General features: G+C 64.5%; 55 protein-coding genes (1 of these 55 only partly in view). 25 read left to right on the forward strand and 30 right to left on the reverse strand.

The annotated features are described in order from the left end of the window. Positions 1-39: the 5' end (the start) of a glucokinase gene (locus CK944_RS05675; RefSeq protein WP_103172072.1), read on the reverse strand. Its footprint begins 888 nt before the window's first position; 39 of the gene's 927 nt are visible here — the first part of the coding sequence; it begins with the start codon at positions 37-39; the stop codon falls past the left edge of the window. Positions 40-194: 155 nt separating this feature from the next. Here CK944_RS05675 and CK944_RS05680 point away from each other — a divergent pair, with 155 nt between their 5' ends. Next, the gene (locus CK944_RS05680) at positions 195-626 is read left to right on the forward strand and encodes a hypothetical protein (RefSeq protein ID WP_103172073.1); all 432 of its coding nucleotides are present in this window, start codon (positions 195-197) and stop codon (positions 624-626) included. A 9-nt stretch (positions 627-635) separates the two neighbouring features. Here CK944_RS05680 and CK944_RS22835 read toward each other — a convergent pair whose 3' ends face one another. The 5 genes from CK944_RS22835 to CK944_RS05700 form a co-directional block, all read right to left on the reverse strand. Then, on the reverse strand, positions 636-809 hold the full coding sequence (locus tag CK944_RS22835) for a hypothetical protein (protein ID WP_158247962.1): 174 nt from the start codon (positions 807-809) through the stop codon (positions 636-638). 153 nt (positions 810-962) lie between these two features. Continuing rightward, complete coding sequence (locus CK944_RS05685; RefSeq protein ID WP_103172074.1) at positions 963-1,703, reverse strand: amino acid ABC transporter ATP-binding protein; 741 nt, start codon at positions 1,701-1,703, stop codon at positions 963-965. Continuing rightward, the gene (locus tag CK944_RS05690) at positions 1,700-2,374 is read right to left on the reverse strand and encodes an amino acid ABC transporter permease (RefSeq protein WP_103172075.1); all 675 of its coding nucleotides are present in this window, start codon (positions 2,372-2,374) and stop codon (positions 1,700-1,702) included. Before CK944_RS05690 ends, CK944_RS05685 begins: the two co-directional genes overlap by 4 nt. Then, complete coding sequence (locus CK944_RS05695; protein WP_103172076.1) at positions 2,371-3,135, reverse strand: amino acid ABC transporter substrate-binding protein; 765 nt, start codon at positions 3,133-3,135, stop codon at positions 2,371-2,373. The genes CK944_RS05690 and CK944_RS05695 overlap by 4 nt, the downstream gene beginning before the upstream one ends. A gap of 176 nt (positions 3,136-3,311) precedes the next feature. After that, positions 3,312-3,926, reverse strand: coding sequence for an enoyl-CoA hydratase/isomerase family protein (locus CK944_RS05700; RefSeq protein WP_239985970.1), 615 nt, complete (start codon positions 3,924-3,926; stop codon positions 3,312-3,314). Between the two features lie 76 nt (positions 3,927-4,002). Here CK944_RS05700 and CK944_RS23155 point away from each other — a divergent pair, with 76 nt between their 5' ends. The 4 genes from CK944_RS23155 (at position 4,003) to CK944_RS05720 (ending at position 8,913) form a co-directional block, all read left to right on the forward strand. Continuing rightward, positions 4,003-5,610: a DUF2125 domain-containing protein gene (locus tag CK944_RS23155; RefSeq protein WP_158247963.1), complete on the forward strand. Its 1,608-nt coding sequence runs from the start codon at positions 4,003-4,005 to the stop codon at positions 5,608-5,610. 71 nt (positions 5,611-5,681) lie between these two features. Next, positions 5,682-7,031: a TldD/PmbA family protein gene (locus CK944_RS05710; protein ID WP_103172078.1), complete on the forward strand. Its 1,350-nt coding sequence runs from the start codon at positions 5,682-5,684 to the stop codon at positions 7,029-7,031. Further along, positions 7,018-7,806: a 3'(2'),5'-bisphosphate nucleotidase CysQ gene (locus CK944_RS05715; protein ID WP_103172079.1), complete on the forward strand. Its 789-nt coding sequence runs from the start codon at positions 7,018-7,020 to the stop codon at positions 7,804-7,806. Before CK944_RS05710 ends, CK944_RS05715 begins: the two co-directional genes overlap by 14 nt. A 36-nt stretch (positions 7,807-7,842) precedes the next feature. Beyond that, a complete protein-coding gene (locus tag CK944_RS05720) occupies positions 7,843-8,913 on the forward strand; it encodes an endonuclease/exonuclease/phosphatase family protein (RefSeq protein WP_103172080.1) in 1,071 nt (356 codons plus the stop codon). Here the strand turns inward: CK944_RS05720 and CK944_RS05725 are convergent. Next, positions 8,910-10,451: a tetratricopeptide repeat protein gene (locus CK944_RS05725; protein ID WP_103172081.1), complete on the reverse strand. Its 1,542-nt coding sequence runs from the start codon at positions 10,449-10,451 to the stop codon at positions 8,910-8,912. The genes CK944_RS05720 and CK944_RS05725 overlap by 4 nt on opposite strands. A gap of 99 nt (positions 10,452-10,550) precedes the next feature. Here CK944_RS05725 and CK944_RS05730 point away from each other — a divergent pair, with 99 nt between their 5' ends. The 4 genes from CK944_RS05730 (at position 10,551) to CK944_RS22840 (ending at position 14,219) form a co-directional block, all read left to right on the forward strand. After that, positions 10,551-11,633 (forward strand): phosphatase PAP2 family protein, encoded by a 1,083-nt coding sequence (locus CK944_RS05730; protein WP_158247964.1) that lies wholly within the window; start codon positions 10,551-10,553, stop codon positions 11,631-11,633. After that, positions 11,624-11,848 (forward strand): hypothetical protein, encoded by a 225-nt coding sequence (locus CK944_RS05735; RefSeq protein ID WP_103172083.1) that lies wholly within the window; start codon positions 11,624-11,626, stop codon positions 11,846-11,848. Before CK944_RS05730 ends, CK944_RS05735 begins: the two co-directional genes overlap by 10 nt. Continuing rightward, positions 11,845-13,602: a hypothetical protein gene (locus tag CK944_RS05740; protein WP_103172084.1), complete on the forward strand. Its 1,758-nt coding sequence runs from the start codon at positions 11,845-11,847 to the stop codon at positions 13,600-13,602. Before CK944_RS05735 ends, CK944_RS05740 begins: the two co-directional genes overlap by 4 nt. A gap of 152 nt (positions 13,603-13,754) precedes the next feature. Then, complete coding sequence (locus CK944_RS22840) at positions 13,755-14,219, forward strand: hypothetical protein (protein WP_146038611.1); 465 nt, start codon at positions 13,755-13,757, stop codon at positions 14,217-14,219. Positions 14,220-14,283: 64 nt separating this feature from the next. Here the strand turns inward: CK944_RS22840 and CK944_RS05750 are convergent, their stop codons facing one another. From CK944_RS05750 to CK944_RS05780, 7 genes are read right to left on the reverse strand one after another with little or no spacing between them, the layout of a single operon-like run. Beyond that, a complete protein-coding gene (locus tag CK944_RS05750) occupies positions 14,284-14,916 on the reverse strand; it encodes a membrane integrity-associated transporter subunit PqiC (protein ID WP_103172086.1) in 633 nt (210 codons plus the stop codon). A gap of 1 nt (position 14,917) precedes the next feature. Continuing rightward, a complete protein-coding gene (locus CK944_RS05755) occupies positions 14,918-16,960 on the reverse strand; it encodes an intermembrane transport protein PqiB (protein WP_103172087.1) in 2,043 nt (680 codons plus the stop codon). A 7-nt stretch (positions 16,961-16,967) separates the two neighbouring features. Further along, a complete protein-coding gene (locus tag CK944_RS05760; RefSeq protein WP_103172088.1) occupies positions 16,968-17,630 on the reverse strand; it encodes a paraquat-inducible protein A in 663 nt (220 codons plus the stop codon). Further along, positions 17,627-18,307, reverse strand: coding sequence for a paraquat-inducible protein A (locus CK944_RS05765; protein WP_103172089.1), 681 nt, complete (start codon positions 18,305-18,307; stop codon positions 17,627-17,629). The genes CK944_RS05760 and CK944_RS05765 overlap by 4 nt, the downstream gene beginning before the upstream one ends. 39 nt (positions 18,308-18,346) lie before the next feature. Continuing rightward, positions 18,347-20,128, reverse strand: a complete 1,782-nt coding sequence (locus CK944_RS05770; RefSeq protein WP_103172090.1) for a sensor histidine kinase — start codon at positions 20,126-20,128, stop codon at positions 18,347-18,349. Between the two features lie 9 nt (positions 20,129-20,137). Continuing rightward, complete coding sequence (locus tag CK944_RS05775) at positions 20,138-20,704, reverse strand: RNA polymerase sigma factor (protein ID WP_103172091.1); 567 nt, start codon at positions 20,702-20,704, stop codon at positions 20,138-20,140. A gap of 45 nt (positions 20,705-20,749) precedes the next feature. Then, a complete protein-coding gene (locus CK944_RS05780) occupies positions 20,750-20,896 on the reverse strand; it encodes a NepR family anti-sigma factor (RefSeq protein WP_103172092.1) in 147 nt (48 codons plus the stop codon). A 95-nt stretch (positions 20,897-20,991) separates the two neighbouring features. Between CK944_RS05780 and CK944_RS05785 the strand changes: the two genes are divergently transcribed. After that, positions 20,992-21,798 (forward strand): response regulator, encoded by an 807-nt coding sequence (locus tag CK944_RS05785; protein ID WP_103172093.1) that lies wholly within the window; start codon positions 20,992-20,994, stop codon positions 21,796-21,798. Between the two features lie 30 nt (positions 21,799-21,828). Here CK944_RS05785 and CK944_RS05790 read toward each other — a convergent pair whose 3' ends face one another. From CK944_RS05790 to CK944_RS05805, 4 genes are read right to left on the reverse strand one after another with little or no spacing between them, the layout of a single operon-like run. Beyond that, on the reverse strand, positions 21,829-22,719 hold the full coding sequence (locus CK944_RS05790) for a YihY/virulence factor BrkB family protein (RefSeq protein WP_239985977.1): 891 nt from the start codon (positions 22,717-22,719) through the stop codon (positions 21,829-21,831). Between the two features lie 58 nt (positions 22,720-22,777). Then, entirely contained in the window at positions 22,778-23,479 is a 702-nt protein-coding gene (gene dnaQ, locus CK944_RS05795) for a DNA polymerase III subunit epsilon (protein ID WP_103172094.1), read from the reverse strand. Beyond that, the gene (coaE, locus tag CK944_RS05800) at positions 23,472-24,059 is read right to left on the reverse strand and encodes a dephospho-CoA kinase (RefSeq protein ID WP_103172095.1); all 588 of its coding nucleotides are present in this window, start codon (positions 24,057-24,059) and stop codon (positions 23,472-23,474) included. The genes dnaQ and coaE overlap by 8 nt, the downstream gene beginning before the upstream one ends. Then, on the reverse strand, positions 24,056-24,907 hold the full coding sequence (locus tag CK944_RS05805) for a shikimate dehydrogenase (RefSeq protein ID WP_103172096.1): 852 nt from the start codon (positions 24,905-24,907) through the stop codon (positions 24,056-24,058). The genes coaE and CK944_RS05805 overlap by 4 nt, the downstream gene beginning before the upstream one ends. A 461-nt stretch (positions 24,908-25,368) precedes the next feature. Here CK944_RS05805 and CK944_RS05810 point away from each other — a divergent pair, with 461 nt between their 5' ends. The 7 genes from CK944_RS05810 to CK944_RS05840 all read left to right on the forward strand — a co-directional run bounded on the left by CK944_RS05810 (position 25,369) and on the right by CK944_RS05840 (position 32,615). Further along, entirely contained in the window at positions 25,369-25,812 is a 444-nt protein-coding gene (locus tag CK944_RS05810; protein ID WP_103172097.1) for a CopD family protein, read from the forward strand. A 125-nt stretch (positions 25,813-25,937) separates the two neighbouring features. Next, complete coding sequence (gene rho, locus CK944_RS05815) at positions 25,938-27,209, forward strand: transcription termination factor Rho (RefSeq protein ID WP_103172098.1); 1,272 nt, start codon at positions 25,938-25,940, stop codon at positions 27,207-27,209. Between the two features lie 10 nt (positions 27,210-27,219). After that, positions 27,220-28,485, forward strand: coding sequence for a tRNA uridine-5-carboxymethylaminomethyl(34) synthesis GTPase MnmE (gene mnmE / locus CK944_RS05820; RefSeq protein WP_103172099.1), 1,266 nt, complete (start codon positions 27,220-27,222; stop codon positions 28,483-28,485). Between the two features lie 9 nt (positions 28,486-28,494). After that, a complete protein-coding gene (gene mnmG / locus CK944_RS05825; protein WP_103172140.1) occupies positions 28,495-30,354 on the forward strand; it encodes a tRNA uridine-5-carboxymethylaminomethyl(34) synthesis enzyme MnmG in 1,860 nt (619 codons plus the stop codon). 26 nt (positions 30,355-30,380) lie between these two features. Then, the gene (rsmG, locus tag CK944_RS05830; RefSeq protein WP_239985971.1) at positions 30,381-30,947 is read left to right on the forward strand and encodes a 16S rRNA (guanine(527)-N(7))-methyltransferase RsmG; all 567 of its coding nucleotides are present in this window, start codon (positions 30,381-30,383) and stop codon (positions 30,945-30,947) included. Continuing rightward, positions 30,934-31,719 carry a ParA family protein gene (locus CK944_RS05835; protein WP_103172101.1) on the forward strand — a complete coding sequence of 262 codons (786 nt, stop codon included), beginning with the start codon at positions 30,934-30,936 and terminating at the stop codon, positions 31,717-31,719. The genes rsmG and CK944_RS05835 overlap by 14 nt, the downstream gene beginning before the upstream one ends. Further along, complete coding sequence (locus CK944_RS05840) at positions 31,719-32,615, forward strand: ParB/RepB/Spo0J family partition protein (RefSeq protein ID WP_103172102.1); 897 nt, start codon at positions 31,719-31,721, stop codon at positions 32,613-32,615. Before CK944_RS05835 ends, CK944_RS05840 begins: the two co-directional genes overlap by 1 nt. Positions 32,616-32,822: 207 nt before the next feature. Here the strand turns inward: CK944_RS05840 and CK944_RS05845 are convergent, their stop codons facing one another. The 3 genes from CK944_RS05845 to CK944_RS05855 are packed head-to-tail and all read right to left on the reverse strand — an operon-like array spanning position 32,823 to position 36,483. Beyond that, positions 32,823-34,997 (reverse strand): xanthine dehydrogenase family protein molybdopterin-binding subunit, encoded by a 2,175-nt coding sequence (locus CK944_RS05845; protein ID WP_103172103.1) that lies wholly within the window; start codon positions 34,995-34,997, stop codon positions 32,823-32,825. Continuing rightward, positions 34,994-35,962: a xanthine dehydrogenase family protein subunit M gene (locus CK944_RS05850; protein ID WP_103172104.1), complete on the reverse strand. Its 969-nt coding sequence runs from the start codon at positions 35,960-35,962 to the stop codon at positions 34,994-34,996. The genes CK944_RS05845 and CK944_RS05850 overlap by 4 nt, the downstream gene beginning before the upstream one ends. Further along, positions 35,959-36,483 carry a 2Fe-2S iron-sulfur cluster-binding protein gene (locus CK944_RS05855; protein WP_103172105.1) on the reverse strand — a complete coding sequence of 175 codons (525 nt, stop codon included), beginning with the start codon at positions 36,481-36,483 and terminating at the stop codon, positions 35,959-35,961. Before CK944_RS05855 ends, CK944_RS05850 begins: the two co-directional genes overlap by 4 nt. Before the next feature lie 150 nt (positions 36,484-36,633). On the opposite strand from CK944_RS05855, the gene CK944_RS05860 reads away from it, so the two are divergent. After that, positions 36,634-36,897, forward strand: a complete 264-nt coding sequence (locus CK944_RS05860) for a hypothetical protein (RefSeq protein ID WP_103172106.1) — start codon at positions 36,634-36,636, stop codon at positions 36,895-36,897. Between the two features lie 23 nt (positions 36,898-36,920). Here CK944_RS05860 and CK944_RS05865 read toward each other — a convergent pair whose 3' ends face one another. Further along, complete coding sequence (locus tag CK944_RS05865; protein WP_103172107.1) at positions 36,921-37,526, reverse strand: phosphatase PAP2 family protein; 606 nt, start codon at positions 37,524-37,526, stop codon at positions 36,921-36,923. Positions 37,527-37,630: 104 nt separating this feature from the next. Between CK944_RS05865 and CK944_RS05870 the strand changes: the two genes are divergently transcribed. The 5 genes from CK944_RS05870 to CK944_RS05885 all read left to right on the forward strand — a co-directional run bounded on the left by CK944_RS05870 (position 37,631) and on the right by CK944_RS05885 (position 41,535). Next, positions 37,631-37,888 (forward strand): hypothetical protein, encoded by a 258-nt coding sequence (locus CK944_RS05870; protein ID WP_103172108.1) that lies wholly within the window; start codon positions 37,631-37,633, stop codon positions 37,886-37,888. 3 nt (positions 37,889-37,891) lie between these two features. Continuing rightward, positions 37,892-38,086 (forward strand): hypothetical protein, encoded by a 195-nt coding sequence (locus CK944_RS05875; RefSeq protein WP_103172109.1) that lies wholly within the window; start codon positions 37,892-37,894, stop codon positions 38,084-38,086. 9 nt (positions 38,087-38,095) lie between these two features. After that, complete coding sequence (locus CK944_RS23160) at positions 38,096-38,251, forward strand: hypothetical protein (RefSeq protein ID WP_158247965.1); 156 nt, start codon at positions 38,096-38,098, stop codon at positions 38,249-38,251. Next, positions 38,248-39,576: an erythromycin esterase family protein gene (locus CK944_RS05880; RefSeq protein WP_103172110.1), complete on the forward strand. Its 1,329-nt coding sequence runs from the start codon at positions 38,248-38,250 to the stop codon at positions 39,574-39,576. The genes CK944_RS23160 and CK944_RS05880 overlap by 4 nt, the downstream gene beginning before the upstream one ends. A 228-nt stretch (positions 39,577-39,804) precedes the next feature. Continuing rightward, the gene (locus CK944_RS05885) at positions 39,805-41,535 is read left to right on the forward strand and encodes an AAA family ATPase (RefSeq protein WP_103172111.1); all 1,731 of its coding nucleotides are present in this window, start codon (positions 39,805-39,807) and stop codon (positions 41,533-41,535) included. Here CK944_RS05885 and CK944_RS05890 read toward each other — a convergent pair whose 3' ends face one another. The 8 genes from CK944_RS05890 to rph form a co-directional block, all read right to left on the reverse strand. Beyond that, entirely contained in the window at positions 41,536-42,579 is a 1,044-nt protein-coding gene (locus CK944_RS05890; RefSeq protein WP_103172112.1) for a TAXI family TRAP transporter solute-binding subunit, read from the reverse strand. Positions 42,580-42,596: 17 nt separating this feature from the next. Further along, a complete protein-coding gene (locus CK944_RS05895) occupies positions 42,597-42,983 on the reverse strand; it encodes a hypothetical protein (RefSeq protein ID WP_158247966.1) in 387 nt (128 codons plus the stop codon). A gap of 1,199 nt (positions 42,984-44,182) precedes the next feature. Then, the gene (locus CK944_RS05905) at positions 44,183-44,437 is read right to left on the reverse strand and encodes a hypothetical protein (RefSeq protein ID WP_103172115.1); all 255 of its coding nucleotides are present in this window, start codon (positions 44,435-44,437) and stop codon (positions 44,183-44,185) included. A gap of 60 nt (positions 44,438-44,497) precedes the next feature. After that, positions 44,498-44,851: a YbaN family protein gene (locus CK944_RS05910; protein WP_103172116.1), complete on the reverse strand. Its 354-nt coding sequence runs from the start codon at positions 44,849-44,851 to the stop codon at positions 44,498-44,500. A 1-nt stretch (position 44,852) separates the two neighbouring features. Beyond that, complete coding sequence (gene hemW, locus CK944_RS05915) at positions 44,853-46,007, reverse strand: radical SAM family heme chaperone HemW (protein WP_103172141.1); 1,155 nt, start codon at positions 46,005-46,007, stop codon at positions 44,853-44,855. Between the two features lie 23 nt (positions 46,008-46,030). Then, on the reverse strand, positions 46,031-46,405 hold the full coding sequence (locus tag CK944_RS05920; protein WP_103172117.1) for a RidA family protein: 375 nt from the start codon (positions 46,403-46,405) through the stop codon (positions 46,031-46,033). Further along, on the reverse strand, positions 46,398-47,006 hold the full coding sequence (gene rdgB, locus CK944_RS05925) for an RdgB/HAM1 family non-canonical purine NTP pyrophosphatase (RefSeq protein WP_103172118.1): 609 nt from the start codon (positions 47,004-47,006) through the stop codon (positions 46,398-46,400). The genes CK944_RS05920 and rdgB overlap by 8 nt, the downstream gene beginning before the upstream one ends. Further along, a complete protein-coding gene (rph, locus tag CK944_RS05930; protein ID WP_103172119.1) occupies positions 47,003-47,716 on the reverse strand; it encodes a ribonuclease PH in 714 nt (237 codons plus the stop codon). The genes rdgB and rph overlap by 4 nt, the downstream gene beginning before the upstream one ends. Positions 47,717-47,787: 71 nt before the next feature. Here rph and hrcA point away from each other — a divergent pair, with 71 nt between their 5' ends. Both hrcA and CK944_RS05940 read left to right on the forward strand, forming a co-directional pair. Next, positions 47,788-48,843, forward strand: a complete 1,056-nt coding sequence (hrcA, locus tag CK944_RS05935; protein WP_103172120.1) for a heat-inducible transcriptional repressor HrcA — start codon at positions 47,788-47,790, stop codon at positions 48,841-48,843. 6 nt (positions 48,844-48,849) lie between these two features. Then, positions 48,850-49,380, forward strand: coding sequence for a nucleotide exchange factor GrpE (locus CK944_RS05940; RefSeq protein ID WP_103172121.1), 531 nt, complete (start codon positions 48,850-48,852; stop codon positions 49,378-49,380). Positions 49,381-49,566: the final 186 nt, after the last annotated feature.

The raw sequence follows: 49,566 nt of genomic DNA on the forward strand, positions 1-49,566 counted from the left end.
GGCATTCGTGCCCCCAACATCGCCCAGAAGTATCGCCATTCGGGGTTCGTCCTTCCTGTCGCCTTAGCCCTTTACAACGCAGGACAATTGCCGGTTTCAGCGGCCGACGCAACGCCGCGTCGCGCCAAAAATCGGAACCCATTGCGTCGGCCACACGTTTTTCCCCAGCAAACACTGGATGAAAGGCCCTGACCATGACCCGCATCGCAATCCGCATCGCCCGCTTCGGGATGGCCGGCAGCGTCGCGGCCCTGGTGGCCCTGCCTGCCGCTTCCGCAACGCGCCCGGACCAGCCCGTGCAGGCCTGGCCCGCCATGGCGGGCGTCGACACCGCGACCCTGCTGGAACAGGCGCAGGATCTGCCCGTATCCGACATGGCCGTGGGCGACCAGCCCTATTGCGCCGCGGATGCCGAAATCCACCAGACCTTGCAGCAGGACTTCAACGAGACCCCGGTGCCCGGCGACGGCCATGCCGCGACCGAGCTGTGGGCGTCCGACCAGATGGGCACCTGGACCTTGGTCGTGCCGCGCAAGGACGACACAAGCTGCATCATCGCGTCAGGCATCGGCTATGACACGGCGCGCGACGTGGATGTGTATTATCAGACCGCCGGGCTGCGCTGACGGCCTCGGCTAGAAAAGCAGCGCAAGAAGCCCGATCCAGACGACCAGGTTGGACGCCAGGACGATTGGGATCACCAGGCTTCCGGGATTGATCCCTTCGTCCTGGCGCAACTGCGGCAGGGAAAAGGCCGGCCGTTCGACCAGGATCTGGCTGGCATGGGCGGGCCACAAGGCTGCTTCCACGGGGACAAGACCAGCAGGGCGGCGTCCACGGACATGATCAATGCAGGGTGCGAATCCGTCCATCACCGATCTCCACGATTATTGCTAATACTCTATAGCATAAGTCGTGTTTTTTCGTTCCAAATATCTCGCCGGGTGGGGATCTTTCTTCTCTCAGCCGACCCGGCGCAGAAAGGCGCGGGTGCGGTCGTCCTGGGGATCGCCAAAAATTTGGGCGGGTGGTCCTTGTTCGACGATCCGCCCGCCGTCCATGAAGACGATCCGGTCGGCGATTTCGCGGGCAAACTGCATCTCGTGCGTGACGATCAGCATCGTCTGGCGCCCATCGGCGATGCTGCGAATCAGATCCAGCACCTCGCCCACCCATTCGGGATCCAGCGCACTGGTGGGTTCGTCGAACAGCAGAAGATCGGCATCCAGCGCCATGGCCCGGCCGATCCCCACGCGCTGTTGCTGCCCCCCCGACATGGCCGAAGGATAGCTGTCGCCCCGGTCGGCCAGCCCGATCTGGGCCAGGATCTCGTCCGCGCGGGCAGCGGCCTTGGCCTGCGACCAGCCGCGCACGGTCGTCAGCCCTTCGGTGATGTTCTGCCGGGCGGTCTTGTTGGCGAACAGGGCATAGTTCTGGAACACGAAACCCGTCCGCCGCCGCAGCGCCAAGATCTGCGCGCGCGTGGCATGGGCCGCGTCCACCGACAGGTCGCCCAGCGTGATCCGTCCCGCATCGGGGGCATCCAGCCAGTTCAGGCACCGCAGCAGCGTCGATTTACCGGTGCCCGAGGGACCGATGATCGCCACCCGTTCGCCCGGCTTCAGGCACAGGTCGATGCCGTCCAGGACGGTGTTCGTGCCGAACCGCTTGGTCAGGCCGGCAATGTCGATCTCGCATTTCATCGCGCCACCGCCTTTCCCAGATGGCTTTCCATCCAGCGTTGCCCCACCGACAGGACCTCGACCATGATCCAGTAGATCACGGCGACGACCAGGAAGGCTTCCAGATACAGGAAGCTGCCGGCCGCTTCCTTTTGCGCCGCGCCCATCATCTCGGTCACGCCCAGGGTAAAGGCCAGGGACGTGCTTTTGATCAGGTCGATAAAATAGTTCATCAGCGTCGGCGCGGCCACGCGGGAGGCCTGCGGCAGGACGATGCGGCGCAGAAGCTGGCCCTGGGTCATGCCGATCGACTGCGCGGCCTCCCACTGGCTGCGGTCCACGCCCAGGATCGCACCGCGGATGCTTTCGGCCATATAGGCCGAGAAATGCAGCGTCAGGCCGATCACCGCCGCCGTGATCCCGTCGATGCTGGTCAGGGCAGGCAACAATTGCGGCAGTCCGTAATAGAACAGGAACAGCTGCACCAACAACGGCGTGCCGCGAAAGAAGCTGATGAACACCGCCACAAGGCTGTCGGCGACCGGAACGCGCAGAACGCGCACGATCGCCAGGACAGCCGCCAGGACCAGCGCCGCCGCCATCGCGACAAGCGCCATCCCCAGGGTCAGCGGGACATAGCCGAGGATGATCGGCACCAGGTCCCACATGTAGGCGGTGTCAAGCGGCCTCATTCAGCGGCGTCGGCCAGGGGCTTCGTGACATCGGCGTCCAGCCATTTCTGCGAGATCTCGGCCAGGGTGCCGTTTTCCTTCAGCGTGGTGATCGCGGCATCGACCCTGTCGCGCATCGCCTGCCCGGCCTCGTCGTTGCGGAAGGGCAGGGCATTGCGGATTTCGCTGAAGGGCTGACCGGCCAAGGCCAGAGGCAGGGGGCTTTGCTTGATCACCTGCGCCGAGGAAACGCGGTCCATCACGAAGGCATCGACCCGGCCAAGGGCGGTGTCCTGTTCGATGTTGGATTCATAGGTGCGGATGTCGATGTCCGCCGCATTGGGCAGGCCACGCAGCAGTTCCTCGAAATTCGAACCCAGGTTCACGGCCACCGACTTGCCCGACAGGCTGTCCGGCCCGGTGATGGCGTCTTCGTTGCCCGCCTTCACCACGACCTGCGCGCCATCATAGACATAGGGCTGGGTAAAGGCGAACTTCGCCTCGCGCTCGGGGGTGATGGTGATCTGGTTCGCCACCGTGTCGATGCGCCCCGATTCCAGCGCGCCGATCAGCCCAGAAAAGGACATGGTGACGAATTCGATGTCGTCGCCGGTGATCTCGCCGATGGCGTTCATCAGGTCCACCTCGAAGCCCTGCAATTCATCGGCGCGGGTGAAGGTAAAGGGGAAATAGCCCCCCGACATGCCGACGCGGATCGTCTCGGCCGTGGCGGGCAGGGCGGTCGTCATGGCCAGAACGGCGGACAGGAACAGGTTGCGCATGGCGAAAACTCCTTATTCTACTTGGCCTTGAGATGCGCCGGACGACGACGGGCCGCAAGCCCCGGCCAGCAAAAAGGGACAGGATGGGCGGCTGCAGCGCAGCCTTGGGACAGGCGATGCGGGGGAAACGGGCAGGCCGGAACAATGTTCCGTGGCAAGCCGGCACCCCCCTTGGGTCAGATCATCGCCTTGATCGCCGCGACATGGCCGGGCGCAGCCCCCAGAGCATCGGCGGCCAGGGCGCGGGCCGCGTCCATCAGGTAGCCGGGTTCCGCGATGCGGTCGATCAGCCCCCAGGCCAGCGCCTCGGGCGCGCCGATCCGCTGTCCGGCCATCAGGATCATCCTGGCCCGCGCGGGCCCGACCAGACCTGCAAGACGCAGGGGATCGGAGGGCTGGGGCAGAAAGCCAAGCCGCATCACCGGATAGAAGAACCGTGCCTCGGGCACGGCGATGCGCAGGTCGCAGGCCAGCGCCATGCCGAAGGCCCCGCCCGCCAGCGTGCCGTTCAACGCGGCGATCGTCAGGCAGGGCAGGGCACCAATGCGCCCCGACAGGCGTTCCCATTCGGGCGATGTCGCAAGCCCGGCCTTCGCCTCGTCCAGGTCGGCGCCTGCGGAAAAGACCTTGCCCGCCCCGGTCAGAACGACGGCGCGGACATCGTCCGCCGCGGCGATCCGATCGAAGGCCGCCACTAGGTCGGCCAGCATCCCTGCCGTCAGCGAATTGGCCTTGCCCGGCCGGTCGAGGGTGACGATGGCCAGGCCATCCCGGCTCACGAAACGGATCACGCGATTGCTCCCTTGGCGCGGACGGGCCGCTGTGCCACAAATCCCACAAGCTCCGGTTTTCCGAAAGGTCTTTGGCATGTTCCGCTTCACCGCAACCTCCGCCCTTGCGCTGATCCTTGGCGCCGCGCCCGTGCTGGCGGATGTCACCCCCGCCCAGGTCTGGGAAAACCTGCAGGAATACGGCACCGAATACGGATATCAGGTCACTGGCACCGTCGAGGACGCGGGCAACACGCTGACCGTCACCGATGCCGTCTTCTCGATGCCGGGCGAGCGTGACAGCAGCACGGTCACGCTTCCGAAGATGACCTTCCAGGAAACCGGCGACGCGCGCGTCCGCGTGACGATCGAGGGCGACGTGGCGGTGGACAGCCGCTTCATGGCGCCCGTCCCCCAGGAAACGCCCGAAGCCGACCCCGAGGAGGGTGCGGATGCGCCCGCCGATCCCCCGGCCGCCGAGGCCGCGCCCGAGATGGTCGAGATGACCGTGACCGGCACGATCAGGCTGCCAGGCAATGAAATGGTCGTGTCCGGCACGCCCGAGGACATGCTGTACGAATTCACGTATCCCACGCTGGAATTCGATTTCGCCCTGCCGACCGAGCCGGGTCGGGACATGACGATCCCGGTCACCGGAAGCCTGACCGACCTTGCCGGATCGCAGCGCAATGTGGCGGCGGCGGAAGGCATGGACACGACCTTCGACATGAAGGCCGCCGAGGCCGCGATGCAGATCGAGGCCCGGATGCCCGCCGACGACGCTGGCGTGGGCGGCGGCACCGTGAACTTCCAGGTGGCGCTGACCAACCTGGCCAGCCAGGGCACGGGAAAGACCCCCAGCGGGTCCTTTGACATGGGCACCCAGATGACCCAGGCCCTGGCCGCCGGGCTGGAGCTTGACACGACCCTGACCTATGACACCCTGCAAGGCAGTTTCGACGTCGCGGGCAAGGACGAAGACGGGCAGGACCAGTCCGGCAAGGGCAGCTTTTCCACCGGGGCGACCGATATCGCCTTCCAGATGTCGGGACAGGGCCTGGGCTACAAGGCGGCGACCGCCGACGCCAAGGCCGAGATGACGCTTGGCACCCTGCCCTTCCCGATCAGCTATGCGGTCGAAGGCATCGCCGCGGAAATGCTGATCCCGGTGTCGCAAGGCGAGGCCGCGCAGCCCTTCAAGTTCGTCTATGCCCTGGAAGGCCTGACCTTCGCGGATGCGATCTGGGACCTGTTCGACCCGACCAGCCAGCTGCCCCGCGATCCGGCCAGCCTGACCGTCGATCTGTCGGGCGATGCGGTGGTGTCCCAGGATCTGTTCGATCCCGCCCCCGCAGAGCCCCAGGCCGACACCATGCCAGAGGCTCCGTTCATGCCCAGGACCCTGACCGTCAACCGGGTCGCCCTGGATGCCGTCGGCGCCACGGCGGACATCACCGGCAGCCTGGAGTTCGGCGACAATCCCAACGAGCCGGTGGGCAAGCTGAACGGCAGTTTCGAAGGCGTCAACGGCTTGATGGACAAGCTGGTCGCCATGGGCTTCGTTCCCCAGGAACAGATGATGGGGATGCGCATGATGCTGGCGATGTTCGCCAAGCCAGCCGAGGGCAATCCCGACCAACTGACGTCCGAGATCGAGTTCCGCGAGGGCGGCCAGATCTTCGCCAACGGCCAGCAGGTCAAGTGAACGCAGGCCCCAGGGCCGGGGGCCGGGGCCATGGTCCCGGCCTTTTCCATTCGCAGGACAGGAGGATCGCGATGTCATCCGTGGATTTGCAGTCGCTGGCCGAATCCCTGGTCGATGCGGCGCGGCGGGCGGGCGCCGACCAGGCCGACGCGCTGAGTGCAAGCGGGCAATCCATCAGCATCGACATGCGCGGCGGCGCCCTGGAACATGCCGACCGGGCAGAGGGCGTGGAAATCGGCCTGCGCGTCCTGATCGGCGGACGGCAGGCCAGCGTGTCCGCATCCAGCCACAGCCCCGCCACCATCGCCGAGATGGCCGAACGCGCCGTCGCCATGGCGCGCGAGGCGCCGGTCGATGACAACCTTGGACTGGCCGACCCCAACCAGCTTGCCCGCCACCGCGACGCCGCCGGATTGCAGATCGCCGACGACCGGCCGGATCCCACGCCCGACCACCTGCAGGACCTGGCCCTGCGCGCCGAGGCAGCGGCACGCGACATGCCGGGCATTTCCCAGGTGGAATCGGCCAATGCCTCCTTCAGCCGTCGATTCCTGTGGCTTGCGGCCTCGAACGGGTTTTCGGGGGGCTATGGGCGCACGACCCATGCGATATCCACCGTCGCCATCACCGGCGAGGGGCTGGGGATGGAACGCGACTATGCCGGCGAATCCCGCGTCTGGGCTGAGGACCTGCCCGCCCCCGAAGACATCGGCCGCCTGGCCGCCGAACGCACGCTGGCCCGCGCGGGGTCCAGGAAGCCGCCCACTGGCGCCTTTCCGATCCTTTACGACCGGCGCGTCGCCTCGTCGCTGATCGGGCACCTGCTGTCGGCGGTGAACGGCAGCGCGGTTGCGCGCGGCGCAAGCTGGCTGCGCAAGGATCTGGGCCAGCCGGTGCTGCCCGAAGGCTTCGACCTGACCGAGGATCCGCTGCGCCCGCGCTATCCCTCGTCCCGGCCCTTCGACGCCGAAGGCTTGCCGACCCGCGCCCGCAAGATCGTGGAGGGCGGCGTCCTGCAAGGCTGGACGCTGGATCTGGCGACCGCGCGCAAGCTGGGGATGGACAGCACGGCATCCGCCGCGCGGGGCCTGTCATCCGCCCCCTCGCCCACGAACAGCAACGTGATCCTGACGCCGGGCACCGCCACGCCCGAGGATCTGATCGCGCAGATGGGGACCGGGCTGATCGTCACGTCCATGCTGGGTGCGTCGATCAACGGCACGACGGGGGATTATTCGCGGGGTGCTGCCGGTTTCTGGGTCGAAGGGGGCCGCATCGCCTATCCGGTCAACGAATGCACCATCGCTGGCAATCTGCGCGACATGCTGATGACCATCGAGGCGGCGGATGACGCCCTTCCCTGGCGGGGGATCGAGGCGGGCAGCATCCTGGTCCGGGGGATGACCGTTGCCGGGGCCTGAGGACGACCTGGCCCTGTTGGCCCAGGCCGCGCGGAAGGTGGGTCCGATCGCCCTGTCCTTCTGGAAGGCCGAGCCGAAGGCCTGGGACAAGCCCGGCGATGCCGGTCCCGTGACCGAGGCGGATCTGGCAGTCAACGACACCCTGCGCGACATGCTGACCACGGCGCGCCCCGGCTATGGCTGGCTGTCCGAGGAAAGCGAGGCCGACGCGTCCCGCCTGGATGCGCGGCATTGCTTCATCATCGACCCCATCGACGGCACCCGCGCCTTTATCGCCGGCCAGGCGGGTTTCGCGCATTCGCTGGCGATTGCCGAAGGGGACCGGATCGTGGCCGCGGTGGTCCATCTGCCCGCGATGGACCTGACCTTCACCGCCCATGCGGACGGCCCGGCGCTGCTGAACGGCCGGCCGATCAGCCCCAGCGTGGCGGGGATCCAGGGCGCGCGCGTGCTGACCTACAAGTCCGCGACCGAGCCAGAGCATTGGAAGGATGGCAAGTCACCGCCCTTCCGCCGCGAATTCCGGCCGTCCCTGGCCTGGCGGCTGTGCCTGGTGGCCGAAGGGCGCTTCGACGCCGCCCTGTCGGTGCGCCATGTCTGGGAATGGGACATCGCCGCGGGCAGCCTGATTGCGGAACGCGCGGGCGCGGTGGCGACCGACCGCCACGGCGCGCCCATGCGATTCAACAGCCCGCGCGCCATGGTGGACGGGATGATCGTGGCCGGTCCGCGCCTGCATGCCCAGATAGCGGCGGGATTGATCCGGGTTCCGTGATAGGATTGGACATCGCTTCGCTTTCCAGGCATCCCGATGGCCCGCAAAGACGTCAGCATCGCCAACTTCAACCTGCTGAACCTCAACCTGCCCGGCCAGCCGATCTATGACGACGCGGGCTGGACCCAGGCCGAATACGACGCCAAGATCGCATTCACCGAACGCATCCTGGACGACATCGACGCCGACATCATCGGCTTCCAGGAATGCTGGCACGCCGATGCCCTGGCCGAGATTTTCGACCGCCCCGCGCTGCGCGGCCGCTATGACCTGGTGGCCCGCACCACCGATCCGCCGGGCATCCAGGTCGCCTTGGCCGTCCGCAAGGGGATGCTGCAAGGCCCGCCCGAATGGATCGCGGACCTGCCGGACGACGCCCGTTTCATCGACCTGGTCGAAGCCCGCGACGCCGAGGAATCGGTCAGCGTCACCATCCGCAGGTTTTCGCGCCCGCTGCTGCGCGTGCTGGTGAACAAGGCCGATGGAACACCCGACATCACCGTCTTTGTCGCCCACCTGAAATCCAAGGGGCCGACCGCGCTGCAGGGCGACGACGACAATCCGGTGCTGCGCCGCCACAAGTTCATCGCGCAGACCGTGGTGTCCCATGTCCGCCGCATGGTCGAGGCCGGGGCCTTTCGCGCCATCCTGAACGACACGATGCGCCGCAACGACAAGCCCGTGGTGGTCCTGGGCGATCTGAACGACGCCACCACCTCGGTTTCGACGGAACTGCTGACGGGCAACCCGGGCTATCGCTTCTTTGCCAAAAGCACGGCGGGCAGCAAGTCGGATGCCGGGCTTTACACGGTGGAAAAGCTGCAACAGCTTCGGTCCTTCCGGCACGTCTATTACACCTACATCTTCCAGAACCAGATGGAGTCGCTGGACCACATCATGGTGTCGGATTCCTTTTATGACCATTCGTCGATCCGGTCCTGGTCGTTCCGGGAAATGCGCGTGCTGAACGACCACCTGACCGCGACCGAAAGCCAGCGGAAGCGGCTGGGATACAACGACCACGGCATCATCGTCGCCCGCTTCGACTGGAACCCGATGGTCGAGGAAGCGGAACGGATCCTGGCCGAGGAAGGACCGGCGACCTAGATCAGGCCCGACCGCGTGACCCCCAGCAGCCTGCCCTGCCGAAGCGTTGCGACCGGATAGCTGTCGCTGCGCATCGCCTCCAGCGTAAAGCCCGGCTCGACCCGGCGCAGGGCCTGCAGGGCCGACAGGGCGCCCTCCTCGTCCCGGCGGTGATAGCGCAACGCGGCCAGAAACCGCAGCGAGGGGCGGTTTTCCGGCGCGAATTGCTGAACCGCGTCGAACCGCTGTTCGGCTTCCTCATAACGCCCAAGCCGGGTCAGGGCGATGCCCATGCGCATCTGCCATGTGGCGGGGTTCAGGACTGGCAACGCTTCCGCCAGGCCCACCTGCGCCTCTTGATAGGCTTCCGTGTGACGGCCCATGTCGGTCAGTGCTTGGGAATAGGCATATCGCGCCGCAGGATTGCGGGCATCCATTTGCACTGCCTGCTGCGCCAGCCAGAAGCTGACTGAACCATGCTTCAGATAACCTTCGACGACAGACCCTACCGCCAAAGCTGTCGCGCTGTAGGGATCAACATCGCGCGCCTTTATGGCAAGTTCCCGGGCCTCCTGAATGCTGGCTTGTGGATCAGGCACCAAGCGTTCGAAGACTTGTGTGGTCAGCACCCAGGCTCGCAGTGCCATGGTCAGGGATGCGTTGATACCGTCACCCATCCTGGCCAGCGACTTCTCAGCCCGGTTCAGCCGCCCTTCGCTGTAGCTAAACACATCCGCAAGCGAGACCACAAGCGCAGCATCCAATGTGCGCAGGGCTTCCAGAACGCGCATGACGCCCACGCAGACCTGCGTTGTACATGCACTCATCGTGGCTGTCAGGTCACCCCTGTCCAGAACGAACTTGTGCGACCAGAATAGCCGACCGCTGGGACAATGGCTCAGTTTGACCAGCAAGTGTATCTTCTCGCCCAAGCGGTTAGCCATCACCGACAGCATGATTGCAGATTGGCCGGGATCAGCCCGATCAGACATGGCCACCATCGGCACCAGATCGCAGACCCGCCCCGCAGCTTCACCTGTCACCATTGCGGCAATCACGCTGGTTTCCGTATCGCTCGCCACTGGATCGGCTGTCAGCAGGATAGGCAGCACGGGTGGATTGGGGGCCGAGGGCGTCACCGCCTGTTCCGCATGCATCCGCGCGTCGCGCAACCAATCCTCGAATTCCGGGTCATTAATATCCAGATCGGCCGCGAAATCCGGCATCTGGCCATCGGGGCCGGGCCGGGCGGACATGTCGAGTCGGACAAGGCTGCCATCCAGGCCCACCCAACCTGGTCCGCTGACCAGGGCTTCGCGGTAATCGCTTAGGCATATACGGATCTCGCGCAAGATCTGGCGCAGACTAGCGTTGGCATGATCCGGTTCGCGCGTACTGAACAGCAGATCCTGCAATCGCCCGCGCAGCACCCGCATGGAGGTCGCGCTGCCCATAACCGCAAGGGCCCCGCGCGCGCGCATTCCGCGCGGTGTGAGGTGCAGGTTCCCCGGCCCGATCAGCTCGACGGGCCCCATCAGGCGAAGCGTCAGCGGCTGCATGTGAAAAAAGCTATATGAGAAATCTAAACTCGTTGTTACGCTCTACTCCAAGGCAAAGATACAATGTTTTTGATTCACTTGGTCATTGAGGGTTTTGCCATGTCCACTCAGCAAGGACAGCAGGGGCAGCAAGGCCAACAGGGACAAGGTTATCCTGGGGGCAGCGCCGATTTCGTCGCCATGATGACCGCTGCCCTAATGCGGACCCGCGATGCGATCGTCGGCACCGAGATGATAAACCCTTCACCAGGTCAGTGGGGCAATCTAGACCTTGCCGCCCGCTTGCCTCGCCTGGCGCGGGAATACCGCAACGCCGTCCTGATGTCCGAACTGCTGGAGGATCTGGCCTTCGAGACCGAAGACGATGCCCCGCCGGGCAAGACGGCGCGTGCCATGACCGTGTCGCGGCGCAAGACGGGGGCGGCGCTGGAATACCTGCCCCTGGTCCGGATCGCCCGCCCCGATGTCGCGGATTTCAGCCAGGCCGCCCCGCTGGTGGCGGCCTATGCCGAATTGCGCGGCGACCGGTTGGCGGAAATCACCGTCCAGCAGCAATACCTGATCCCCTTTTTGGCCAGCATCCTGCCCATCGACCCCGTCCGCAACCTTGCCTTGGCCGAGATGCTGGAGGTCGGGCTGGATCTGGTCACGCCCGTGGTGATGCGCGTCAAGCTGGCGCTTGGTTGTCCCCGGCCCAACCAGTTCAGCGACCGCATCCAGCCGATCATCCCCGAACCTGCCCATCCGGCCCTGCCCAGCGGTCATGCGACCCAAATCTTCACGCTGGCGACGATGCTGGCCTTGCTGGAAAATCCGGCCGCAGGGGTAAAGGCCGACAGCCAGATCTATCGCTTGGCCTGCCGGATCGCCATCAACCGGACGGTCGCAGGGGTGCATTTCCCGGCGGACAGCGCGGCCGGGGCGGTGCTGGGCATCCAGTTGGGGCGTTACCTGATGGCGCGGGGCCTGAAGACGGATGTGGGATCGGCGGAATTCGACGGCCGCCAGTTCCGCGAGGCCGCGGGTCCGCGCGACTTCCACTATGCCATCCTGGACCGGATGGTGACGGGACAGGATTCCGCGACGGACTTCAAGAACGATGCGACCGCGCCGCGTCCGGCGCCGCTGTGGCGATCGCTGTGCCAGCGCGCGCAACAGGAATGGGGCAACCGATGGAGCTGAAGGAGGATCCGCCCCCCGCCCGATGGTCCGAACCCCGCGCGGCACATGACAGGTTCCGTCCCGGCCTGTCGCCCTATCTGCATTACTACTATGACCTGCGGGCCGAACGGGGCGACGCGCCGCCCCGCGAACCCCATGGGCCGGACGACGGCGCCGACCTGCCGGGCCAGCTTGAACGGGCGTTGCGCGATCTGGTCAGGCGGACCTTCGAATGATGGCCCTGGCCTTTGCCATCCTGTCGTCCTTCCAGGATTTCCTGGACGATCCGGCGGGCATCCTGTCCCACGATTCCCGCAACCCCGATCCGCGAGAAGGGGAGGATGACAGGGATCTGGACGATCCGTCGCTTGCCTATCTGTCGGAGGGCGCCCTGCCCGATCCCCGCACCGGCTGCATCATCGGGGTGATCGACGACGCCATTCCCTTTGTCCACCAGCGGTTCACCTTGCCGGGCAACCTGTCGCGCACGGCCTCGGTCTGGCTGCAGGATGCCCGATTCCGCCCGCAACCGGGGGACGACCTGCCGACTGGGGCGGAATGGCGGGGGGCGGAACTGTCGGACCTGCTGGCCCGCGCCGCATCAGGCGCCATCGCGGGCGAGGAGACGATCTATCGCATGACCGGCGCGGTCGATCTGACCCGGCCCGCCACACCGTCGGGCGCGTTCGAGTCGGGGCATGGCGCGGCGGTGGCGCCCTTGGCTGCGGGCTTCGATCCGGCCGATCCCCGGGCCCGGAACCATCCGCTGATCGCGGTCTGCCTGCCGCCCCGGATCACGGCGGATTCCATGGGCGTCCTGGCGCCGGTGCCGATCCTGGCGGGGATCCTGTTCATCATCAACCGCGCCCGGCGTTTGTGCCGCTTCATCGAACGGCGGCGAAACCTGGCGCCGGGATCGGTCCGCCTGCCGGTCGTCATCAACATCAGCCTGGGCCTGACCGCCGGTCCGCGCGACGGATCCACCCCGCTGGAACGCTTCATGGATGCGGTGTCGGATTTCTCCGCCCCGGATCTGGGTCCGATCCATTTCGTGCTGCCTGTCGGCAACCATCGCCAGGACCGTCTGCGCGCCCGGCTGAAACCGGGCCAGCACATCGCCTGGCGCCTGCCGGCCGACGACGGCACCATCAACGCCATCGAAATCTGGGGGCCGCCCCATGCCCATTTTCCGCGCGGCGATCTGCGGATCACCCTGACCGTGCCGGGGCTGGCCCCCGCCACCACCGCATTCACCCTGCCCTGGCAATATTCGGTCCTGTCCGGCCCCGACGGGCGGCCGCTGGCGCGGGCCTATTACACCCCGCATCAGACGCGCGACGGGCAGTGGCGCGACGGCATCACCGTGATCGCGGTCCCCACCTGCCCCGAACGCCTGGGCGAGGCTTTCGCCCCCCCGGGCGAATGGCGGGTGCGGATCGCGGATGCCTCGCCCGAAGGGGTCTATGACCTGGCGGCGCAGCGCGACGAGGTGATCCGCGGATTCCGCCGGGGTGCCCGACAAAGCTGGTTCCACGACCCGGCCTATCGCAGCCAAGAACCGTCGGGCTTCCCGATCCTGACCGACGCGCAGAACGGCGGCGATCCGTCGGTGATCCGCACGGATACGGTCAACGCCTATGCCACGGGCGAACGTCCGCTGCGAGGCGGGGCGATCTATCGACGCGAAGGGACCACCGCGGGTTATGCCGCGCTTCTGGATAACGGCCAGCCGGGCGACTGCCTGGTGCCCGTCGATCGGGCGATCAACAGCCCCGGCATGATCCTGCGCGGGCGCGACAGCGGCAGTTTCGAACTGTCCTCGGGCACGTCGATGTCTGCCCCGCAGCTGGCCCGATGGCTGGCCGGGCAACTGTCGGACGGTCGGCGGCCGGGCAGCCGCGCGGCGATCCGCCAACTGGCCGAAAACCAGTCCGCGCGCCCTGCCCCGACGCCCATGCTGGATTTTCCCACGCGATTTCCGGAATTCTAGACGTCCCAAGCATATTTCACGCTTTCCGGGCGATTTTTCCTGACCGATTCACGCCCGTTTCACGCCCCCCATGGATAGTGATTCCATTGATACCGTTCATCGGTCGCACGGGGTGACGCCTCGCTTGGCAGCAGCAGGAGGGAAAAACGGACATGCCGGGTGACACAATTCCGAATTTCAACAATGTCATCGCCGCGCTTCAGCTTTTGGGCAATGGACCGGGGGGTGTGCAGAATATGCCGGCCCAGTCGCCCGAAACCCTGTTGGCGGAGATGCAGGGACGGTCAGGGTTCGGTGCTCCTCTCGCTGAACCAGACCGTCCCACCTGGGCCGCGTTTCGCCGGCTCGAGCAGGAAAACCAGCTTCTTGTCGATCATGTCGAGATGCTGGCCTGCGCCCTGGGTGCCTGTCCAAATTGCTGGGGCAGCATCGAGGATTGCGAGGATTGCGGAGGCGTCGGTCGTCCCGGTGCCTTCGCCCCCGATCGAGGATGTTTCGATCACTTCGTCCTGCCGGTCATCGTCCGCGTCATGGGCCGGGCGAACCTGCACGACGACCCAGCCACCCGTCCCGGCGATTACCGGGATCGGGACAACCCTCGAAGTTCCTCTGTTTGACGGTTCCCTGTTTCCCTCGCGGGTGGTTTGGCGGATGGTTTTTGGTCCATCCGCCAAATTTGGCTCAGAACAGCGGATCCAGCGCAAAGGGATCGGCGGGCGCGGTGGTGGCGATGGTGCGCCCCGGACCCGACAGCGTGGCGATCTGCCGGGCCAGGATCGCGATGGCCGAGGATGCCGCCGCGGCCGAGGCCCCCGGTCCGGTGCCTCCCAGGGGCACGGCGATGTCGAAACTGCGGGCGTGGTTCGCAGCCCCGCTGCCTTCATCCGCCACGAAGTAACGGCCCGACAGGCGATAAACGCCATTGGCCTGCGCCAGCGCCCGTTCCACCCGCACCTCCAGCACGCGCTGCGGGGGTTCGGCCAGGGGCCAGGGTTCCCCGATCACGGTCGCGCCCGATGCGTCCGAAATCGCCCGCGCCAGCGACAGGGTAAAGGCGCGCTGCGGATTGTCGGCCCACAGGTTGTCGGGGCTGGACCGCACCGCGCCGTCTTCGGTCTGGAAGGCGACCTCTTGCCCGGATGCGTATTCCGGCAGGGACACATCCTTCAGTTCCGCGCTGCCCAGCCGGTTGGGAACCTGTTCGCCGGTCGCCGGCGGGTCGATGATGAAACGCGCGGTCTTTTCCGGGTCGGAACAGGCCGACAGCCCCAGAAGGCCAAGGCAGGCAAGGGTCACGGGCAGGCGCAGGGTCATGTCATCGTCCCAGAATGAAGGCGCGGGGGTTGCGTTCGATCAGGCGGGCCAGCGACCCGAAGGCCTCGGTCGCGCGGCGCAGTTCGCGCAGCATGTTGACGGCCTCGGTGTTGAAGGCCGACCGTTCACCATAGGAGGCCAGCACCGAATCCGCCCGCGCCGCCGTCGCCTCCAACCGCTGGATCAATTGCGGCAACCGCTGGACTGAGGTGGCGATCTCGTCCGCCGCCGTGCTGGCGCTGTTGAGCGCGTTGCTCAGGCTGCCCGCCGCGTCGCCGTCGCGCAGGTCGTTGAGCAGGCCCGACGCGGCCTCGAGCGTGTTGGACAGGTTGCGCGGCAGTTGTTCGGCGTCCTCGCTGCCCAGCATGGCGCGCAGGTCGGCCAGGATCCCTTCGGCCTGGGCGCTGATCTCGGCGAATTCGAATTCCTCGACCGCGGTGGCGGCGGCGTCGATCTGGTCCACCATGTCCGGCACGTCGGCGGCCGCAAGCTTGACGGCCTCGGCGGCGGCGGCGGCTTCATCGACCAGGCGGGCGATGTTCTCGGCCGTGCCGCTGTCGCGCAGGTCGCGGGCCATGCCGCCGATGTCGGTGGCCGCGCTGCGGGTCTGGTCCAGGGTCTCGCGCAGGCTTTCGGGAATGGCGCGGGTATCTTCCGAACTGGCGATGGCGGTGATGCTGTTCATCATGTCGGTCGCCGACCTTAGCACATCTTCCAGCGGCAGGTTGCCGATGCGGGACAGGAAGCTCTGTGCATTGGCGCTGAAGTCGTCCAGATCGCCGGGGACGGACGGAATGATGGGATTGGGCTGGGCGTCTGTGTTGATGCTGGCCGGTTCGGCGCCGGGAATTTCGACCAGTTCGACCATCAGCGACGTGCCCAGGAACCCGGCACTGGCCACGCGCGCGCGAAGGCCCTGGGACACGGCCTGCTCCAGGAAGGCAAGCGCATTCTCGGGCGTGGCGTCCTGGGGCAATCCCAGCCGCGCCGGGGAAATCGCCATTGTCACCACCTGGCGGATTTCCCCGCGCGGTTCATCCTGCGTCACCGCCAGATCCGTGACCTGGCCCACGCGCAGGCCCTGGAACTGCACATCCGCCCCCTTGGCCAGCCCTTGCAGCGAATCGTCGATCAGCATGGCAAGGCGCAGCGGCTCGCCGCTGTCGCTGGCCAGGATGTCGTTCCGGGCCGTATCCTCGTCCGGTTGCAGGGCATAGACATGGCCTGCCTCCACGGGCCGTCCGCCGCTGATCAGGGTGTCGAAGGCCACCCCCCCCTGCAGGACCGAGGAGAGCGAATTCACGTTGAAGGACACCCCCGACGCGCCCAGCGACAGCGAAAAGCCCGAGGTGTCCCAGAACACGGTCGAGGTCGTCAGCCGCTTGTCGTGCGGCGCCTCGATGAAGGCGTCGGCGATGACCTGGTCTTCCGTTCCGGCAAGGCGGATATTCTCCATCCGGCCGACCTGGACGCCGCGGTACAGAACCGGCGCGCCTTCGCTGATGCCGTCGGCATTCTCCATGGCCAGCGTGACCATCGTGCCGGGCGTGTCCTCGCGGATCAGGGGCGCGCGGTCCTGGCCTGTGAAGCGGGTCTGTTCGCCGCTGACATTGGCGTCCCAATAGCCTTCGATGAAGGCGCCGGTCAGAACCGTGTCCAGGCGCGTCACCCCCTGGGCCGTCACCTGCGGACGGACGATCCAGAAGGATGCCTCGGAATCGATGAAGGGCGCCACGTCCTTGTCCACGCGGATCTTCACCACCACGCGCGCCAGATCCGGGGTGAAGCTGACGGATTCGACCTGCCCCACGGTGATCTCGCGGAAGCGCAGGGCGGTTTCGCCAGGCGTCACGCCGGTCGCATCGGCAAACTCGACCTCGATCACCGCGCCACGGGTGGAATAGGCGTTCCAGGCGATCCCCAGCGTCACGATCAGGGCGACGATGGGCACAAGCCAGATGACGTTGATCCCGGCCTGGGCGGCGCGCGCGGCAGTCTTGCGCACCGGGCTTGCCGGTCTGACGGGCGGCGGCGTGTCGGTCATGTCGGTGTCAGTCCTGCCCCTCGGTGCCTGTCCGGCTTCGCAACGGCAAGCCGCGCCAGATCAGTCTTGGATCAAAGCTTTGCGCGGAAAGCATGGTGAAGGCAACAGACAGCGCAAAGGACACCGCGGCGGGTCCGGGATGGATCGAGGCCACGAAGCCCAGCTGCACAAGCGCCGACAGGATCGCCACCACGAAGACGTCGATCATCGACCAGCGGCCGATGAATTCGACCACCTCATAGATCTTCAGCCGGGTATGGGCCTGTTCCACCGTCGCGGGGCGACCGGCAACCCTGGCCAGCCAGGCGATCGCCAGGAACTTGGCCATCGGCACGATCACCGAGGCGACAAAGACGATGATGGCGATGTCGTAATTGCCGTAATGCATCAGTTCGACCACGCCTTCCAGGATCGTCGCCTCGGAACTGCCCTGCAGGCCGGCAAAGGTCTGGGTGCGCATCATCGGGAACAGGTTGGCCGGGACATACATGATCAGCCCGGCCGCCCACCAGGCCCAGACCTTCTGCAGGCCGCGCCGATCGGGCGGCACCAGATCGGCGCCGCAGCGGTCGCAGGTTTCCTGGCCTTCGGGCCAGACGCGCCCGCAGGACCGGCAGCCCAGCAGGCCTGCACGATGCGCGGTCAGGATCGGGGCGTTGTCCGGGGTCACGAAACGCGGCCCTGGACCATCTCGCGGCCGTCGGTATGCAGGCCCGCATCCTCGATCGCGTCCCAGATGGTCGTCTGGCACATGAACCCGCGCGAGGCGAGGTTGACCAGGATCAGCGCGCAAAAGGCCCAGAAGGCGGGACCAAGATGGACGGTCGCAAGCCCCGCCACCTTGACCAAGGCGACCGCCGTGCCGATCACGAAGATCTCGGCCATGGACCAGGGGCGCAGCAGTTCGGACCAGCGAAAGGCTCGCGCCGCGTGGCGATAAGGCGCGCGGCCCTGCGCCAGGGGCGTCAGCGTATAGACCAGCAGAAAGGCCCGCAGCACCGGCAAGCCCACGATCATCATCATCACCGCCAGCACCAGGGGCAGCAGCACCCCATCCGCGAATGCCATCCCCACCCCGAAAAGCGAGGTGGCGTTGCCGAACCCCATGCGCGAGATTTCCAGAAACGGAAAGAAGATCGCCCCCATCATCAGGACGACCGTGGTGAAGGACAGGGCGATCAATTGCGTGAAGGCCCCGCCGCGCGGCTTGGCCAGCACGCCGCCGCAGCGGATGCAGGTGGCCGTTTCGCCGGGATCCAGTTCTTCCTCGACATGCAGGGCATCGCAGCGGGGACAGGCCATCAATCCCCTGCCGGTGGTCAGATCGAAGCTGTCCTGCGCATCCATGCCTGACAAGATAGTATTCCGCCCTTCCCGTGCAAGCGTTCAGTGCTGCGCCCCGGCCCGCGCGGCCGAGGTCAGCACCACGTTGCGCCCCTCAGGCGTGACATTGCCGGTCTGGACATCGAATTCCAGCCGCAGGACAAAGCTGCCGTCCTGCATCCCCGACGTCACCTGGCCTTCCAGCTGGGTCGTGAAAGCCTCGATCAGCTGGCTGCCCAGGCCGGTGCTGCCTGACTTGTCGGTCTCATTGACGGAATTGGCGATCTCCAGCACGCCCAGCCCCGGTCGGGGCGTCGTCAGGCTGATCCTGACCCAGGGTGTCCCCACATCCGGTGCCGCGCCTGCGTATTTCAGGGCATTGGTAAAGGCCTCGGTCGCCAGCAGCGACAGGGGCACCGCCTGGTCGGGCAGCAGGACAAGCGTCTCGATATGGGTTTCCACATGCAGGGTGCTGCCCGGCCCGACCGAGGCGTTGACCATCTGGTTGACGATGTCGCAGATCAGCCGCCCCGCCTCGACCGCGTCAAGATGTTCGGCCTGATACAGGTTGCGATAGATCGTCGCCAGCGCGGCCACCCGGTCCTGGACCGAACGCAGCACCCGCTTGGCGTCGGGGTCGTCGATCACCCGGCTTTGCATGTTGATGATGGACGCGATCAGTTGCAGGTTGTTCTTGACCCGGTGATGGACCTCTTTCAGCAGGACGGTCTTTTCGGCGACCGCTTCCTCCATCTGTTCCTCGTCCCGGATCAGGATGCGGGCCATGTTGTGGAAGGTCTGGCTGACATCGCAGATTTCGGTGGGCGCATCGGTCAGGACGGGGGGCGGTTCGCTGCGGTTGCCGATCGCGAAACGGCGCATCTGGCCGCGCAGCACGGTGATATGGCGCAGCACCATGCGGAAGACCGCGAAATAGGCCACGGCCAGCGACACCAGCCACAAGGCCATGGGGATCGTCACCGCGCCCAGTCGGGACAACTGGAACATCCCGACATTGGCCGTCTTGGGCGACCAGCTGCCCAGGGCATAGACAAGGCCGGGAACGGCGGGAACCACGGTGAACATGCGCATCTGCCCGTTTCCGGCACGCGCCTTGAAATTGGTTTCCGTCCGCGACAGCAGGCTGAGCAGATCGACGTTCTGGGGCAGGATGTCCTGGGTCGAGGTCTGCGCATCGGTATCCGATGTCAGGATCTGCCCGCGATGGTTGAAGGTCACGATGCGTGCGCCTTCGGTCCCGAAGGTGATGTTATGGGTGGACCGCAGCAATTCGGTGGTCAGCGACAGGCTGATATAGCCCAGCATCTGGCTGTCGCGATACAGGGGCTGCAGGACCAGGACCAGGGGCCGGTTGTTGACGACCCCGCTTTGGACGGATGTCACCAGGGTGCCTGGTTCTTCCTTGAAAAGCTGGTATCCCGCGGAGGAGGTGAAATCCACCGGCTCGTCCTGCCAAGCAGAATTGCATGTGCTTTGCCCATCCAGCGGCACGAAGCCCGCAAAGACATAGGTCGCGCTGCGCTGGATGAAGTTGCGCATCAGATCGGCGCAAACCTGGGGGCGGTCCAGCGATTCCAGCACCGCCGGGCCAAGCGCATCGGCCGAACCCAGCGCGCTTTGCAGCAACGCCCGTTCCCCCGCCGCGGCCGAGGATGTGCGGCCCAGAAGCGCCAGTTCGACCCCGCGCTCGGCTTCTCGGACCAGGTTGAAGTTCTGGATCAGCGAGATCAGGCCCAGCGGAAGGATTGCCACCGACAGAAGGGCGCCCAGCCGGAAGCCCAGCTTGCGCGTGAAATCCAGCCGGTCGCTGATCCGCCGGAGCACCGGCCCACCCTAGCGGGCGATGGTGTGGCTGGACGCCATCACGGCCAGTGTCGCCTGATCGGTCATGTCCAGATCCTCACCGCTTTCCATATGCAGCAGTTCCGCCAGCTTGCGCCGCCCGCGATTGGCCCGCGACTTGACGGTGCCGATGGCCACGCCGGTCATGTCTGCCGCTTCCTCATAGGAAAAGCCCGACGCGCCCACCAGGATCAGCGCTTCGCGCTGTTCGTCGGGCAGTTGCTGGAAGGCCAGCCGGAAATCCTTCAACGCCAGCCGCCCGTCGTGGTCGGGCCGGGTGGCCTGGCGCGCGGCGTGGATGCCGTCGGTGTCGCTGACCTCGCGCTTGGTCTTGCGGCGGGCCGAATAGAAGGTGTTGCGCAGGATGGTGAACAGCCATGCCCGCAGGTTGGTGCCGGCCTGGAACTTGTCCATGTTGGTCCAGGCCTTGACGATCGTGTCCTGGACCAGGTCGTCGGCGGCAGCCCCTTCGCGCGTCAAGGACAGGGCAAAGGCGCGCAGGGCAGGCAAGTGGTCAACCAGTTGGTCGCGCGGGTCGCCCGCAGCCGGAGTTTTCATTCTGTCACCGTCCACCGTCGCGTATCGTCGCGTTTTGCAAGGAACTCACTTCTGCTCGCGCAGTTGTTCAAGAAGGGCAAGAAAGCGGTCGGGAACCTGCTCTGTTGCATCCTGCTCAAACGCGCGACGAAGATTTTCGTCGATCTGTTTTTCGACTGCCGCCTTGCGACGATCATCTCGCTTCGATGTCATTACTTTGTTAGTCCCGGAAATCTTGTGCGCACGGTATCCAACCTGTAGGGGTTAGGATAGGTTCCGCGCAATATCCGAATTCGAGGATTTGAAATATGTCGTCTGCCGATCTTGCCCAGTCCATCGGGCGCGAGCTGCCCTATCTGCGGCGCTATGCGCGTGCACTGACCGGAAGCCAGCGTGCCGGTGACAATTATGCCGCAGCCACGCTGGAAGCCATTCTGTCCGACCGTTCCGTTCTGGATGGGGAAGACGATATCCGCATCGGGCTGTTCCGCACCTTCCACGCGATCTGGCAAAGTTCGGGCCAGCCCATCGACGAGGGCGAGCGCACCGCACGCGAATCGCGTGCGCAGGACCATCTGCGCGGCCTGACCGCCAATTCGCGCGAAGCGCTGCTGCTGCGCACGATCGAGGAACTGCGCCCGGACCAGATCGCCCGCGTCATGCAGATCGACCAGGCCGAGGCCGAGGAACTGGTCCAGATCGCCCTGTCCGAGATGAGCGCGTCGCTGCGCGGCAAGGTCATGGTGATCGAGGACGAGATGATCATCGCCATGGACCTCAAGGGCATTGTCCAGGCCATGGGCCATGACGTGACGGGCGTGGCCCGCACCCACACGGCGGCCATCGAACTGGCGGGCCAGAACCGCCCCGACCTGATCCTGGCCGATATCCAGCTGGCCGACGGATCGTCCGGCATCGACGCGGTGAACGAACTGCTGCGCGATCTAGGCGATATTCCGGTGATCTTCATCACCGCCTTCCCCGAACGCCTGCTGACCGGCGAACGGCCCGAACCCGCCTTCCTGATTTCCAAGCCCTATACCGAGGAACAGGTCCGGTCCGCCGTCAGCCAGGCGATGTTCTTCTCATCCACCGAAGGACTGGACGCGGCCTGAGCCGGCGTCCGCGCAACTTGGGGCGGCGGGTCATTCCGCCGCCTTTTTCACATCCGCCACCAGGGAGGCGCGGGCCTCGCGCGCGGCGCGGACGCGGCGGCGGCGCGCGATTTCGACATTGATCAGGGCGCCCAGCAGGACGGAAAATCCCGCCAGATAGAACCACATCAGCAGCGCCACCACCGTGCCGATGGATCCGTAGATGCGGTTATAGCTGTTGAAGCTGCTGAGATAGGCCGAGAAGGCCACCGATGCCGCCGCCCACAGAAAGGCCGCGAAAACCGCACCCCAGGTAAAGATCGGGGTGCGCGGCGTCTTCACGTTCGGGCCATAGCGGTACAGGATCCCGATTCCCAGGATCACCAGCATGAACATCGCCCCCCAGGGCAGGCCCGCGACCAGCCAGCCGCGAACCTGTTCGAAGACCTGGAAATTCAGAAGGATCGGCACCAGCACGATGGTGGCAAGCCCCGCCAGGGAAATCCCCACAATCGCCAGCGTCAGCGCATAGGCCAGCATGAAGCTGAAGACGGTCGAATGGGACCGCACGCCATAGGCGGCGTTGAGGCCCCCCACGACGGCCTCGACCCCCGCGCGGGCGGCAATGGTGGCCACCAGGAAGGACACGAAGGATGCCCAGCCCACGGATGTCTTGCCGGCCGCGGTCAGCGACAGGATCTGGGCGTCGATCAGATCCGCCGCGCCTTCGGGCAGGAATTCATGCGCCACGTCCAGATAGGTGTTGATGACGGCCGGATCGAACCACAGGCTCCACAGGGCGATGATGGCGGCAAGACCCGGAAAGACCGCGAACATGGCATAGAAGGCCACGCCCGCCGCGATCAGGCCCATGTGGATCTTGTCCATGCGTTCCAGGACCGCCGCCATGAAGGCCCAGATCTCGCGCAGCATGGTCAGCATCGGCACCTTCGCCCCTCTGGTCCGCCCCGGATCATGGCGTCACCGGCGGTGGACTCTGTCAACCGCGATAGCGCGCCCAGATTGCGCTTTCACCCAGACGTGCGACAAATTCGGCATGGGCCGCTGCTTCCGCCGGCGTCAGGCGGGGCGGCAGGGGCGCCGGGCGCGGGGCACGGGGACCGCTGTCCGGAGAACCGGCCACGGGACCGCCGGACCGCCCGGGCTGGTCCAGCACCAGATCGGGCTGCCTGCCGCCGATCAGTTCCAGATACACCTCGGCCAGAAGTTCGCTGTCCAGCAGCGCCCCGTGACGCTGGCGGCTGGAATTGTCGATGCCGAAGCGGCGGCACAGCGCATCCAGCGATGCGGGCGCGCCGGGGAATTTCTCTCGCGCAAGCGCCAGGGTGTCCAGGGCACGCGACCAGGGCAGGGCAGGGCGGCCCAGGCGGCGCAGCTCGGCATTCAGGAATTTCATGTCGAAGCTGGCGTTGTGGATCACCAGCCGGGCATCGTCGCCGATGAAGTCGATGAAGTCCCCGGCAATCTCGGCAAATTTCGGCTTGTCGCGCAGGAAATCGTCGCCCAGGCCATGCACCTCGAAGGCGTCCTTGGGCATCGGGCGTTCTGGGTTGATATAGACGTGAAAGGTCCGCCCGGTCGGCAGGTGGTTCACCAGCTCGATCCCGCCGATCTCGACGATGCGGTCGTCCTTGTCCGCATCGAAGCCGGTGGTTTCGGTGTCCATCACGATCTCACGCACGGGCCTTGATCTCCTTCACGATGTCTTCGACGGCTTGGCGGGCGGCATCCATGCTGTCCGTCGGGATGATCCAGTCCGCCCGCGCCCTTTTCTGGGCATCGGGCATCTGGCGCGACAGGATCAGGGCCAGCAGATCCGCCGTCATGCCCGGCCGCGCCAAGACGCGCCGCCGCTGGGTTTTCGCGTCGGCCGACACGACCGCCACCCCGTCCATCTGGGTTTCATATCCGTTTTCGTAAAGCAGCGGAATATCCAGGACGACCAGAAGGGCATCGGGATGACGGGCGATATAGACTTCGCGGTCGGCAGCGACGATGGGATGGACGATGGCCGACAGCCGATCCAGGGCGGCGGGATCGCCGGCAATCGCCGCTTTCAACGCCTCACGGTCGATGCCGCCGTCCCGCAAGGCGGCCGGGAAGACTTCGCCCACCGGAGCCACCGCCGCGCCGCCGGGCGCGTAAAGTCGGTGAACCGCCTGATCGGCGTCCCAGACGGGATGGCCCAGGTCGCGAAACATCTGCGCCGTGGTGGACTTGCCCATGCCGATGCTGCCGGTCAGGCCCAGCCGGAAGGTCATTCCAGCACGACCCTGCGTGTTTCCTCGTCCACCTCGGGGCGGCGGCCGAACCAGCGTTCAAAGCCCGGCGCCGCCTGGTGCAGCAGCATTCCCAACCCATCCACCACCCGGCATCCCCGGGACTGCGCCTCGGACAGGAAGGGCGTCATCAAGGGGGTATAGACCAGATCCGTCACAAGCGCATCGGGGGACAAGGCGTCCAGCGGCACGCGCAGGGGCTGCTTGCCTTCCATCCCCAGGGATGTGGCATTGACCACGGTGGTCGCCCCGTCCAGCATGTTGCCGGCCTGCGCCCAGTCATAGACGATCAACCGGGCGCCGAATTCCGCCTTGATCTGTTCGGACCTGATCCGGGTTCGGTTGGTGATCCGTAGTTCCTTGACGCCGCTGTCCAGAAGCGAGGCAACCACCGCCCGTGCTGCACCACCCGCGCCGATCACCGCGGCGGGACCGGCATCGGGATTCCAGTCGGGCGCGTTCTGACGCAGGTTGGCGATGAACCCATAGCCATCGGTATTGTCGGCATGGATCTTGCCGTCGGGCCGGAAGATCAGCGTGTTCGCCGCGCCGATCAATGCCGCGCGATCCGTCACGGCATCGGCCAGGGTCAAGGCCGCCTCCTTGTGCGGGATGGTCACGTTGATGCCCACGAAGCCCAGGCGGGGCAGGGCGCGCAGCACCTCGGCCAAGTGCTCGGGCATGACGGGCATGGGAATGTAATGCCCGGCGATGCCATATCGCCGCAGCCAATGGCCATGCAGGCGGGGTGACCTGGAATGAGCGATCGGCATTCCGATGACACCGGCAAGCGGCACATGGGCAGGAGGGCTGGCTTGGTCGTCGATCATCGCGGGATTCCTTGGCTGGACCCAGCCTAAGCCGGGACTGCCGCCGAAAAAAGCGTTCTTTGCAAGGGCATGTCCACCCTGGCAGAACCGCCTGTGGATAAAATCGAGGGGGAATCGGGTCGAATCATGAGGGCAGGTCTAACGGGTTTCGAGGCGCCCCCAGATCGGCCCGGAACAACCACCGGCCAACCGCGTTGCGTCCCCAAGTGCATAACTGCCGGGTCCGCCTGTCAGAATCTGTGGGGGAATCGGCGGCCCTGCCCGTCTCCCACAGACTTATCCACAATCCATGAAATTGATACATATGAGAAAATTTCATTTTTCGCCCGATCCTCCCCGAATTATCCACATTTGGAAGATCCGGGGGTGAATCGCGGGATTTCTGCTTTATCCCACTGTCCACAGGGCCTACATCAACATCATCCTTTATCTTTTTTTTATATTTAAGAAGAAGAACGGTGATGCTGGACGGTCTTTCGGTGATCTATCCCTATGCCAAGGCTTTCCACGTCATGGCGGTCATTTCCTGGATGGCAGGCCTGTTCTATCTGCCGCGTTTGTTCGTCTATCATGCCGAACGCGGGCAGGGGGCCGAACCCGCGGCCAGCTTCACCATCATGGAAGACAAGCTGCTGCGCCTGATCATGAACCCGGCGATGATCGCCACCTGGATCAGCGGACTGTCCCTGGTGCTGACGCCGGGCATCGTGGACTGGTCGATGATCTGGCCCTGGACCAAGGCTGCCGGGGTTCTGGGAATGACCTGGTTTCACATGTGGTGTGCGGGCCAGCGGCGGCACCTGCTGGGCGGGCAGGGCCTTTCCGGACGACGCTATCGCATGATGAACGAGGTCCCGACCCTATTGATGGCCCTGATCGTGGTGTCGGTGATCGTCAAGTTCTAGGCCGGGCGGATTGACTCGGGTCCCTGTCATGTCTATGTGGCCCGTAAGCCCGGCCGTCCGGCACGGGGATTCCCGAACCATAACCTGACCAGCCGCGCGGCAAGGCGCGGTACCCCGGTGATATCATGTCCGAAGAACGTCTTAACCTCTCCGAACTCAAGGCCAAGAGCCCGGCGGAACTGCTGTCCTTGGCCGAGGAGTGGGAGATCGAGAACGCCTCGACCATGCGCAAGGGCGAGATGATGTTCTCGATCCTCAAGGAACATGCCGAGGAAGGGATCGACATCGGCGGCGACGGCGTGCTGGAGGTCGTGCAGGACGGCTTCGGCTTCCTGCGATCGACGGCCGCGAACTATCTGCCCGGTCCCGACGACATCTATGTCAGCCCCGACATGATCCGCCAGCATAGCCTGCGCACCGGCGACACGGTCGAGGGCGTGATCCGTGCCCCCGGGGAAAACGAACGCTATTTCGCGCTGACCAAGGTCGAGCGGATCAATTTCGAAGATCCGGAAAAGGCCCGCCACAAGGTCGCCTTCGACAACCTGACGCCGCTTTATCCGAACGAACGGCTGAAGATGGAAATCGAGGATCCGACCATCCGGGATCGCTCGGCCAGGATCATCGATCTTGTTGCGCCCATCGGCAAGGGCCAACGGTCGCTGATCGTGGCGCCCCCGCGCACCGGCAAGACCGTGCTGCTGCAGAACATCGCCCATTCCATCGAACGCAATCACCCGGAATGCTATCTGATCGTCCTGCTGATCGACGAACGCCCCGAGGAAGTGACGGACATGCAGCGGTCCGTGAAGGGCGAGGTGATCTCCTCGACCTTTGACGAACCGGCCAGCCGTCATGTCGCGGTGTCGGAGATGGTGATTGAAAAGGCCAAACGTCTGGTGGAACACAAACGAGATGTTGTGATTCTTCTGGATTCTATCACAAGACTTGGTAGGGCGTTCAACACCGTGGTTCCAAGTTCCGGTAAAGTTCTGACCGGCGGTGTGGATGCGAATGCCTTGCAGCGGCCCAAGCGGTTCTTCGGTGCTGCCCGGAATATCGAAGAAGGCGGTTCGCTGACCATCATCGCCACAGCCTTGATCGATACCGGATCACGGATGGACGAAGTGATCTTCGAGGAATTCAAGGGGACCGGCAACAGCGAGATCGTGCTGGACCGCAAGGTGGCGGACAAGCGGGTCTTCCCGGCCATGGACATCCTGAAATCGGGAACGCGGAAGGAAGAACTGCTGGTCGATTCCAAGGACCTGCAAAAGACCTATCTGTTGCGGCGTATCTTGAACCCGATGGGCACCACGGATGCGATCGAATTCCTGATCTCGAAACTGAAACAAACCAAGTCGAATTCTGAGTTTTTCGACTCGATGAACGCCTGACGAGACAGCAATGGACTTGATCTATGCCGAAGCCACCCCGCCTGGGCGGGGTGGCGTTTCCATTGTCAGGATAAGCGGCGATGGGGCACGACGTGTCGCCGAAAGCTTGGTCGGTCCGTTGGCCTACCCCCGTCATGCCTATCTTCGAGATATCCGGGATGCAGACAACGTCCTGGATCGTGCCTTGGTCATGTGGTTCGAAGAAGGCCACAGCTTTACAGGCGAGGAATTGGCTGAGATTCATCTGCATGGCGCACCGGTCATCGTGCGTCGTTTGGGGCAGATGCTGACGAACCAGGGCCTGCGCCTGGCAGAAGCCGGAGAATTCACCCGCCGTGCCTTTCTGAATGGGCGCATGGACCTGTCCGAAGTGGAAGGCTTGGGCGATCTTCTTGCTGCTGAAACGGAATCCCAGCGACGTCTGGCCATGAGGATGAGCAGCGGTGAACTTGCCCGAAAGGCGGACCACTGGCGATCCCTGCTGATCCGCGCCGGCGCCTTGGTGGAAAGCAGTGTTGATTTTGCCGATGAAGATGTTCCGGATGATGTTCCAGACGAAGTTTTCGATCTTCTGTCTGAATTGAGGCGCGATCTTCACGAACAGATTTCCGGTTATGCCGCGGCGGAACGTATTCGAAACGGTTTCGAGGTGGCTGTCATCGGCCCCCCGAACGCCGGAAAATCCAGTCTGATCAACCGGATCGCGCGCCGGGAAGTGGCCTTGGTATCCGATGTTGCCGGCACGACTCGCGATATCATCGAACTGCGTTTGGATATTCGAGGATTGGCGGTCACGTTGCTGGACACCGCAGGTCTGCGCACGTCAGAAGACATCGTCGAAAGCTTGGGGATAGAACGGGCAAGAACGCGAGCGGTCGAAGCGGATTTACGCCTTCACCTTTCTCCTGAAGGGAAGAAGGACGACACACTGTGGCAAGATGGGGATATTCTGGTCGCCACGAAGTCAGATTTGTTTAACAGTGTAGAGGGTCTTCCGGTATCGTCCTTGACGTCAGAAGGGTTGGATCAGCTGATAGACCGAATTTTTGATGCATTAAGCGCTAGGACAGCCAATGCTGCGCTTGTCAGTCATCAGCGCCAACTTTCAGCCTTATCCGAAGCATACGAAGCCCTTGAGGGGGCAGAAGGCCTTCCACCAGAACTGTTGGCCGAAACCATTCGGCGTACGGCCTCTTCTTTGGATCGATTACTTGGCAGAATCGGTGCGGAAGATTATCTGGATGTAATCTTCACATCCTTCTGCATCGGAAAGTGAGTGTTTCACGTGAAACAATATGATGTTATTGTTGTTGGCGCGGGTCATGCGGGTCTCGAAGCGGCTGCAGCTTCTGCCAGGATGGGTGCAAAGACTGCCTTGGTAACAATGCGTCGCGAAGATATAGGAGCCTTGTCTTGCAATCCCGCCATTGGGGGACTGGGCAAAGGCCATCTGGTTCGAGAAGTCGATGCCTTGGATGGCTTGATGGGCCATATTGCCGACCGCGCCGGTATTCAGTTCAGATTATTGAACCGCAAGAAAGGTCCGGCAGTCCAAGGACCGCGTGCCCAGATGGACAGAAGCCTGTATCGGGCGCATGCCTTTGAAGCTATATCCAGCTATTCAAATGTCGATCTGATCTTTTCTGAAGTCTCCCGTTTGCTGGGAGATGACCAGCTTGTTTCAGGAGTACAGCTCGCCGAAGGAACGACATTACACGCCAATGCAGTTGTCCTGACCACCGGGACATTCTTGAACGGCTTGATCCATATCGGCGATCAAAGTCGCCCTTCCGGACGCTGGGGGGATCGTGCTTCCAATCACTTGGCCGAATCGATCAGCCGATACGATCTTCCTTTGGGACGCCTCAAGACTGGCACTCCTCCCCGACTGGACGGTCGAACGATCAATTGGGATATCCTGGAAAAACAGCCCGGCGACGATCAGCCGGTCCTGTTCTCTTATCTGAGTACGGCCGCTGAAGCACGTCAGATTTCATGTGGTATTACTCACACGAACACTCATACGCATGAGATTATCAGAGGCAATCTGTCTCAATCTGCAATGTATGGCGGTCACATTTCGGGCCGCGGCCCCCGTTACTGTCCTTCGATCGAGGACAAAATCCTGCGCTTCAGTGACAAGGATTCTCACCAAATCTTCTTGGAACCAGAGGGTTTGGAAGACAATACGGTTTATCCTAACGGCATTTCCACGTCCCTGCCAGCGGACATTCAGTTGGAATATGTCCGAACGATAAAGGGGTTGGAGCAAGCTGTTATCCTGCAGCCTGGCTATGCGGTCGAGTACGACTATGTCGACCCACGCGCCCTGAAAAACACATTGGAATTAAAGAATGTACACGGCCTCTACCTGGCAGGGCAGATAAACGGCACAACTGGCTACGAGGAGGCAGCGGCGCAGGGCCTTCTTGCTGGGTTGAATGCGGCATTAGCTGCTCAAGGCTGTGAAAGTATCACCTTCAGCCGCGCAGATAGCTATATCGGGGTGATGATTGATGATCTGACGTCTCGGGGCGTTTCTGAGCCATACCGGATGTTTACCTCTCGGGCGGAGTTTCGTTTGTCCCTGCGTGCGGACAACGCTGATCAGCGTCTAACGCCATTGGGGATCAAGATCGGCTGCATCAGCGAACGGCGTCGGAGGTTCTTTGAAGAGCGACAGTCGCGTTATGAAGCTGCACGTCAAGATATGCAGAATCTGACATTCAGTCCGTCTATGTTGTCGAAGGCGGGCATTGCCGCCCGCCAAGATGGGCAAAGGCGATCCCTCTTTGGGTTGATGGGTCAGCAGGAAGTTTCACTTGCCCAGCTTGAAGGTCTCTACCCGGAAATTCGCAAGATCAATCCAGCTACGCTGGAGCAACTGCGCAATGACGCTCTTTATGATCAATACATTGATCGGCAAGCCCGGGATGTGGAGTTGTTGAAGCAGGACGAAGCAGTGATGTTGCCGGAGAAGTTTGACTATGCGCAGCTATCCGGTTTGTCCAAGGAACTTGCAGCCAAGCTGAACACCCTTCGACCGGAAACGCTTGCTGCAGCTGCCAAGATCGAGGGTATGACCCCTGCGGCTTTGACGCTTCTGCTTGGAGCATCGAAGTTTCAGAAGAAGTTGACGGCATGATTGTTTCACGTGAAACAAAGGACAGATTGACGATCTATGGCAATCTTCTTGGGCGATGGAACTCCAAGATCAATCTCGTTTCTCCGGCAACTCTGCCTTATCTTCAGGAAAGGCATTTTGATGACTGTCTTCAGGTAAGTGAAATTGCTGGCGGTACATCTGGTCCATGGGTGGATCTTGGAAGCGGTGGCGGACTTCCTGGTCTGGTCCTTGCCATTTCCAACAGCGATACTGACATCCAATTCAGATTGGTCGAAAGCGACAAACGTAAAGCAGCTTTCCTGCGTACTGTTGTGCGAGAAACTGCGTTGACCAACGTGACTATTGTGAACGAGAGGATCGAGACACTTTCTCCTCTGAATGCTGCCTATATCAGCGCGCGTGCCCTTGCCCCGTTGAGGCAACTCATGGCATATCTTGCGCTGCACTTGGCACCTTCGGGCAGGGCTTTTCTGATGAAAGGCGTCCTTTGGCAGCAGGAAGTCCAAGATGCCCGGAAGAACTGGAATTTCGACTATATAGCGCATCCAAGCCGAACTGAGGCTGGAGCAGCAATACTGGAAGTGACTGGAGTCAGACATGGCAGAGCCTAGCGTCATTGCTATTGCCAATCAGAAAGGCGGGGTAGGGAAGACGACCACTGCCATCAATCTGGGTGCGGCACTGGCCATGGCTGGCCATCAGACAATCCTGATTGACCTGGATCCGCAAGGAAACGCTTCGACCGGCTTGGGCATCGAAGTCGAGCAACGTCTTAAGACGGTCTATGATCTTCTGGCAGGGTCGGACTCTCTGCAGAACTGCCAAGTCCAGACGGACATTGAGAACCTCACAGTTGTTCCAGCGACCCCTGATCTTTCGTCGGCCGATGTTGATCTAGCCCAGGTAAAGGATCGCACTCGTCTTTTAAGGCGCAAGCTGGATGAAGCTCCCCGAGACAGCGTGATCTTGATCGATTGCCCGCCTGCATTGGGGCTTTTGACGGTCAACGCCATGGTTGCTGCAGATGCGGTCCTTGTTCCCTTGCAGGCCGAATTCTATGCCCTTGAGGGTTTGTCGCAGCTTTTATCGACGGTAAAGCATGTGCGTCAAAGCGGGAACCCCAATCTTCGCGTAAACGGCGTTCTGTTGACGATGTCTGATTACCGCAACAATCTGTCTCAGCAGGTTGAAGCTGATGCCCGTGCGACGCTGGGGGATCTGGTTTTTACAACTGTCATTCCTCGAAACGTCCGTGTGTCGGAAGCACCTTCCTTTGCACAGCCCGTTCTTCTGTACGATCCTGCGTCCAAGGGCAGCCTTGCCTATCGTCAGTTTGCCGCCGAATTTGCGGCTCGTCTTAAACTTGCCAATGAGGTTGCCTGATGTCCGACAGCAAATCTGCAAAACGCGGCTTGGGTCGTGGCCTGTCGGCGCTGATGGCGGATCTGGATCTTGATACGCCGGGCGAACCAAAACCGACGAAGGATCGGACGATGGTTCCCATCGAACAGATCACGGCCAATCCTGATCAGCCCCGGCGGCATTTCGATCCGGCGGCTTTGCAGGAACTTGCAGAATCTCTTCGTCAACGTGGCGTTCTTCAACCCTTGATCGTCCGCAAGCATCCGAGGGATGAGGGTCTTTACCAGATCGTCGCGGGCGAACGTCGCTGGCGTGCGGCGCAGATGGCGCAGTTGCATGAACTTCCGGTGATCATCCGGGACCTGACCGATACCGAGGTTCTCGAAGTTGCCATCATCGAAAACATTCAGCGCGCCGATCTGAATGCCATCGAAGAGGCTGCATCCTTTCGTCAGCTCATGGACCGGTTCGGCCATACCCAGGAAAAATTGGCCGAGGCACTGAACAAGAGCCGCAGCCATATCGCCAACCTCTTGAGGCTCTTGACCTTGCCGGATCCGGTTCAGGATTATGTCAAGGATGGCCGGTTGACAGCGGGACATGCCCGGGCTTTGATCACGGCGGACAACGCTGCCACTCTGGCACGGCGCGTTATTGATGGTGGCCTATCCGTTCGGGAAACCGAAGATCTTGTGCGTCGTCAAGGAAAGAACACAACTTCTGGTGAAAAGTCGCAGTCTCGCCGCAAGGGTGACAAGGACGCCGATACGCGGGCCTTGGAAGGGGACCTCTCCGCGCAGCTGAAAATGGCCGTGACGATCGACCATGCCCCTCATGGGGGTGGGACGATTTCGATCACGTACAAGAATCTGGAGGAACTGGATCGGCTATGCCAGCTTTTGGGGCGTCCCAGCTGATGATGGGATAATTCCATCAAGGACGCTCGCGCATTTCCATGGTTCAATTCCGCACAACGACCGGTCGTCGAATTTTGCCATAGCACGGACATTCGTCCAACTTTAAGGACCTGATCTGACTGGCAAGTTACGTCGGTAGGGTCCACCATAGTGGCCGGAGTCAATGGTGCTGTCGATGCCTGATCACCAGGAAACGCGCGGAAAGCATCAATCCTTCAGTCCCGCGACGATCTTGTCGGGTGTTGCAGGAAGGTGCCGCACGCGGACGCCGCAGGCGTTATGAATGGCATTCAGAACGGCCGCACCCGCGCCGCAAATTCCCAATTCTCCCAATCCTTTGGCTTGCAGCGGCCCGACATAGGCGTCCCGTTCGGGCAGGAAATGCACCTCGAGCGCAGGGACATCCGCATGCGTCGGGATGTGATATTCCGCAAGATCACGGCTGACGGCATGACCGTCACGGGAATCGTGCTCCATCGCCTCGGTCAGGGCGATGCCGATGCCAAAGGTCATGCCGCCCAGACATTGTGATCGCGCAGTCTTCTCGTTCAGGACCCGCCCGCAGGCGAAGACGCCCATCATGCGGCGGACGCGCACCTCGCCGGTCCAGCGGTTCACCGCGACTTCCGCCCAATGGCTGCCCCAGGTTGCCTGGCGATGCGATTTTTCGGTCTTGCCGGGTTGCAGATGGCCTTCGCCGCTGATCTGGCCGTCGATCAAATCCGACAGCGGCCGGGCCACGTTGCCGGCCCGTGCCATTCCGTCCTGCAGGGTCAGGTCCGCCTCGTCGCAGTCCATCGCCTTGGCGATCTGACTGCGGATTTCCTCGCAGGCGAGATAGACGGAGTTCCCGCTGGACGCTGCCCCGAAAGAACCGCCCGAACCCGAGGCGGGCGGGAAATTCGTGTCCCCCAGCCTGACCTCGACCTGTTCGATGGGCAGTCCCAGCATTTCGGCGGCAAGCTGGCCCAGGATCGTATAGGTGCCGGTGCCGATATCGGTCATGTCGGTTTCCACGACGGCTTGGCCGTCCTGGTTCAGCGTGACGCGGGCACGGGATTCGACCAGCATGTTGACCCGCACGGCGGCGGCCATGCCCATGCCGATCATCCATTCCCTTTCGACCTGCTGCCCGGTGGGCTTGCGGTTCGACCAGCCGAACAGCCTGGCACCCTCGCGCAGCGCCTCGGCCAGCTTGTGGCTGGAGAAGGGGCGGTCTGTCGTGGGTTCGACGTCGGGGATGTTGCGCAGGCGCAGTTCGACCGGATCGATTCCCGCGGCCTCGGCCAATTCGTCCATGGCACATTCGAAGACGGTGACACCCACCGCCTCGCCCGGCGCGCGGACGGATCCGGCACAACCGCGATGAATGCGCGCGACGGCGTGAACCACCTGTCGATGCGCGGCCTGATAGGTGAAGGGTGTAGCCTGTGCCACGGGTTCGGTGAATTCACTGCTGGGCAGGTTGGACACCAGAACCTCGTGCCCGATTCCCGTCAGCCGGCCGTCCGCATCGCAGGCCAGCCGGATACGCTGGCGGGTTTCCGATCGGCGATGCGCAAGGTCGAAGACCTGCTGTCGGGTCATGGCGACCATCACCGGACGCCCCAGTTCCTTGGCGGCAATGGCTGCGGAGACAGCCTCGGCATTGATGCCGAGCTTCGATCCGAAGCCGCCGCCGACATAGGGCGACAGCAGGCGAAGGTTCTGTTCCTTGATCCCCAGGGCATCGGCCATCTGCTTGCGGTTCGACGACAACATCTGCAACGCCGCGCGGATCGTCACCTGATCGCCGTCCCATTCGGCGATCGCGGCATGGGGCTCCATCGCGGCCGACATCTGCGATGGCGTGTGCCACACTTGGTCCAGCGTGACGGCGGCTTCGCGCATGGCCTTGTCCACGTCGCCTGCCGCCGACTGCTTTTTCGGCGGCAGTTCGGGCGTGACGGCTTCGGGTTCCACAGGCACGCTGCTGACCTTGTAGCGGACGGAGATGTTCTGGGCGGCGTGACGCGCGTCCTCGAAGCTTTCGGCCACGACCAGGGCGATGGCCTGGCCCATGTATTCGATCTGGTCCGGCCCCGAGGTAGGGCCCTTCTGGTCCATGCCCTGCGCGGCATAGCGGACCATGCGCCTGTCCTGGATCACCGCAAGGGCACCGGGTGCATCGCCGATTTCAAGCACCTTTCCCGCGGGCACGGTCGCCTGCACAAGGACGCCATAGACCATGTTCGCGGGCCTCGCCTCGGCGGCATAGGCGGCGCGGCCGGTCACCTTCAAGGGGCCTTCCAGCCGGTTCAGGGGCTGGCCCAGGATGCCTTGGGCCATGTGGTCCAGACGGTCGTCGTGGGTCGGGCCATCGACCCGCAGATGCCGTGTCATGCCGCCGTCTCCATTCCGGTTGCGTCCCGCAGCGTCGCGATCAGGGCGCGGCGCAGCAGGGGAATCTTGAACTGGTTTTCGCCCCAGCCGCGCGCCGGGCGCAGCAGGATGTCCGCCGCTTCCCTGAACAACGCGTCCGAAGGCTCGCTGCCTTTCAAGAACGCTTCGACCTCCGGGTCCCGCCACGGTTTCGCGGCAACGCCGCCAAAGGCCAGGGCGGCGTGGCTGATGCGGCCACCGTCGGTCCCGATCACCGCCGCCACGGACACCAGGGCGAAGGCATAGGACGCCCGGTCCCGCACCTTGCGATAGCGGTGCTGGCCCCCGGGCGGGGCAGGCAGGATCACGGCCGTGATGATCTCGCCGGGTTCCAAGACGGTTTCCACATGGGGGGTATCGCCCGGCAGCAGGTGGAAATCGGCCAAGGGCACCCGGCGGGGGGTGGGGCCGCCGATCTCGACCACGGCGTCCAGGGCCATCAGCGCCACGGCCATGTCGCCGGGATAGGTGGCAATGCAGTGATCCGATGCGCCCAGGATCGCGTGGTTTCGGGTCACGCCGCCAATGGCCGCGCAGCCCGCGCCAGGATCGCGCTTGTTGCAGGCCATGCGGCGGTCATAGAAATAAGGGCAGCGGGTGCGCTGCATCAGGTTTCCGCCCGTTGTCGCCATGTTGCGCAACTGCCCGCTGGCGCCCGCCAGCAGGGCGCGTGACAGGACGGGGTAATCGCGGCGGATGACCGGATGGGCGGCAAGGTCGCTGTTCCTGACCAGGGCGCCGATTCGCAGCCCTTCGCCTTCCGGCTCGACTCCGCCCAGATCAAGATGGGTGATATCGACCAGGGCAGGGGGCGCCATGACCTCGAGCTTCATCAGATCCAGCAGGTTGGTGCCGCCTGCGATGATGGTGGCGTCTGGCGACAGATCCGCGATCGATGCGGCGCGATGATAGGTGAATTCCCTCATGCCGCATCCTCGCGACGGTCGGTCGCCCCTGCGGCCTGCTGGATGGCCGCGACGATGTTGGCATAGGCCGCGCACCGGCACAGGTTGCCGCTCATCCTTTCGGCGATCTCGGCATGGGACAGTTCGAACGGACCGTCCAGGTTTTCCGAGGCATGGCTGGGCCAGCCCGCCTCAATCTCCTCCAGCATGGCGATGGCGGAACAGATCTGGCCCGGCGTGCAATAGCCGCACTGAAAGCCGTCATGGTCCAGGAACTGCTGTTGCAGGGGGGACAGGCGTTCCGGGCTGCCCAAGCCCTCGATGGTGGTGATCTGCGCGTCCTGGGCCATGCAGGCCAGGGTCAGGCAGGCATTGATCCGGCGACCGTCCATCAGCACTGTGCAGGCGCCGCATTGGCCATGGTCGCAGCCCTTCTTGGTGCCGGTCATCCCAAGATGGTGGCGCAGGGCATCCAGAAGCGTGGTGCGCGGGTCCAGATCAAGGTCATGGGTCGCGCCGTTCAGGTGAAGTGTGATCTGCATGGATCCCCCGGATGCTGGCATCGGTGCTGGCTGGTGGCACGCCCTCAACCGCCAGACCGGCGCTGCGTTCCCTTGGGGCCATCGCTTTCGCGGACGGAACGGGGATGCGCAAAGGGCGTTCCCCCCGCGTAATAAACATCGGAGCGTTCCATGTCCCAGTCCCAGACCACCCGCGATCACGACACCATCCGCAAATGGGCCGAATCCCGTGACGGCCATCCCGCCAAGGTCGAAACCGGCGGCAAGGGCGGGATCCTGCGCATCGACTTCGGCGAACCCGAAGACAACCTGACCCGGATCGAGTGGGATGAGTTCTTCGAGATCTTCGATGAAAACGACCTGAACTTCCTGTACCACGACAAGACTGCCGATGGCGGCACCAGCCGCTTCAACAAGTTCGTCTCGGGCGAATAGAGACCGGCTGCCCGGTCCGGGGGTTACCGTCCCGGATCGGCGTTGTCCCCGGGCAGCAGCAGGTTGACCGCCCGTGCGGCGGCAAGGCCCAGCAAGGTCCCCGCCAGGACATCCATCGGATAATGCTTGGCCCGCGGGATCTGCACGCCGGCCATCAGGGCCGCGGTGCCTGCGGCCGGAAGCGCCAGGCCCGGCATGTCCCGGGCGACGATGGCCGCCACCGCCACCGCCCCGGCCGTGTGGCCCGAAGGAAACGAGGTGTCGTTGCCCCCCTTGCTTTCCCCAGGCTCGAATTCGTAATCGCGCTGCTTGACGATCTCCTCGGGGCGGGTGCGGCGCAGGCGGTTCTTGATCCTGCGCTTCACCACATTGGCGACCACATGGGCGGCCATCATGCGCATCCCCATCCGCGCGACATTCGGCCGGCCGGCCACCAGCCCGCCCGCGATGACCGTGCCGCAAACCATCGCCAAGGGTATCTGGTCGGCCAGTTCGCTGGCGGTGCCAAGGGCCTTGACGACCGGATGATGCCGGTGCCGGGCGGCGCTTGCCGCAGCCTCGACATCCATGCGTTCCAAACCCTCGGTCTGGGGGGCGGGGTGGTCTTCGGGATCGCTGTGCTGGGACATGCCTTCGTAACGACACCTGCGGGGGGCGGTTCCCGCAAGGGGAACAAATCAGCCCGCCCGCCGGTTTGGCCTGGCCACCACCGATACGAACAGGAGGATCGAGAATGGCGAACGCAAGCAGCAAGAAATTCGGCGCGGGCCAGCAGGACCAGGGCAAGGGCGACGGCACCGGCGGCATGTCCCCCGACACGATGGACGAACTGCCCCGGCAGGAAATCCTGTCGAACCGCGACACATCGCGTCATTCGGATCAGCGCGGGCTGGATTCCCGTCATGTGAAGACCGAGCAGCATCACGACCATGTGGCGAACCGTCAGGCCGACGATGCCGATGACGACAATCTCGACAACGGGCAGGGCTAGGCCATGGGCAAGCATCCCAAGACCGATACCCCGACCGACAAGGATCTGCGCGACGATCCGGGGATCGGCCGATCCAAGGGTGCGGATCGCAACGATCCCACGATGGATGGCGACAATACCTTTGAAGGCGATGTGCTGAATGACACGACGCCGCAGGGTGGCGTCGATCCCAGCCAGCGTGGCCGTACAAACCGATAGGAGACGATCATGGTCGGCAAGAAGACCCACGATCAGCAGCAGCGGATCATCCAGAAAAAGGTCGATACGACCAATGCCGATCCCGATTTCAATCCCCGCCCCGACCTGAAGGCATCGGACCGGCGCGAGGCCCGGAAAGAGGATGGGGACGAAGAACGGGAATGACGCGCCCGTTGGATCAAGCCGACGATCCCGGCCTGGTCCGGGCCATCGCCGGGGGATGCGAATCCCTGGCCTTGCCGTCGCATGACGATTTCGCCCCGGCCTTCGACCGCTGGGGCGATCGCCGCGTCCTGATGCTGGGCGAGGCATCCCACGGCACGGCCGATTTCTATGCCGCGCGCGCGGCCATCACCCGCCGGATGATCGAACATCACGGCACAAGGATCGTCGCGGTCGAAGCGGATTGGCCCGACGCGGCAATCCTGAACCGCTATGTCCGCGGCCTGGACCTGCCCGAGGGCACGTCCGAGGCGTTTCGCCGCTTTCCCCGCTGGATGTGGCGCAACGGCGAAATCGCCAGGCTTCTTCGCTGGATGCGCGATTGGAACCAGGGACGGCCGGCGCAGGATCAGGCGGGCTTCTATGGCCTCGACATGTATAACCTGAACGCCTCGATCCGCGCGGTCCTGGATTATCTGGAAAGCGCCGATCCCGACGCGGCCAGTCTGGCCCGACAGCGGTATGGCTGCCTGGAACCCTGGGCCGACCATCCCGATGCCTATGGCCGCATGGCGGGATCGGGCGACAGCGATTGCGAACAGGCGGTCGTGCGGCAATGCCGGGATCTGCTGGCGCAGGCGACCACAGTCAGGGACGCCGATCTGCTGGACGCCGCGCAGAATGCCCGCCTGATCGCCTCGGCCGAGCGGTATTACCGGGTCATGTATCACGGCGGGGCCGAGGCCTGGAATCTGCGCGACAGCCACATGGTCGAAACCCTGGATCTGCTGCTGCGGGCAGGGGGCAAGGACGCCAAGGCCGTCGTATGGGCGCATAATTCCCATATCGGCGATGCCTCGGCGACAGAGATGGGGCGGGCGCGGGGCGAACATAACCTGGGCCAGTTGGCACGCGAACGCTGGGACGACGGGGTCGTCCTGATCGGTTTCGGCACCCACCGGGGCACCGTCACGGCGGCAAGCGACTGGGACGACCCTGCGCAGGTGATGACCGTGCGGCCGTCACGCTCCGACAGTCTCGAGGGCCATTGCCATGCCACCGGGATCGACCGATTCCTGCTGGACCTGGGCGGCAATCCCGATCTGGCCCGGCATCTGTCCAAGCCCCTGCTGCAACGCTTCATCGGGGTGATCTATCGTCCCGAAAGCGAACGTTACAGCCATTACATGCAGGCCGTCGCGGCGCGGCAATACGATGCTTGGGTCTGGTTCGACCGCACCCGGGCGCTTGTCGAATCGGATGATGGTCAAGACCAGGACGGCGAAGACCACAAGGACGCATCCGACACCTGGCCATTCGGGGTCTAGTCGATTCCGGGCCTTTGGGTGGTTCGCGCTACGCGGCAGCAGGTGCGGGACGACCCCCGGATCGACGCTTCATCAAGGCCTAGGGTTCATGCCATGCCGACAGAGTTGCATCCCATGTTTCAACCTTGCCGCAAGTCCTGCACGTCCTGATGGACATGGCCCGCCAACCGGCTTAGTCTTTCCTGGTCCGTACCAGTGTCCAATGTTTGGCCGGGTGAGGAGAGGATCATGGAACGATCCCCCTTGGCACCGTTTTGTCCCAGCTTCCGGCTCGCGCCGGACCCAGGGTTCCTGTATCTGTCGAAATCCCATCGCCGGGTTCAGGACGATATTCTGGCCCGCATCGGTCATGATCCGGCCGTGCTGGTCCTGACCGGCGGACCGGGCACGGGAAAGACCACGCTGGCCCGGCAGATTGCCAGCCTTTGCCACGGCATACGGGTCGGGCATATCGGCCAAAGCCATGCCCAGTTGATCGACCTGCACCATCAGGTGCCCAAGGCACTAGGCATGTCCTGCAGCCCGGCCTTCGATCATCCCCAAAGCGGGCCGCGCGCCCTTGGAAGGGCCTGCGCCGATACCGGGGACCGCATCCTGCTGATCGTGGACGAGGCGCAGGGCATGCCGGGCCGCGGGCTGGACTATCTGGCGGGCCTGATCGATGCCGCTGCCGTCGAGGGGTGGTCGATCAGTCTGTTGCTGGTCGGGGGGATCGAACTTGAAGCCCGCCTGGCAAGCCCCGCCCATTGCCTGCTGCGTGCCTGGATCGGTGGGCGCTTCCGCCTTGCGCCGCTGGGGCAGGATGAAACCTCGGACTATGTCGCGCATCGTTTCCGCATCCCGGGCTGCGCCTGCCATGCTGGCATCAAGGTCTTTGACGCGGCGGGCATCGGGCATCTGCATGCCCTGTCCAGGGGCGTTCCCAGGGTCATCAACCACCTGGTGCAGATCTGCCTGTTCGAAGCGACGGCGGCAGGCCACCGGCAGGTGGATGGGGCCTTTGTCGAAGCCTGCCTTTCCTCCATGATCCAGGATGGGCGGCTGGCGCATCTGGTTGGCCCCGCCAGCAAGGGCGTGCAGGCCCATCCCCCCGGCAATGTTCCCGTTTTCGCCAGCCCCAGACCCGTGGCGCGATCGCCGGCGGTTCCTCCGCAACCCGTGGTCGCGGTCCGACCGGCACAGAAGGATACCCCTGTCCCGGCGACACCCGCCGCCTCGGGTCCGCGTCTTGCCAGACCGCATCATGCCGGTCTGGCGGCGGGGCTGGCGGGGCTTCTGGTTCTGCTGCCTTTCGGTGATTCCAGCGGACGGATGCAGACCACCATCACCGCAGCGGCCTTGCTGCCGGTCACGCCTGCGGCCAAGGTCGCCCCGCCGCAACCTGTGGCCCAAGGCTTGCCAGGCCGGGTGGCTGTGGACGCTCCACCCGATCCCGACCGCCTTCTCAGCGAGGCCTTGGCCGTAGAGGGTGCGGATCCGGTCCGGGCGGCGCAGCTTTATACCCGCGCCGCATCCTGGGGCAACGCCAGGGCTGCCTATTACCTGGGACAGCTTTACGAAACGGGCATCGGGCTGGAAGCCGATCCCTATCGTGCCGCAGCATGGTATGAAGCGGCCGGCGACATCGGCGGTGCCCCGGCGCGGCTTGCGGATCTGAAAGCCGCATCACGCCCGCAGAACCCGGAACCGTCGGACCCGCCCGTTCCGGTCTTCCAGGGATTGTCCGCGCAGGGACAAACGGAATTGCAGTGGCAAGGCCCCGCCACCGCGCCGGTTCCCCGGTTCACGGTCGAACTTGTGCCGGCGGGTGGCGACGAGCAGGCCCGCCGCGTGGATACGGCGCTTTCGGCGCTGTTGCTTCCCTATCCGGTCGCGCAGTGGCGGGTGATCGCCCTGCGGCCCGACGGGACCGACGGGCCTGCCTCGGGCTGGTCGCGGCTTGATCCGGGCGCGCGCTGATCAGCAGCCGATCACGGCGCAGATGCTGCGCCGATAAGCCTCGTTCGCTTCGCTGTCGGGAACGGCCTGGGCGGCAGAGGCGGGGCAGCTGAGCTGATAGGCCGGATCCAGCCCGCGATTGACGCAGGTCCCGACGTCCCATCCTGGGGGAATGTCGGTCAGATCGACCGATTGCCACTTCGGATGGCCTTCCGCACGCAGGGTGTCGATGCGCGTCAGGATCAGCGCCGCCATGTCCGACACGCCCTTGCAGCTTGCCCGGTGATAGGCATTGCGCGCCGGATCGTATTCATAGGTCATCAGCACGGCCTTGACCGCGACCAGCTCGACCGGATCGGGCTGGAAGCCATAGGTTCCCCCGGCCAGCGTGGCGGGTGAATAGACCGCCTGCAAGGTCGGATCCTGGATCGGGACAAGGTGAAAGCGGTCGGGGTCGATGTCGCCTTCCGTGTAAAGGGACGCGGGCGCCCCTGCGACATAAAAGAAGGCGTCGATCTGGTCCGCCTTCAGCTGCGGCAGGGCATCGGCGGGCGCCACCAGCAGCTTCTCGGCAGGCTCGACCCTGGCCAGCGACAGGATCAGCGATGCGGTCAGAAAGGTGCCGCTGTTCTCGACCCCGATGGCGACGCGCTTGCCGGCCAGATCGGCCAGTCCCGCGATGTCGCGGCGCGCCAGGATGTGAACCTCCTCCTCGTACAGGGGGAAGGCGATGCGGACGCCAGTGATGGCGCGGGCCACCGCCGGATCGTTGCCGGCAAAGGTCTGCATGTATTCCAGGACATCGCTTTGCACGATTCCGAACTGGGTGTTGGGCCGCTGCCGCACGGCCAGGAAGTTTTCCAGCGATCCGGCGGATTCCACCACGTCCAGGGACTGGCCGCATTGCTGCATCAGGTTGCCCAGGTCGCGCCCGATCTGAAGATAGGTGCCGGTCGATGCCCCGGTCATGATGCTGAGTTGCGCATCCTGGGCCTGCGCGGGCCCCATCCCCAGGATCCCCAGGACCGCCACGACCAGATGCAGCACCGATTTGAAACGTCGCATTGCCCTGTCCCTTTTCCTCATGATCCTCGGCATCCCCCCAGCCTGCTTACCAGAGCCAGCAGCGTCTGGCGGTTGATCGGATCCTGGACCTGCGCAAGCGCCTCGGTCGGGCAATGGCCCTGGATCAGCATGTCGCGCAGCCGGGTGAGCTGTTCGCCGGCCGGGGGCAGCGCGGGGGCCAGGGCCAAGGCGGCATCGACCTGGGCGGGATTGCGCCGCACCATAGCCGCCTCAGGTGCGACAGGGGACTGGGGGATGCCGTCATCGCCTGCGTCAGCCACTTCCGGGGCCGGGGCGGCCGCATCGCGCACACGGGTCAGGGCGGTCAGTTCGGCGGTCTGCGCGGCGATCTGTTGTGCCAGTTCGGCCGAACGGCTTTCCTGTTCGGCAATCTGGGCAGCCACTTCCTCGGATCTGGTCAGCCGGGCTTGCAAGGCGGTTTCCTGTTCCGTCAGCCCAGCCAAGGTGGCGCGGACATCGGCGACCTGCGCGGTCAGCGCGTCCAGTTCCGCCTTTGCCGCATCGGCAGCGGCCTTTTGGCGGTCCTGTTCTTCCTGGCTTTGGGCGAACGTGGCTCGGGCATCTGCAATCTGCCTGGTCAGATCGGCCAGGTCCGCCTTTGCCGCATCGACTGCGGCCTTCTGGCGATCCCGTTCTNTTGGCGGTCCTGTTCTTCCTGGCTTTGGGCGAACGTGGCTCGGGCATCTGCAATCTGCCTGGTCAGATCGGCCAGGTCCGCCTTTGCCGCATCGACTGCGGCCTTCTGGCGATCCCGTTCTTCCTGGCTTTGGGTGAACGTAGCGCGGGCATCTGCGATCTGCCTGGTCAGATCGGCCAGTTCCGCCTTGGCTGCATCGGCTGCGGCCTTTTGGCGATCCTGTTCCTCTTGGCTCTGGGCTAACTCGGCGCGACTATCGGCGATCTGCTTGGTGAGATTAGCCAGTTCTGCCTTTGCCGCATCGGCAGCGGCCTTCTGGCGATCCCGTTCTTCCTGGCTTTGGGCTATCTCGGCGCGGGCATCGGCGATCTGCTTGGTGAGATTAGCCAGTTCCGCTTTGGCTGCATCGGTTGCAGCCTTCTGCCCGTCCTGTTCCTTCTGGTCTTGGCTGATGGTGCCGCGGGCATCGGCGATCTGCCTGGTCAGCTCGGCCAGTTCCGCCCTGGCCGCATCGGCTGCGGCCTTCTGGCGATCCTGTTCCGCCTGACCCTCGGTGATCGCGGCGCGGATCCGGGTTTCTTCCTGTTGCAGGTCGGTCAGACCGCTTCGGGCGCTTTCCAGTTGGGACGTGGCTTCGGCAATCTGCTGTGTCAGGCCGGCAAGCTCGCCGCGCGCCCGTTCCAGGCGGGGTTCCAGTTCCGCCGCCTCGGATTCCATGGTCGAGATGACCTGCCGCAGGGCATGGGCCTGGCGGGACAGATCCTCATCGGTGGTCTGCGCCATGGCAGGCATCCCGGCCATGACGACAGCAGCCCAAGCGACCAGAAACCAAACACCCACGACACAAGCCCCCCTGGCGGGGACGATGATGAAGCAGGGCGGTATTTTGTCAATCTTTCTGTGACGCCCGCCTGGAGGCGCAAAGCCGGACGAGCCGGCCAAGGATCAGGGGGCCGGGGCGAAGCGTTGCAGGGTCAGTTCCAGGCCGCTTTCCGCGTCCTGTTCCGCTGACCGGGACTGGACGTTCTTGATCATGACCTTCTCGGACTTGCCGTCGATGTCGATATGGCCTTCGGTCAGGCGGGCCAGGCGGTCGGGATCCATGCCGCCTTCGGTCCTGAACCGGATATAGTCCCCGCCGGTCTCGACCGTGCCGTGAAGCGGTTCGATCCCGTCAAGCGTCAGGGTGGCCTGGGTCATCTGTCCCTCCGAAGTCTGTGCAACGGCACAACTCGAAGATGGCTGGTGTCGTTCCGCCCGTCAGGCTTCGGGCCGCGTGACGACATAGGCGGCAACCGCCGTGCACAGGATGAACTGCATCCCCACGACCCAGGGCGGCATCCCGACGAACAGGCTGAAGCCCACGCCGCAGGCCATGGCCAGAACGGCCCAGGTCTTGGCCAGACGGCTGATCGCGCCGCGTTCGCGCCAGGCGCGGACAGGGGGTCCATAGGTCGGGTGGTTCATGATGCGCCGTTCAAGACGCGGGCTGCTGCGGGCAAAGGCCGCCGCCGCCAGCAGAAGAAAAGGCACCGTCGGCACGACCGGCAGGGCGATGCCGACAATCCCCAGGGCAAGGGCGACCAGTCCAAGGGCATACCACAAGGAACGCATGTCAGGTTGCCAGTTCGCGCAGGATGGCGTTCAGAAGCGGCCGGCCCTGGCCTGTGGTGCGCAACCGGCCATCCGCCCGTTCGACCATGCCAAGGTCGGTCAGCCGGGAGACGGCATCATCGTCAAGGGGCGCGCCCGCCAGCTGGGCATGGCGGGCCAGATCCAGCCCTTCGGTCAATCGCATCGACATCAGCAGATATTCGGTGGCCTGTTCATCCAGGGGCACCAACTCGCGCAGCGATTCCCCCGTTCCCTGCCGTTCCACCGCGTCAAGCCATGCGCCGGGCGCCCGATGCGCCTCGGTGGCGAAGCGCCCGCCGGGCAGGGTGATCCGTCCATGCGCGCCGGGACCGACGGCGGCCCAATCCCCTTGGCGCCAATAAACAAGGTTGTGCCGGCTTTCGGACCCGGCGCGTGCGTGGTTCGAGGTCTCGTATCCCGCCATGCCCGCCGTCTCGCAGATGTCCTGGGTTTCCAGATACATGTCGGCAGCCAGGTCATCGTCGGGCAAATCGCGCAACTTGCCCGCCGCGGCCCGCGCGCCGAAGGCCGTGCCGGGTTCGATGGTCAGCTGGTAAAGCGACAGATGATCCACCGCCATGTCCAGGGCTTCCGCCAGTTCCGCCCGCCACGCCTCGCGCGTCTGGCCCTGGCGGGCATAGATCAGGTCGAAGCTGACCCGGTCGAAGCAGGACCTGGCCACGTCGAAGGCCGCGCGGGCCTCGGCCACGGAATGCATCCGGCCAAGGCGCCGCAGATCCGCGTCGTTCAGCGCCTGGATGCCCATGGACAGGCGGTTGACGCCCGCATCGGCAAAGCCCTGGAAGCGCCCGCGTTCCACGCTGGTGGGGTTGGCTTCCAGCGTGATCTCGATGTCGTTGGCGAAACCCCAGGCGGCGCGGGCCGCGCGCAGCACGGTGTCCACGGTTTCGGGCAACATCAGCGATGGGGTGCCGCCGCCGAAGAAGATGCTGCCCAGATGGCGGCCGGGCAGTTCCGCACCAAGCCGGGCGATTTCCGACGACAGCGCGTCGGCCCAGCGAGCTTGGTCCACGCTTGCGACCACATGGCTGTTGAAGTCGCAATAAGGGCACTTGGCCGCGCAGAAGGGCCAGTGGATGTAAAGGCCAAAGCCCCCCGCCCGCCAGTCTTCCACGAAGCTGTCCGGCCCAGGCATCATCATCCGCGCAGCGCCGTGACTTCGACCTCGACCTTCATCTCGGGCCGGATCAGGCCCGCGATGACCATCGTGGCGGCGGGGCGGATGTCGCCCATAGCTTCGGACAGGGCGGGGACGATCGCCTCCATCACGGATATGTCGGTGACGGTGTATTGCACGCGCACGATGTCCGCGGGGGCGAACCCCGCTTCCTTTAGGGCCGCGAAGATCGTGCGAAAGCAGTTGCGGGCCTGCTGGCAGGGATCGTCGGGCATGGTCATGGTGGCGTAATCGTAACCCGTGGTGCCCGACACGAAGCACCAGTCGCCCTTCACCACGGCGCGGCTGTAGCCCATCGCCGCCTCAAAGGGGGATCCGCTTGAAATCCTATGCAAAGCTGCCCCTTATCATCCGTTCCACCGCCCGCGCCCGGTGGCTGAGGCTGTTCTTCATATCGGGCGGCATTTCCCCAAGGGTCACGTCATGCCCGTCCGGCATGAAGATGGGGTCATAGCCATGGCCTTCAACCCCGCGCGGCGGCCAGACGACCTGACCGGGCAGCACGCCCTCGAAGACCTCGTCATGGCCGTCGGGCCACATCAGCACCAGCGTGCAGCGGAACTGCGCGGTTCGCGGGGCGGGGGCGTTGCGCGCCTCCAGTTCGTCCCAGGTGCGCTGCATCGCCATGCGGAAGTCACGGCCATTGCCGGTTTCGGCCCAGTCGGCGGTGTGGACCCCCGGTGCGCCGTCAAGCGCATCGACGCAGATGCCGCTGTCATCGGACAGCGCGGGCAGGCCGGTCGCCTGGACGGCGGCGCGGGCCTTGATGCGGGCATTGCCGACAAAGCTGTTTTCGGTTTCCTCGGGCTCGGGCAGGCCCGCATCCGCCGCGCCGATCACCTCGACGCCATAGGGGGCCAGCAGGGCGCGCATCTCGTCCAGCTTGCCGGCGTTATGGGTGGCTATCAGCAGGCGCTTGCCGTCGAACTTCCTCATGCCACGGCGGCCTTTTGCGCGGCGACCAGTTCGGCCATGCCGCCTTCGGCCAGGTCCAGAAGCTGGCCCATCTGGTCGCGGCTGAATGTCGCGCCCTCGGCCGACATCTGCACCTCGATCAGCCGGCCGCTGCCGGTCAGCACGAAATTGCCGTCGGTCCCGGCCTCGCTGTCCTCGGCGTAATCCAGATCCAGCACCGCCTGGCCCGCATAGATGCCGCAGGACACGGCCGCCACATGGTCGATGATCGGGTCGCTGGTGATCGCGCCCGCCTTGAGCAGCTTGTTCACCGCCAGCCGCAGCGCGACCCAGCCGCCGGTAATGGATGCGCAGCGCGTGCCGCCATCGGCCTGGATCACGTCGCAGTCGATGGTGATCTGGCGTTCGCCCAGGGCGCTGCGATCCACGCCCGCCCGCAGGCTGCGCCCGATCAGGCGCTGGATTTCCTGGGTGCGGCCCGACTGCTTGCCCGTTGCGGCCTCGCGCCGGTTGCGGGTGTTGGTGGCGCGCGGCAGCATCCCGTATTCCGCCGTGACCCAGCCCAGGCCCGTGCCCTTCAGGAAGCGCGGCGGCGTTTCCTCCAGCGAGGCGGTGCACAGAACATGGGTGTTGCCGACGCGGATCAGGCATGACCCTTCGGCATGGGCCATCACGCCGGTTTCGATTGAAATCGGACGCATTTGGCTTAGATTCCGGCCAGACGGGCGCATGGTTTTTCCTTTTTGCGAAGATCCCCGCCCCATACCGCCCCTGCGGCCCATCACGCAACCCTTCGAGGGACATGGACCAGAAGACGCCCTTGCAGGACATGAACGACCGCTCGCGCGAGATCTTCCGCCGCGTGGTCGAGATCTATCTGGAAACCGGCGAACCCGTGGGGTCGCGGACCCTGACCCGTGCGCTGTCCGAAAAGATCAGCGCGGCGACCATCCGCAACGTCATGCAGGATCTGGAACTGATGGGGCTTCTGGACAGCCCGCATGTCTCGGCCGGGCGGATGCCGTCACAACAGGGGCTGCGCCTGTTCGTGGACGGCATGATGGAGGTCGATACCGTCAGCGCCCCCGACCGCGCCGCCATCGACCAGACCCTGGGCAACGACGATCCCGACACGGGCGTGCTGCTGGACCGGGTCAGCACGGCCTTGTCCGCGATCACGCGCGGCGCGTCCCTGGTGCTGATGCCCAAGCACGAGGCGCCGATCCGCCATATCGAATTCGTCAGCCTCGGCCCCGACCGCGCGCTTGTGGTGCTGGTCTTTGCCGACGGCCATGTGGAAAACCGCCTGTTCACGCCGCCCGTGGGCCAGACCCCGTCGTCGATGCGCGAGGCGGGGAATTTCCTCAATGCCATGGCCGAGGGCAGGACCCTGTCCGAGTTGCGCGGCCATATCGGCCGCGAGATCGCGGCGCGCCGGCAGGAACTGGACGTGCTGGCCGCCGAACTGGTGCAATCGGGCCTGGCCCTGTGGGACGGCGAATCCCACGATCCGCGCCTGATCGTGCGGGGCCGCGCGAACCTTCTGGACCAGGAGGCCGCCGATCTGGACCGCATCCGGGTGCTGTTCGACGACCTGGAACGCAAGCGCGACATCGTGGAATTCCTGGAACTGGCGGAAAAGGGCGACGGGGTCCGCATCTTCATCGGGTCCGAAAACAAGCTTTTTTCGCTTTCGGGTTCCGCTCTGGTGGTTTCGCCCTATATGAATGCCGACCGAAAGATTGTAGGCGCGGTTGGCGTCATCGGACCGACGCGGCTGAACTATGGCCGCATCGTGCCGATTGTCGACTATACCGCGCAGCTGGTCGGGCGGGTGCTGTCCGGCCGGAAAGGATGAAAGACGATGAACGATCAGAACGAACAGCCCCTTGACGACATCCTGGCGGATCCGCTGGCCGATCCCACGGACGAGATCGCGGCCCTGACCGCCGAGCGCGACGAGCTGCGCGACAAGTGGATGCGCGCCCTGGCCGATGCCGAAAACTCGCGCAAGCGCGCCGACAAGGACCGCCGCGAGGCCGAGCAATATGGCGGATCGCGCCTGGCCCGCGATCTGCTGCCGGTCCACGACGCCCTGACCCGCGCCCTGGACGCCGCGGGCGAGGAACAGCGCGCCGCGGCCGCCGCCCTGATCGAGGGGGTGGAACTGACCCTGCGCGAGTTGAACAACGTCTTTGCCAAGCATGGCGTCACCGTCATCACCCCCAAGCCCGGCGACAAGTTCGACCCCAGCGAACACGAAGCCATGTTCGAGGCCGCCGTTCCCGGCACCATCGCCGGAGAGATCATCCAGATCATGGACAACGGCTTCCGCCTGCATGACCGGCTGCTGCGCCCGGCCAAGGTCGGGGTGTCGTCCACGCCCGCCAGCTAGGCGGGCGCTACAACCTTCATCTGACTTGCCGAAATGTCCCGATGGCGCGACGTTTGGAGAACGTTCGGTTCATCGGGAGGGAAGAACCATGGCCAGCACTGATGGGGTGAAGATACACCCCGCCGTCGACAATGGCATCAAGCAGGGAAATCCCAGCTTCTCGGGCGGCACGCTTACCTGCAAATG

It is taken from the genome of Paracoccus sp. SY, assembly GCF_002901215.1.
Classification (GTDB): Bacteria; Pseudomonadota; Alphaproteobacteria; order Rhodobacterales; family Rhodobacteraceae; genus Paracoccus; species Paracoccus acridae.

Excerpts from the sequence above, each read along its gene's own strand:
- rho (WP_103172098.1), top strand. The coding sequence starts at position 25,938 with ATGTCCGAAGAACGTCTTAACCTCTCCGAACTCAAGGCCAAGAGCCCG.
- coaE (WP_103172095.1), bottom strand. The coding sequence starts at position 24,059 with ATGACCTTCCGGCTGGGCCTGACCGGCAGCATCGGCATGGGCAAGTCC.
- CK944_RS05870 (WP_103172108.1), top strand. The coding sequence starts at position 37,631 with ATGGCGAACGCAAGCAGCAAGAAATTCGGCGCGGGCCAGCAGGACCAG.
- CK944_RS05710 (WP_103172078.1), top strand. The coding sequence starts at position 5,682 with ATGTCATCCGTGGATTTGCAGTCGCTGGCCGAATCCCTGGTCGATGCG.
- CK944_RS05775 (WP_103172091.1), bottom strand. The coding sequence starts at position 20,704 with ATGAAAACTCCGGCTGCGGGCGACCCGCGCGACCAACTGGTTGACCAC.
- CK944_RS05910 (WP_103172116.1), bottom strand. The coding sequence starts at position 44,851 with ATGCGTTCCTTGTGGTATGCCCTTGGACTGGTCGCCCTTGCCCTGGGG.
- CK944_RS05790 (WP_239985977.1), bottom strand. The coding sequence starts at position 22,719 with ATGCTGACCATGCTGCGCGAGATCTGGGCCTTCATGGCGGCGGTCCTG.
- CK944_RS05730 (WP_158247964.1), top strand. The coding sequence starts at position 10,551 with ATGTCCACTCAGCAAGGACAGCAGGGGCAGCAAGGCCAACAGGGACAA.
- CK944_RS05885 (WP_103172111.1), top strand. The coding sequence starts at position 39,805 with ATGGAACGATCCCCCTTGGCACCGTTTTGTCCCAGCTTCCGGCTCGCG.
- CK944_RS05810 (WP_103172097.1), top strand. The coding sequence starts at position 25,369 with ATGCTGGACGGTCTTTCGGTGATCTATCCCTATGCCAAGGCTTTCCAC.
- mnmE (WP_103172099.1), top strand. The coding sequence starts at position 27,220 with ATGGACTTGATCTATGCCGAAGCCACCCCGCCTGGGCGGGGTGGCGTT.
- CK944_RS05685 (WP_103172074.1), bottom strand. The coding sequence starts at position 1,703 with ATGAAATGCGAGATCGACATTGCCGGCCTGACCAAGCGGTTCGGCACG.
- CK944_RS05725 (WP_103172081.1), bottom strand. The coding sequence starts at position 10,451 with ATGCAGCCGCTGACGCTTCGCCTGATGGGGCCCGTCGAGCTGATCGGG.
- CK944_RS23155 (WP_158247963.1), top strand. The coding sequence starts at position 4,003 with ATGTTCCGCTTCACCGCAACCTCCGCCCTTGCGCTGATCCTTGGCGCC.
- CK944_RS05855 (WP_103172105.1), bottom strand. The coding sequence starts at position 36,483 with ATGCAGATCACACTTCACCTGAACGGCGCGACCCATGACCTTGATCTG.
- CK944_RS05840 (WP_103172102.1), top strand. The coding sequence starts at position 31,719 with ATGTCCGACAGCAAATCTGCAAAACGCGGCTTGGGTCGTGGCCTGTCG.
- CK944_RS05805 (WP_103172096.1), bottom strand. The coding sequence starts at position 24,907 with ATGATCGACGACCAAGCCAGCCCTCCTGCCCATGTGCCGCTTGCCGGT.
- hrcA (WP_103172120.1), top strand. The coding sequence starts at position 47,788 with ATGGACCAGAAGACGCCCTTGCAGGACATGAACGACCGCTCGCGCGAG.
- CK944_RS05735 (WP_103172083.1), top strand. The coding sequence starts at position 11,624 with ATGGAGCTGAAGGAGGATCCGCCCCCCGCCCGATGGTCCGAACCCCGC.
- CK944_RS05695 (WP_103172076.1), bottom strand. The coding sequence starts at position 3,135 with ATGCGCAACCTGTTCCTGTCCGCCGTTCTGGCCATGACGACCGCCCTG.
- CK944_RS05890 (WP_103172112.1), bottom strand. The coding sequence starts at position 42,579 with ATGCGACGTTTCAAATCGGTGCTGCATCTGGTCGTGGCGGTCCTGGGG.
- CK944_RS05750 (WP_103172086.1), bottom strand. The coding sequence starts at position 14,916 with ATGACCCTGCGCCTGCCCGTGACCCTTGCCTGCCTTGGCCTTCTGGGG.
- CK944_RS05940 (WP_103172121.1), top strand. The coding sequence starts at position 48,850 with ATGAACGATCAGAACGAACAGCCCCTTGACGACATCCTGGCGGATCCG.
- CK944_RS05690 (WP_103172075.1), bottom strand. The coding sequence starts at position 2,374 with ATGAGGCCGCTTGACACCGCCTACATGTGGGACCTGGTGCCGATCATC.
- CK944_RS05880 (WP_103172110.1), top strand. The coding sequence starts at position 38,248 with ATGACGCGCCCGTTGGATCAAGCCGACGATCCCGGCCTGGTCCGGGCC.
- CK944_RS05865 (WP_103172107.1), bottom strand. The coding sequence starts at position 37,526 with ATGTCCCAGCACAGCGATCCCGAAGACCACCCCGCCCCCCAGACCGAG.
- CK944_RS05875 (WP_103172109.1), top strand. The coding sequence starts at position 37,892 with ATGGGCAAGCATCCCAAGACCGATACCCCGACCGACAAGGATCTGCGC.
- CK944_RS05765 (WP_103172089.1), bottom strand. The coding sequence starts at position 18,307 with ATGGATGCGCAGGACAGCTTCGATCTGACCACCGGCAGGGGATTGATG.
- rdgB (WP_103172118.1), bottom strand. The coding sequence starts at position 47,006 with ATGAGGAAGTTCGACGGCAAGCGCCTGCTGATAGCCACCCATAACGCC.
- CK944_RS05680 (WP_103172073.1), top strand. The coding sequence starts at position 195 with ATGACCCGCATCGCAATCCGCATCGCCCGCTTCGGGATGGCCGGCAGC.
- CK944_RS05755 (WP_103172087.1), bottom strand. The coding sequence starts at position 16,960 with ATGACCGACACGCCGCCGCCCGTCAGACCGGCAAGCCCGGTGCGCAAG.
- CK944_RS05720 (WP_103172080.1), top strand. The coding sequence starts at position 7,843 with ATGGCCCGCAAAGACGTCAGCATCGCCAACTTCAACCTGCTGAACCTC.
- CK944_RS05905 (WP_103172115.1), bottom strand. The coding sequence starts at position 44,437 with ATGACCCAGGCCACCCTGACGCTTGACGGGATCGAACCGCTTCACGGC.
- CK944_RS05785 (WP_103172093.1), top strand. The coding sequence starts at position 20,992 with ATGTCGTCTGCCGATCTTGCCCAGTCCATCGGGCGCGAGCTGCCCTAT.
- CK944_RS05850 (WP_103172104.1), bottom strand. The coding sequence starts at position 35,962 with ATGAGGGAATTCACCTATCATCGCGCCGCATCGATCGCGGATCTGTCG.
- CK944_RS05780 (WP_103172092.1), bottom strand. The coding sequence starts at position 20,896 with ATGACATCGAAGCGAGATGATCGTCGCAAGGCGGCAGTCGAAAAACAG.
- CK944_RS05845 (WP_103172103.1), bottom strand. The coding sequence starts at position 34,997 with ATGACACGGCATCTGCGGGTCGATGGCCCGACCCACGACGACCGTCTG.
- CK944_RS05740 (WP_103172084.1), top strand. The coding sequence starts at position 11,845 with ATGATGGCCCTGGCCTTTGCCATCCTGTCGTCCTTCCAGGATTTCCTG.
- CK944_RS05835 (WP_103172101.1), top strand. The coding sequence starts at position 30,934 with ATGGCAGAGCCTAGCGTCATTGCTATTGCCAATCAGAAAGGCGGGGTA.
- CK944_RS05860 (WP_103172106.1), top strand. The coding sequence starts at position 36,634 with ATGTCCCAGTCCCAGACCACCCGCGATCACGACACCATCCGCAAATGG.
- rph (WP_103172119.1), bottom strand. The coding sequence starts at position 47,716 with ATGCGCCCGTCTGGCCGGAATCTAAGCCAAATGCGTCCGATTTCAATC.
- CK944_RS23160 (WP_158247965.1), top strand. The coding sequence starts at position 38,096 with ATGGTCGGCAAGAAGACCCACGATCAGCAGCAGCGGATCATCCAGAAA.
- CK944_RS22840 (WP_146038611.1), top strand. The coding sequence starts at position 13,755 with ATGCCGGGTGACACAATTCCGAATTTCAACAATGTCATCGCCGCGCTT.